This is a genomic window from Pseudomonas sp. Sample_11 (genome assembly GCF_004307505.1).
GTDB classification, from domain to species: domain Bacteria; phylum Pseudomonadota; class Gammaproteobacteria; order Pseudomonadales; family Pseudomonadaceae; genus Aquipseudomonas; species Aquipseudomonas atacamensis.
On the sequence record NZ_RCOD01000018.1, the window covers coordinates 1 to 55,489 of the forward strand.

Here is a 55,489-nt window from a genome sequence, read left to right on the forward strand (position 1 = left end):
TGGCGTTCGATGCGCGCCAGCACCGGTACCAGCGGGATTTCGATGTCGGTCAGCACGCTGGCCAGACTCGGAATCGCGCTGAGCTTGTCGAACAGGGTCTGATGCAGGCGCAGGGTGATGTCGGCGTCTTCAGCGGCGTACGGCCCGGCCTGTTCCAGGGCGATCTGGTCGAAGGTCAGTTGCTTGGCACCTTTGCCGGCGATGTCCTGGAAGCTCACCGTGGTGTGGTCGAGATACTTTTGCGCGAGGCTGTCCATGTCGTGGCGGGTCGCGGTGGAGTTGAGCACGTAGGACTCGAGCATCGTGTCGAAGGCGATGCCGCGCACGCTGATGCCTTCACTCTGATCGCCGCCAATGGCGCAGTTGGCCAGAATGTTCATGTCGAACTTGGCGTGCTGGCCGACCTTGAGCTTGTTCGGGTCTTCCAGAATCGGCTTGAGTGCGCGCAGCACGGTGTCGCGATCCAACTGCTCCGGCACGCCGATGTAGGAATGGGTCAGCGGGATGTACGCGGCTTCGTTGGCCTGTACGGCGAACGACAGGCCAACCAGTTGCGCCTGCTGCGCGTCGATGCCGGTGGTCTCGGTGTCGAAGGCGATCAGTTTGGCGTTGCGCAGTTTTTCCAGCCAGACGTCGAAGCGGACCTGATCGAGGATGGTTTCGTATGCGGCCTCGACAGGAGCAACAGGTGCCTCGGCTTGCGGGGCGCTGAACAGATCGCCCGCCGGCGCAGGTTCGGCCGCCGCGCTCAGTTCCAGACGCTTGGCATCGCGATCCAGATCATTGAGCCAGCTCTTGAATTCCAGCAGGGTGTACAGCTCGTAGAGTTTGGCCGGATCCTCCTGGCCCATCTGCAGATCATCGAGGCCGATATCCAGTGGCACGTCGACCTTGATGGTCGCCAGTTGATAGGACAGGAAAGCCATCTCCCGGTGCTCTTCGAGCTTGGCCGGCAAGGTTTTTGCGCCACGGATCGGCAGGGTCGGCACGATGTCGAGGTTGGCGTACAGCTCGGTCAGACCGCCGTTGACGCCGACCAACAGGCCGGACGCCGTCTTCGGGCCGATGCCCGGCACGCCCGGAATGTTGTCGGACGAATCGCCCATCAGCGCCAGATAATCGATGATCTGCTCCGGTGCGACGCCAAATTTCTCCTTAACGCCCTCCACATCCATCGAGCTACCGGACATGGTGTTGACCAAGGTAATGTGGCCATCGACCAGTTGCGCCATGTCCTTGTCACCGGTGGAGATGATCACCGGGCGATCCGCCGCCGCGCTGCTGCGCGCCAAGGTGCCGATCACGTCGTCGGCCTCGACGCCGTCGACGCACAGCAGCGGGAAGCCGAGGGCGATCACGCTCTGGTGCAGCGGCTCGATCTGCACGCGCATGTCATCGGGCATGCTTGGCCGGTTGGCCTTGTATTCGGCGTACATCTCATCGCGAAATGTCCCGCCCTTGGCGTCGAACACTACGGCGAAGGGGCTGTCCGGGTACTGCTTGCGCAGACTCTTGAGCATGTTCAGCACGCCTTTGACCGCACCGGTCGGCAGGCCTTTGGACGTGGTCAGTGGTGGCAGTGCATGAAAGGCGCGGTACAGGTAAGACGAACCGTCCACCAGGACGAGGGGGGCTTGGCTCATGAGCAGGATCAACCTTTTCGGCGGGTCCGGGGCTAGAATAGCGGGACCGTTGACGACAAAGGGACAAGGTTATCATGCGTACGTTAAATCGCTTGCTGCTGGTCGGGTTGATCGCTGTGTCACCACTGGCCGCGATCGCGGCGGATGATGCGCCGGGCGGCGACCCCGAGGTCACCATCCGCACGGAGGGCGACAAGACCATTGAGGAGTACCGCCAGAACGGTTTCCTCTATGCGATCAAGGTCACGCCGAAGGGCGCGCCGCCGTACTTTCTGGTGCGCGCCGACGGGACGGATGCCAATTTCATCCGCTCGGACCAGCCGGATATGCTGATCCCGTCATGGAAGATATTCGAATGGAAGTAGGTTTTTAATTCACCCGGCGCCGCCGCTGCGGCGCCCGTACTGGCAGTTAAGACATGTCTGTGTTCACTCCCCTGGCTCGGCCCGAGCTGGAAACCTTTCTCGCCCCTTACGGGCTCGGCCGCCTGCTTGATTTCCAGGGGATCGCCGCCGGCAGCGAAAACACCAATTTCTTCATCAGTCTGGAGCAGGGCGAGTTTGTCCTGACCCTGGTCGAGCGCGGCCCGGTGCAGGAGATGCCGTTCTTCATCGACCTGCTCGACGTGCTGCACGAAGCCGAACTGCCGGTGCCTTACGCCCTGCGCACCACCGACGGCTTGGCCCTGCGTGAGCTCAAAGGCAAACCGGCGCTGCTGCAACCGCGCCTGTCCGGCAAGCACATCAAAGTCGCCAACGCCCAGCATTGCGCCCAGGTCGGCGAGTTGCAGGCGCATCTGCACCTGGCGACCCAGGGCGAGCGCATGATCAAGCGCAAGACCGATCGTGGGCTGGACTGGATGCTGGAGGAGGGCACTGAATTTCTCTCGCACCTGAGCGATGAGCCGCGTGCCTTGCTGCAAAAGGCGCTGGATGAGATCACCGAGCGCAAAGACAAGATCCTTGCACTGCCTCGGGCGAACATTCACGCCGACCTGTTCCGCGACAACGCCATGTTCGAAGGCACCCACCTGACCGGGCTGATCGACTTCTACAACGCCTGCTCGGGGCCGATGCTGTACGACGTGGCAATTGCCTTGAATGACTGGTGTTCGGACGAGGAGGGCGTGATCGATGGCCCGCGCGCCCGGGCATTCCTCGGTGCCTACGCGGCGTTGCGCCCGTTCACGGCGGCGGAGGCTGAGCTCTGGCCAACGATGTTGCGTGTGGCCTGTGTGCGGTTCTGGCTGTCACGCTTGATCGCCGCCGAGCAGTTCGCCGGGCAGGATGTGTTGATTCACGATCCGCAGGAATTCGAGCAGCGCCTGGCGCAGCGGCAGAAGGTCAATACACCGTTGCCTTTCGCCCTTTAAGATCAAAAGATCGCAGCCTTCGGCAGCTCCTACAAGGGATTGATGTACACAAGGAGCTGCCGAAGGCTGCGATCTTTTTCTATGGGGTTACAGAGATTCCAGGCATCCCGCCAAATCATTGCCCAACTTTTCCAACACCTGCTCATAGCCCTGAGCCGTCGCCGGGGTGTACCCGCCCAACGCATCCAGTTCCGCCAGCTTCACCGGCAGGCCAGCCACCAGTGTTTCTGCCAGACGCGGACGCAATGGCGGTTCGCTGAACACACAGGTCTTGCCTACTTCCTGCAAACGCTTGCGCATCGCCGCGACGTGCTGGGCGCCGGGCTGTACTTCGGCGGCCACCGCGAACACGCCCGCGTGCTTCAGGCCGTAAGCGTCTTCGAAATAATCAAAGGCCTCGTGAAAGACGAAGTACGGCTTGCCTTCGACATTGGCCAAGCGCTTCTTCAAACGCTGATCCAGCGCATCCAGACGTGCATCGAAGGCTTTGGCATTGCTCTGATAACGCTGGGCATTGGCCGGGTCGGCGGCGCTGAGGTCGGCGGCCATTTTGTCGGCGATCACCCGCGCATTGACCGGTGACAGCCACAAATGTGCATCCAGCGAGCCGGGGCGATGATCGTGATCATGCTCGTCGGCTTCTTCGGCATGGGAATGGTTGTCCGCGCCGAAATGCCTCAGCTTCAGGCCTGGCAGATCCTGCACCGCGACGCTCGGCAGGCTGCGACCGCCGAGTACGCGCGGCAGGAAACCTTCCATGTCCGGGCCGATCCAGTAGAGCAGATCGACCGACTGCACCTTCCGTACGTCGGACGGGCGCAGGGCGTAATTGTGCGGCGAGGCCCCCGGCGGCAGCAGCACCTCGGGAATCGCCACGCCGTCCTGCACGGCAGCGGCAATCAACTGCAACGGTTTGATGCTGGTGAGCACTTTGACCTCGGCCTGAGCCGTACCGATCAGCAGAAAACTGGCAACAAAAGCCACAAAAACAGAAAAAAGTCGGGACACGATGACCACTCAAGGAAGCGAGAACGGGTAACATAATAACGTCTCCAGCAAATCTCGTCGCCGCTCATGCCTATTACCCCGATTGCCAGCCGTCCCCACGACCACTCCCATTGCGTGCACAGCGCTTTGTCCGAGGCCGATACCTTGTGCGCGCAGAAAGGTTTGCGTCTGACTGCCCTGCGCCGCCGCGTGCTGGAACTGGTCTGGCAGAGTCACAAGCCACTGGGTGCCTATGACATCCTCGCGGTGCTCAGCGAGCAGGACGGCCGCCGCGCCGCGCCGCCTACCGTGTACCGCGCACTGGATTTCCTGCTGGAAAACGGCCTGGTCCATCGCATCTCTTCGCTCAACGCCTTCGTCGGCTGTGTACATCCGGAACACGCGCATCAGGGCCAGTTCCTGATCTGCCGCGAGTGCCACGCCGCTATCGAACTTGAGCAAAAAGTGATCAGCGACGCGATCATCAGCAGCGCCAAAGACGTCGGTTTCATCGTCGAAGCGCAGACCGTCGAAGTGGTCGGCCTGTGCGCCGGTTGCCAGGGGGCCTGATGAGCAATGCGCTGATCCGTCTGGAACAGGTCGCCGTCACGTTTGCCGGGCAGACCGTGCTGGACAACATCGAGCTGAGCGTCGAGCCGGGGCAGATCGTCACCCTGATCGGCCCCAACGGTGCCGGCAAGACCACGCTGGTACGCGCCGTGCTCGGGCTGTTGAAGCCAAACAGCGGCAGCGTCTGGCGCAAACCGAAACTGCGCGTCGGCTACATGCCGCAGAAGCTGCATGTCGACCCGACCCTGCCGCTGTCAGTGCTGCGCTTCCTGCGCCTGGTGCCTGGCGTCGATCGTTCGCGTGCCCTGGCCGCATTGAAGGAGGTCGGCGCCGAACACGTGATCGACAGCCCGGTGCAGAGCGTTTCCGGCGGCGAAATGCAGCGCGTACTGCTGGCTCGGGCACTGCTGCGTGAGCCTGAGCTGCTGGTGCTCGATGAGCCGGTGCAGGGCGTGGACGTGGCCGGGCAGGCCGAGCTGTACAGCCTGATCACCCGGCTGCGCGACCGCCACGGTTGCGGCGTGCTGATGGTGTCCCACGATTTGCATCTGGTGATGAGCACCACCGATCAGGTGGTCTGCCTCAACCGCCACGTCTGCTGCTCCGGGCACCCCGAGCAGGTCAGCGGCGACCCGGCATTCGTCGAACTGTTCGGCAAGAACGCGCCGAGTCTGGCGATCTATCACCACCATCACGACCACGCCCACGACCTGCACGGTTCGGTGGTCAAAGGCCCGCTCGGCGGGCAACCTCATGTTCATGGAGACGGCTGCAAGCATGGCTGATTTTCTTTTGTATGCCCTGCTTGCAGGTCTGGCGCTGGCGCTGGTGGCCGGGCCGCTCGGCTCGTTTGTGGTGTGGCGGCGCATGGCCTATTTCGGCGATACGCTGTCCCACGCTGCGTTGCTTGGCGTGGCGCTGGGCTTTCTGCTGGACGTCAGCCCGACGGTGGCGGTGACGGTCGGTTGCCTGCTGCTGGCGGTGCTCTTGGTGACGCTGCAACAGCGTCAGCCGCTGGCGTCCGACACGCTGTTGGGAATTCTTGCGCCAAGCACGCTCTCTCTCGGCCTGGTGGTACTAAGCTTCATGCATGAAGTGCGGATCGACCTGATGGCCTATCTGTTCGGCGACTTGCTGGCAATCAGTCCGAGCGACCTGGCGTGGATTCTCGGCGGCACTGCGGCGGTGCTGGTGTTGCTGGTGACGCTGTGGCGGCCGCTGCTGGCGGTCACCGTGCACGAAGAACTGGCGCGGGTCGAAGGCCTGCCGGTTGCGGGTTTGCGCTTGGCGCTGATGCTGTTGATCGCGGTGGTGATCGCCGTGGCGATGAAAATCGTCGGGGTGCTGCTGATCACTTCGCTGCTGATCATCCCGGCGGCTGCGGCACAGCGTCACGCCCGTTCGCCGGAGCAGATGGCGCTGGGCGCGAGCCTGCTGGGCATGCTCGCGGTGTGCGGCGGGCTGGCGTTGTCGTGGTTCAAGGACACCCCGGCGGGGCCGTCTATCGTGGTGACGGCAGCCGCGCTGTTTCTGTTGAGTTTTGTTCTGCCCCGTCGTGGGGTGTAGACTTGGCCGCTTTTTGCGCAATTAGAGAGTCGCAGGAATGAAGCCGTTCGCCTCCCGTTATCTGCTCCTTGTCGCATTTTCAGTGCTGCTGGGCGCCTGCCAAAGCACGCCGCCGGTGGCTGAAGTCCCGGATGCGCGGGCTACGGCCATCGCACAGCTGGAGCAAAGCCTGGCCAGCAGCGAACTGGCCACCGCCGAAGACCAGTTGGCCGCGTTGCAGGCCGCAACCCCCAATGATCAATCCCTTGAGCAATACCAGCGGCAGCTGGCCGAGGCGTACCTGCGCCGCAGCCAGATCGTCCTGCAAAAAGGCGATGTCAACGCTGCAGCCACTGCATTGAGCCGTGCTCGCGCCCTGATGCCCAAGGCGCCGGCGCTGACCGGCGGCGTCAACGGCGCGATCACCGAAGCGCGCAAGGCCGAGCTGGAAAAGGCTGAGGCCGCACTGCTGGCTGCCGAAGCCAGGCCGAAAGCCAAGGTCATCGACCCGACCGCCGAAAGCACCACCGTTGCGTTGAACATCGGCGATATTCACAAGCTGCAACGACAACTCGATGCGATCGCCGCCGATGTGGTGAATTACGAATGCGCCGTCAGCATTCAGGCGCCGCGCACCGCGGATTATCCGTGGCTGGCGACGTTGCTGAGCAAGCGAGTCAAGAAGCTCGATCCAGATTTTGATTTGCAGATCGACAAGCAGATCCTGCGCACAGTGCCGGCGCAGATGGTTTTAAGCCCGCGCAAGCCATAAAAAGATCGCAGCCTCCGGCAGCTCCTACATGGGATTGAGTACATCCTGTAGGAGCTGCCGAAGGCTGCGATCTTTTGCTTTTACGCTGGAATCGCCTTGGCCTTAGGCTCTCGCGCCCAGACCCGATGCTCGCCAATCGCGGCGAAGAACGGTTTGGTCAACGCACCCACATCCGCCCCCTGCAACAGCCCCGCATCCGCATCGAGCTTCAGCAAGCCCTGCAACTGCTTGGCCTCGCCGTGCAGCGCGATCGCCTTCAGGTGCTTGTACGCTTCCAGCAGATAATGCAGCGCCACGCCGTCACCGCTCAACGCGGTAATCGACGCCGCCCCACCCGGTACGAACACCGCATCGAACGCAATTGAAGGCATGCCTTCCATCGACGCATCCACCGGCAATGCCTTGCCGTCAGCGGTCTTCACTGGCGCCGAGGTTGGGCCGAGCAGTTTCGCGTGGGCGCCTTCGGCTTCCAGCGCATTCTTCATCGCATCGATGGCCGCAGCGTCAACACCATTGGCAGCAAGGATTGCCACTTTGCGAGTCTTGATATTGCCCGGTAGCAGGTTGGCCTGGCTCAGCGCTGGCGACTGCTCCAGCGAGGTCTTGCGCACTTCGACCGTGCCTTTGGCTGGCGCCGGCAAGCCGAGGTTTTCCGCCACGCGTTTGGCCAGGGTCAGGTCGATATTGGCAAGGATCTCGTTCACTTCACGGGCACGGATGAACTCACGCTCGACCTTGCCCAGCTCGAAGCTGTAGGCAGCGATGATGTGCTCTTTCTCGTGGTCGCTCATGCTGTTGAAGAACAAGCGGGCCTGGGAGAAGTGATCGCTGAACGACTCGCTGCGTTGACGGATCTTCGCTGCGTCGATGCGCTCCGGGTAGCTCTCGAAACCACCGTCCTGTGCCGCCGGCGGGGTTTCTTTCGGCCAGCCGCCGTCGATCGAGTTTGGCTCGTAAGAAGCGCGGCCCTTGTCGATGGTGGTGCGGTGCTGTGCGTCACGCTGGCCGTTGTGGAACGGCGCCACCGGACGGTTGATCGGCAGCTCATGGAAGTTCGGCCCACCGAGTCGGCTGATCTGCGTGTCGGTGTAGGAAAACAGCCGACCTTGGAGCAACGGGTCGTTGGAAAAGTCGATGCCTGGCACGATGTGGCCAGGGCAGAAAGCGACCTGCTCGGTTTCGGCGAAGAAGTTGTCCGGGTTGCGGTTCAGAGTCATTTTGCCCAGCGGCGTAATCGGGACGATTTCTTCGGGGATGATCTTGGTCGGGTCGAGGATGTCGAAGTCGAAGTCGTGTTCGTTCTCTTCTTCGACGATCTGCACGCCCAGTTCCCATTCCGGGTAATCGCCCATCTCGATCGCTTCCCACAGGTCGCGACGGTGGTAGTCGGTGTCTTTACCGGCGAGCTTCTGCGCCTCGTCCCACACCAGCGAGCAGGTGCCGGCGGTAGGGCGCCAGTGGAATTTGACGAAGCGCGATTTGCCCTCGGCGTTGATCAGGCGGAAGGTGTGCACGCCGAAGCCCTGCATGCTGCGCAGGCTTTTCGGAATCGCCCGGTCGGACATCGCCCAGATGACCATGTGCGCCGATTCCGGCACCAGCGAGACGAAGTCCCAGAACGTATCGTGAGCCGAGCCGCCGGTGGGGATTTCGTTGTGCGGCTCGGGTTTCACCGCATGGACGAAGTCCGGGAACTTGATCGCGTCCTGAATGAAGAACACCGGCATGTTGTTGCCGACCAGGTCGAAGTTGCCTTCATCGGTGAAGAATTTCACCGCAAAGCCACGCACGTCACGCACGGTATCGCCGGAGCCACGTGGCCCCTGCACCGTGGAAAAGCGCACGAACACTGGCGTCTTCTTGCCCGGATCCTGTAGGAAACCGGCCTTGGTCAGTGCTGCATGGTTCTCGTAGGTCTGAAAGAAACCGTGGGCGCCGGTACCGCGCGCATGGACGATACGCTCCGGAATGCGCTCATGGTCAAAGTGCGTGATCTTTTCACGCATGATGAAATCTTCCAGCAGCGAAGGCCCGCGCGGCCCGGCTTTGAGGGTGTTCTGGTTGTCGGCGATCTTCACGCCCTGATTGGTGCGCAGTGCCTGACCGGTGGCGTCGGAACGGAATTCTTCCAGGCTGTCGAGCTTGGCGTTGGTGTTGGCGCGATCCGGGGTGTCGGTTCCGGCCATCTCGCTTTTAGCAGGTGCAGGCTTTTTGATGCTCATCAGACGTAAACTCCTCGTTTGGCCCCGGATGCCTTCCGCAGACCCTTGAGTGATTCCCGGGCACGGCACCCAGGGGTTTCAAGTCGCTTAACTAGTGACTGATGAGGCGCTCGGAGCGTTCCTTTTTTATGACCTTTGATCTTGTTATTGCCAAATCGAAGGTTAATTGCGAAATAAATGCTAAGAACCTCTATACGGACAGGCTAAAATGCGCGCCCGGCTAACCGCTGATCCTTTTCCAACGCGCCCCACAAGGTTCGCTACGTGATCGAGTTTCAAAACGTCCACAAGACTTACCGCGTCGCCGGTAAGGATATTCCCGCGCTGCACCCGACCAGTCTCGCCATCGAGAACGGCCAGGTGTTCGGCCTGATTGGCCATTCCGGTGCGGGCAAAAGTACCCTGCTGCGTCTGATCAATCGCCTGGAAGATTCCAGTGGCGGCAAGATCATCGTCGACGGCGAAGAAGTCACCGCACTGGACGCCAACGGCCTGCGCCGTTTCCGCCAGCAGGTCGGGATGATCTTCCAGCACTTCAACCTGCTCGCCTCCAAGACCGTCGCCGACAACGTGGCCCTGCCGCTGACCCTGGCCGGTGAGCTGTCGAGCAGCGAAATCAACCAACGCGTGGCCGAGCTGCTGGCGCGGGTCGGTTTGTCCGACCACGCGAAAAAGTACCCGGCGCAACTGTCCGGCGGTCAGAAGCAGCGCGTCGGCATTGCCCGTGCGCTGGCGACCAAGCCGAAAATTCTGCTGTGCGACGAGGCCACCAGCGCCCTCGACCCGCAGACCACGGCATCGGTCCTGCAACTGCTGGCCGAAATCAACCGCGAACTGAAACTGACCATCGTCCTGATCACCCACGAGATGGACGTGATCCGGCGCGTCTGCGATCAGGTCGCGGTGATGGACGCTGGCGTGATCGTCGAGCAGGGTCCGGTGGCCGATGTGTTCCTGCATCCGCAGCACCCGACCACCAAGCGTTTCGTCCAGGAAAGCGAGCAGATCGACGAGAGCGAGCAGCGTGACGATTTCGCCCACGTGCCGGGGCGTATCGTGCGTCTGACCTTCCAGGGCGAGGCGACCTACGCGCCGTTGCTCGGCACCGTCGCGCGGGAAACCGGCGTTGACTACAGCATCCTCGCCGGTCGCATCGACCGCATCAAAGACATTCCGTACGGGCAACTGACCCTCGCTGTCACCGGTGGCGACATGGAGGCGGCGTTTGCCCGCTTCACCGCCGCTGACGTTCACATGGAGGTGTTGCGCTAATGGCCGACCTGATGAGTTTCTTCGCCAATATCGACTGGTACGAAATCTGGCTGGCCACCGGCGACACCATGCTGATGCTCGGCGGTTCGCTGCTGTTCACCGTGCTGCTCGGCCTGCCGCTGGGCGTGCTGCTGTTTCTCTGCAGCCCGCGTCAGTTGCTGGAGAACCGTGGCCTCTACGCCGTGCTGTCGCTGGTGGTGAACATTTTGCGTTCGCTGCCGTTTATTATTCTGCTGATTGTGATGATCCCGTTCACCGTACTGATCACCGGCACCTCGCTGGGTGTGGCCGGGGCGATCCCGCCGCTGGTGGTGGGTGCTACGCCGTTCTTCGCGCGTCTGGTGGAAACCGCGCTGCGCGAAGTCGATCGCGGCATCATCGAAGCGACCCAGTCGATGGGCGCGACCACGCGGCAGATCATCATGAACGCCTTGCTGCCGGAAGCCCGTCCGGGCATCTTCGCAGCGATTACGGTGACAGCGATTACACTGGTGTCCTACACGGCGATGGCCGGTGTGGTCGGCGCCGGTGGTCTGGGCGACCTGGCGATCCGTTTCGGCTACCAGCGTTTCCAGACCGACGTGATGATCGTCACCGTGATGCTGCTGTTGATTCTGGTGCAAGTGCTGCAAATGGTTGGCGACCGCCTGGTCGTGCATTTCTCGCGCAAATAAGCGGTTTTTTAATCAAGAGGCGCGGGCCATTCGCTGGCGGGCGCCCTCACAAGGAGTTAGCTGAATGAAAAAACTGATCGCTGCTTTCGCCGCTGTTGCGGCGTTTTCGGCCCACGCCGAGACCCTGACCGTTGCCGCCACCCCGGTGCCGCACGCGGAAATCCTCGAGTTCGTCAAACCGGCCCTGGCCAAGGAAGGCGTGGATCTGAAGGTCAAGGTCTTCACCGATTACATTCAGCCGAACGTACAGGTTGCGGAAAAGCGTCTGGACGCGAACTTCTTCCAGCACCAGCCGTATCTTGATGAATTCAACAAGGCCAAGGGCACTGATCTTGTAGCCGTGACCGGTGTGCATCTGGAGCCACTGGGCGCTTATTCGAGCAAGCTCAAGGATCTGAAAGACCTGCCAGGCGGCGCCAACGTGGTGATCCCGAACGACGCCACCAACGGCGGCCGTGCGCTGTTGCTGCTGGACAAGGCTGGCGTGATCAAGCTCAAGGATTCGAAAAACATCCTGTCGACCGTCAAAGACATCGCCGAGAATCCGAAAGACCTGAAGATCCGTGAACTGGAAGCCGCGACCATCCCGCGCGTGCTGACTCAGGTTGATCTGGCGCTGATCAACACCAACTACGCGCTGGAAGCCAAGCTTGATCCGTCCAAGGATGCGCTGGTGATCGAAGGCAACGACTCGCCGTACGTGAACATCCTCGTGTCCCGCGCGGACAACAAGGACAGCGACGCGATGAAGAAACTGGCGGCTGCGCTGCACAGCCCGCAAGTGAAGCAGTTCATTACCGAGAAGTACAAAGGCGCGGTGTTGCCGGCGTTCTGATTAAGGTTGCTGCAATGAAAAAGGGGACGCCAATCGCGTCCCCTTTTTTGTGTCTGGTGCCTGGCTTGCGACCTGCCTTGAAGCTTCCCCTCACCCCAGCCCTCTCCCGAGGGAGAGGGGGCCGACCTTCAAGCTTTTCGAGCCTGAGTTCGACTCACAATTGCAGGTCGGCGCAATTCGAATAAACACCTCGGTCAGTCCCCTCTCCCTCTGGGAGAGGGTTAGGGTGAGGGGCTTTTCAGCTTTTGAACTGTCAATTGCGCTCAAGCATCGCCGGCAACTGCGCCACCAGCTTGGCATTGTTCAACGGCGCGCGGATAAACCCGCGCTGTGTGCCGTCCGGGCCGATCACGGCGAGATTGCCGCTGTGATCCACGGTGTAGTTCGGCTTGCTGGTATCGGCGGGAATGAACGGAATGCTCACCGCGTTCGCCACCTTCTGCAGCTCCTCGATAGATGAAGGCGTCAGGCCAATGAACTGCGGATCGAAGTAGCCCAGGTACTGTTTCAACTGCTTCGGCGTGTCGCGGTTGGGGTCAACGCTGACCAGCACGATCTGCAATTTATCCACAGCCTCTTTCGGCAATTCACTCTTGATCTGCCGCAGTTGCGCCAGGGTGGTCGGGCAGATGTCCGGGCAGAAGGTATAACCGAAGAACAACAGACTCCACTTGCCTTTCAACTCGTCGATGGCAACTGGTTTGCCGTCCTGATCGGTCATGGTCACGTCCGGCAGGTTGCGGCTCTGCGGCAGCAGGATAATGCCGGCGTCGATCAGCGCAGTCGGATCGCCCTGGCCTTTGCCGTTCAGCACTTTATTCACGGTAAGCCCGAGGATCAGCGCGATCACGGCGACGAGGATGAAGACGGTTTTCTGGGTTCGGGTCATAGGTTCAACAGTAAGTAGTGGTCTACGAGCAGGGCGATGAACAACAGGAACAAGTAATAAATAGAGTACTTGAAGGTGTTGATCGCCGCGTGCGGCCGAGTGCCACGGTACAGCACCACGGCCCATTGCAGAAACCTTGCGCCCAACACCAGCGCACAGACCAGATACAGCGCGCCGCTCATGTGAATCACGTACGGCAGCAGACTCACTGCCAGCAGCGCGAAGGTGTAGAGGAGAATGTGCACTTTGGTGTAGTGCTCGCCATGGGTCACCGGCAGCATCGGAATGTCGGCCTTGGCGTATTCCTCTTTGCGATGAATCGCCAGCGCCCAGAAGTGCGGCGGGGTCCAGGCGAAGATGATCAGCACCAGCAACAGCGGTTCGGCGCTGACATGGCCGGTGGCGGCGGTCCAGCCCAGCAGCGGCGGCGCGGCACCGGCGAGGCCGCCGATGACGATGTTCTGCGGCGTCGCACGCTTGAGAAAACCGGTGTAGACCACCGCATAACCGAGCAGCGAGGCGAGAGTCAGCCAAGCGGTCAGCTGATTGGTGAAGGTCAGCAGCAGCGCCTGGCCGAGCAATGCCAGCACCAGGGCGAAGGTCAACGCCGCCGCAGGTGAGACCCGGCCTTCGGCCAGCGGACGTTTGTGCGTGCGCGCCATTACCGCATCGATGCGCCGATCGACCACATGATTGACCGCCGCCGCGCCGCCAGCGCACAAGGCAATGCCCAGATTGCCAAACACCAGCACTGTCCACGGCACGCCCGCGCGGGTAGCGAGGAACATGCCGACCAGCGAGGTGATCAGCATCAGCACCACGACTTTCGGTTTGGTCAGCTCCAGATAATCGCGCCACAGCGCTTGCGCTGCACGCTGGCCGATCAGACTCGCCATGGCGTTTCTCCTTTCAATGCGATGGGCGCGACGACAGGTTTGTGCGCACTCAAGCGCCAGCGCACCAGCCCTGGTTGGCTCACCCGCAGCAGGCTGGTGCGCGCGTGATAATTGACCAGTACCAGCGTCAGTAACAGCGCCGCACCGCCGGCGTTATGGGCGACGGCCACTGGCAGCGGTAGATGAAACAGCACGTTGCTGATGCCGAGGGTGATCTGCGCGGCAAGGGCGATCAGCACCAGCCCGGCCAGACGCGTCATGCCCACCACTTTCAACTGCCACGCCAGACCGAGCAGTACGACCGTCACCAGCAAAGCGCCGATGCGGTGTGTCAGGTGAATCGCCGTGCGTGCATCGCTATCGAGTTGCCCGCCGAGATAATTCGGGCCGATGTGCTGGGTCAGGTGGAAACCGTTGGCGAAGTCCGCCGGCGGCAGCCATTGGCCATGGCAGGTGGGGAAGTCGATGCAGGCCACCGCTGCGTAGTTGGAACTGACCCAGCCGCCCAAGGCGATCTGGCCGATCACCAGCAGCAGGCCCGCCGTCGCCCAGTATTGCAGGCGCTTCGGTACCGTCAGCGCCGGCAGCACGCCGGACAACCTCAGCGTCAGCAGGAACAGCAGACTCAACGTGGCAAAGCCGCCGAGCAAATGCCCGGTGACCACTTGCGGCCAGAGCTTGAGCGTCACCGTCCACATACCGAACGCCGCTTGGGCGATGACCACCGCCAGCAGAAACAGCGGCAGTTTCAGCGGCTGGCCCGGATGGCGCCGGTTGACCCAGGCGCGCCCGGCCAGCACTGAAATCAGCAAACCCAGAGTGCCGGCGAAGTAGCGGTGGATCATCTCGTTCCAGCCCTTGTGCGCCTCCACTGGCGCGTCAGGGAAATGCAGTTCGGCATGGGCCAGTTGCGCCTCGCTTTTTGGCACGCTGATAAAGCCGTAGCAGCCTGGCCAGTCCGGGCAGCCGAGGCCGGCGTGGGTCAGGCGCGTATAGGCGCCGAGCAGCACGACAATCAGTGCCAGCAGGGTGGCAAACAGCGCGAGGCGAAATCCAGGTTTGGCCATGACGATGCCCTCATCCGATGTTCGACAGTTTCAGCAGATGCCGCAGGTCGTTAAGCAGATCCTTGCCCTTCACATTCGGCTCGTAACGCAGCACCAGATTGCCGTGCGGGTCGACGATCCACAGCTGCGGCACAGCTTTATCGCCGGTGGTCCTGGCGAACACCCCGGCATCCAGCGGATAGCGCTGCAACTGCGGATATTCGCGGTCGAGTTTGGCGGCGTAATCAGCGCTCAGTGGTTGCGCGGCGGCGAGGGCGTGGCTGGCGCGCCCGGCTTCGCGGCCGAGGCTGATCTGGATCTGCCGCGCCAGATAAACCAGTTGCTGGCAATCGACGGCGCAGTCCTTTGGCGCCGTGACCAGAATCTGCCAGCGCTGCTCATCGGCCTGCACGCCGAGGTCGGCGCGGGTCTGGCCGTTGCCGATCAGCTCGCCGTGGTAGCTGCGTCCTTCCGGCACCCAGAACTGCAATTTGTACATGCCGGTGGCGAGCAGCATCGGCCCGACCACGCCAAGCACGATCAGCAACAATTGAATGCGCCCGCGCCGGCGGCTCGGAACGGGTTTGGCCTCAGACATGCTGGGTGGATTCATGACGCTTCCCATGGCGTTTCTCCTTTGCGTGGTGCCAGCCGAAATAGAGGTAAAGACCGAGCAGGGCCGTGGCCATGGCGAACCATTGCACGGCGTAGCCGAGGTGTTTTTCCGGGCCCATCGCGACTACCGGCCAATCGGTCTGGTAGCTGGCCGGGCCGGGTTCGGCGCGTAATTCGTAGGCGAAGCCGTCGCGCTCCAGGGTTTGCCACAATTTGCCCGGCTCGACGGCGGTAATGGTTTGCGGCCAGACATGGCTGACCGGATCGGCGTGCAACTGGAACGTTACGCCGGGGGCGATGTAGACCCAGGCGTCGAGCGTCAGCGCCTCGGCGGGTGTCGTGAATTGCGGCGGCACACGCCTGTCGGGCCAAGGCAGCCAGCCGCGATTGACCAGCAGCCAGAGGCCGCTGCGTTGGTCCTGAAACGGTTGCAGCAATTCGACGCCGACCTTGCCGCCACGCTGGCGGTTGTCCAGCAACAGGGTGTGGGCCGGATCGAACTGGCCGTGCAGGCGCACGCGGCGGTAAGCCGGGTCGGCGCTGCCAAGCAGTTCACTGCTGGCCAGCGGTTCGGCCACGCGACGTTCGGCATAACTGGCCAGCAGCGCGGTTTTCTCCGCGCCCCGGCCCAGTTGCCAGAAGCCCAGCGCAACCATCAGCGGCAGCAACAGCGCCACCACGACAGTGGGAATCACGCCCGGGCGAAAGCGCTTCATGGGCGCGCCATAAAGTCAGTCATCGCGATCGCTATACTCAAGTGCATCGCCTGTCCCCCGGAGTCTTGCCATGTTCAAAGCAGCGATCGTCCTGATGCTGATTGCCACGGTCGTCAGCCTGTTCAGCGGCCTGTTTTTCCTGGTCAAGGACGACAGCAGCTCCAATCGCCTGGTCATCGCCTTGAGTGTTCGGGTGGCACTGGCCGTGGTCACCGTCGGCCTGATGGCCTGGGGTTTCTACAGCGGCCAGTTGGTGTCCCACGTGCCGTGGTAGCTGCAAGCGTTGAGCTGCAAGCTGCAAGTTAGAAGCCTTACCGCTTTTACTTGAAGCTTGCCGCTTGAAGCTTGCAGCTGCCGTCAAAGCACATAGACGAAGAAGAACAAGCCGATCCACACCACGTCGACGAAATGCCAATACCAGCTCGCCGCTTCGAAACCGAACTGGTGCTCGTTGTCGAAGTGGCCTTTCATGATGCGCATCAGCATCACGAACAGAATGATGGTGCCGATGGTCACGTGGGCGCCGTGGAACCCGGTAAGCATGAAGAACGTCGCGCCGTAGATGCCCGAGCCGAGGGTCAGGCCCAGCTCTTGGTAGGCGTGGATGTATTCCTCGGCCTGGAAACCGAGGAACGCGACGCCCAGCAGTACGGTGATCGCCAGCCACAGTTTCAGCGCGCCGCGATGGCCTTTCTTCAGCGCATGGTGGGCGATGGTGATGGTCACGCTGGAGCTGACCAGCAGGATCGTGTTGAGCAGCGGCAGGCCCCAAGGGCTGATGACATCCTTGGGCGGTGGGAACAGTTTCGGGTCGGGGTTGTTCAGCAACGGCCAGACATATTCGAAGTTCGGCCAGAGCATTTCCGACAGGCCCTTGCTGCCCTCGCCGGCCAGCCCGGGCGCGGAAACGACGCGGATATAGAAGAGCGCGCCGAAGAAGGCGACGAAAAACATCACCTCGGAAAAGATGAACCAGCTCATGCCCCAGCGGAACGAGCGGTCCAGTTGTGGGCTGTAAAGCCCCGCGCGACTTTCCTTGATCACCGCACCGAACCAGCCGAACAGCATGTACGCCAGCAGCAGGCCGCCGACGAAAAAGATCAGCGGGCCGTGGGAATCCGGGCGTGCGGCCTTGAGATCGTTGAACCAGGTGGCGAGGCCGTAGACGGTGACGAACATCCCGAGCGTGGCGATGATCGGCCATTTGCTCTGGGCCGGGACGTAATAATGCTCATGAGTTGCCATTTATTGTTCTCCTTATCGGCCACGCTCAACCGCCAGTGTTAACAGCCACCGGCGGATGTCGGGCGGTGATATCGAACAGCGTGTAGGACAGTGTCAGGTGCTTCACTTCCTTGGGCATGTCGCGGTCAACGATGAAACGCACCGGCATCTCGATCTGTTCACCGGGTTGCAGCACCTGCTGGGTAAAGCAAAAGCATTCGGTCTTGTGGAAAAACGCCGCCGCGTTGCTCGGCGCGATGCTCGGCACCGCTTGCGCGCTCATCGGTTTGTCGGTGGGATTGCGCGCGATGAAGACCATCTCGTTCACCGCGCCGGGATTGGCGGTCAGCTCGTCGTGTTTCGGGTAAAAGTCCCACGGCATGTCGGCGGTGTTGGTCGAGAGAAACTGCACGCGCACCTGGCGCGAGGTGTCGACCACTTGCTCGCCCGCGTACTGGCCGCCGGTCTTGCCGTTGATGCCGAAGGCTTTGCACATCACGTCGTAGATCGGCACCAGGGCGAAACCGAAGACGAACATCGCCACTACCACCAGCAGCAGGCGGGTGACGAGTTTCTTCAGCGAGATCGAGTCAGCCATGATTCATGCCTCCCTCGTGTTCCCTGGTGGCCGGTGAAGCTTTTGTGGTGAGGGGATTCATCCCCGTTGGGCTGCGAAGCGGCCCTGAATCCAGCGCACACGGTCTACCTGATGAATTTCGATTGCAGGTTTTGGGGCTGCTGCGCAGCCCAACGGGGATAAATCCCCTCCCCACAAGGGATCTGTGTACATCCACAGGAGATCTGTGAGCATCCACTGGGGATCTGTGCCTCTGCACACATTGCAAAAAACAAGAGGTGTTCATTTCACTTCCGGCGGCGTGGTGAAGGTGTGATACGGCGCCGGCGACGGCACGCTCCACTCCAGCCCTTCGGCGCCGTCCCACGGTTTGGCCGGGGCCGGTGCGCCGCCACGGATGGTCTTGATGACGATGAACAGGAAGAAGATCTGCGTGGCGCCGAACATGAATGCGCCGATCGACGAGACCATGTTGAAATCGGCGAACTGCAGGTTGTAGTCCGGAATCCGTCGCGGCATCCCCGCAAGACCGACGAAGTGCATCGGGAAGAAGGTCAGGTTCATGCCGACGAACGACAGCCAGAAATGCAGCTTGCCGAGGGTTTCGTCGTACATGTGCCCGGTCCACTTCGGCAGCCAGTAATAGGCCGAGGCGAAGATGCCGAAGATCGCCCCGGGCACCAGCACATAGTGGAAGTGCGCGACCACGAAGTAGGTGTCCTGGTACTGGAAGTCCGCCGGGGCGATTGCCAGCATCAGCCCGGAAAAACCACCGATCGAGAACAGAATGACGAACGCCACGGCAAACAGCATCGGCGTCTCGAAGGTCATCGAGCCCTGCCACATGGTGCTCGCCCAGTTGAACACTTTCACACCCGTAGGTACGGCGATCAGCATGGTCGCGTACATGAAGAACAATTCGCCCACCAGCGGAATGCCGACCACGAACATGTGGTGCGCCCAGACAATGAACGACAGGAACGCGATACTCGCCGTGGCGTAGACCATCGAGGTGTAGCCGAACAGCGGCTTGCGCGCGAAGGTCGGGATGATCTGGCTGACCGCGCCGAACGCCGGCAGGATCATGATGTACACCTCGGGGTGGCCGAAGAACCAGAACACATGCTGGAACAGCACCGGGTCACCGCCGCCGGCAGCACTGAAGAAACTGGTGCCGAAGTGAATATCCATGAGCATCATCGTCACGCAGCCGGCCAGCACCGGCATCACTGCGATCAGCAGAAACGCGGTGATCAGCCAGGTCCAGACGAACAGCGGCATTTTCATCAGGGTCATGCCGGGCGCGCGCAGGTTGAGGATGGTCGCGACTACGTTGATCGCGCCCATGATCGAACTGATGCCCATCAAGTGGATGGCGAAGATGAAGAACGTCACGCTCTCCGGTGCGTAGGTGGTGGACAGCGGCGCGTAGAAGGTCCAGCCGAAATTCGGTCCGCCGCCCGGGGTGAACAACGTCGACACCAGCAGCAGAAACGCCGCCGGCAACAGCCAGAAGCTGAAGTTGTTCATCCGTGGCAGGGCCATGTCCGGCGCGCCGACCATCAGCGGAATCATCCAGTTGGCGAGGCCGACGAAGGCCGGCATCACTGCACCGAACACCATGACCAGACCGTGCATGGTGGTCATCTGGTTGAAGAATTCCGGCTGCACGATCTGCAGGCCGGGCTGGAACAGCTCAGCGCGAATGACCATGGCGAACGAGCCGCCGAGCAGGAACATGCAGAAGGCAAACCACAGGTACAGCGTGCCGATGTCCTTGTGGTTGGTGGTCAGCACCCAGCGCATCAGGCCTTTGGCGGGGCCGTGGGCGTGGTCGGCGTGACCGTGGTCATCGATGACAGCGCTCATGGCCGGTCTCCTTCACGAAAGTGGACGGGGCAGGCCGGGGCGCGCTGCCCCGACCGGTTCACTGAATACGCAATTGACCGGCTCATTTGCTTTCCGCCTGTTTCAGCTCCAGCACTTCTTTTGGCGTGACCATGTCGCCCTTGTTGTTGCCCCAGGCGTTACGTTCGTAAGTCACGACCGCTGCGATATCGACTTCCGACAGCTGTTTGCCGAACGCCGCCATGGCGGTGCCGGGTTTGCCGTGGTAGACGATGCTCAGGTGATCCTTGATCGGCCCGGTGGCGATTTTCGAGCCCTTGAGCGCCGGGAACATCGGCGGCAGGCCTTGGCCTTCGGCCTGGTGACAGGCCACGCAAGTGGTGTGGTAAACCTTGTCGCCGCGCTCCTTGAGCTCGTCGAGGGTCCATTCCTTGCTGGTCAGTTCTTTGAGTTGCGCGGCCTCGGCCTTGCGCTCGGCGAGCCATTTTTCGTAGTCGGCCTGTTCCTTGACCTCGACCACGATCGGCATGAAGCCGTGATCCTTGCCGCACAATTCGGCGCACTGGCCACGGTAGAGACCGGGCTTGTCGATGCGCGTCCAGGCCTCATTGACGAACCCGGGAATCGCATCGCGCTTGACCGCAAACGCCGGCACCCACCATGAGTGAATGACGTCAGCCGAGGTCACCAGAAAGCGCACCTTGGCGCCGATCGGCAGCACCAGCGGCTTGTCGACTTCGAGCAAGTAATGCTCGCCCTTGGCTTCCTTGTTGTGGATCTGCTCGGCGGGGGTGGCCAGGTTGCTGAAGAACTCGACGTCCTGGCCCAGGTATTTGTAATGCCACTTCCACTGATAGCCGGTGATCTGGATATCGATGTCCGGCTCGCTGGTGTCGTACATCTTGATCAGCGTCGCGGTGGCGGGGACGGCCATGGCCACCAGGATCAGCAGCGGCACGATGGTCCACATGATCTCGACGCCGGTGCTTTCGTGGAATTTGGCCGCGACCTGGCCGGTAGAGCGGCGGTGCACCATCATCGACCAGAACATGGCGCCGAAGACGATGATCCCGATCACCACACAGATCCAGAAAATGGTCATGTGCAGGTCGAATACTGCGTGACTGATTTCAGTCGCTCCAGGCGCCATATTCACAGTCCATGCCGCGTTGGCCGGGCTGAAAATCGACCACAACAGGAGGCCCATCCAGACATGTGGATGTCGCATCATTGCGGGTTCCCCTTATCGTTCTTGTTATCCCGCCGGCGTATCGCCTGCGGCAAGGGAGCGGCTGCATCAGACTACGAACTTGAATCGCCGGGCCTTGCTGCGGGTGCAGTCGGGCGTCATCAGCTAACTCCATTCATTGGCGAGTATAGACAGCGCCCGGGAATTGCAACCCGGGCACGTAAATGAGCTGAAACACCCGGCGCTTGCGTTCAAGTGCCCGAATGGAGAAGGATGCAGACGAGTGGTGGCGAATGGATATAACGCAGCTGCATCAAGGATGGAATAATTATGACAAATGCGTCTTAGCGTTTTTCGTAAGCCAGCTAAGTTATGTCTTCCCTATTTCATTGCCTTGTTTCCTGGAGTTTTCATGAACACCGCCGCATTGCGCGAGCAGATCCAAAAAGCCCAACAGCACGAAAAAGACACCGGCCTGCTGACCCGTCAGCTGGAAAGCAAGCTGCCTCACCTGCACCCGGCGATCCAGTTGCCGGAAGCCGACGCCCAGGGCGTGCTGACGCGTTTTGTCGCCGCCTACATCGATGAAGTACCGGACCTGCTGGATGCAGCCAATGAAGTCGCCAGGGAAGCAGGCATCGAATCGCAGATCAAACCGGTGCTGAAAATCGCCGAGCAGTATTTCCTCCAGCCGCCGGCGATCATGGCCGGGCATGTCGGCCTGGACAGTCTGCTCGACGAGGCCTATCTGGCACACCGTTTTGTCGAAGAGGTCAACGACCTGTACATCAAGCATTTCGGCCAGCCACTGATCCCCTTGGACATGACGGTCGCCAACCTGATTGCTCACCAATTGATCGGTGAGGAATTCGCCAACCAACTGGACGAAGCGGTGCATCACGCGATCGACGAGATGCTCAACGAAGAGAGTTTTGCTTTGGAGTCGGTCGAAGCCTACCGCGAAAAACTCAGCAGTCCGGACACTGGCGCGGCGTGGAAACGCTGGCCGTGCATGAGCCGCCGGTTGGGTGTGGGGCTTGAGCTGGATCAGCCTGCTGCCTGAGTCATACACAATCCAATGTAGGAGCTGCCGCAGGCTGCGATCTTTTGATGTTGTTTTTAAAAATCAAGATCAAAAGATCGCAGCCTGCGGCAGCTCCTACAGGGGTCGAGTCAACCCGGAGATTTAAGCGGCTGAGCCAATCCCGGTATTGGTCCGAACCCGCCCCTCAAGCCGTCGCTTCAACCCACGCGATTCGATCAACAGCTTCGACCCCTTCGCCGCATTCGCCCGGCCCCATTCCTCAAGCAACTCGAGACACGAATGGTCGATGTAGCTGAGGTTGTTCAGCGGCACATGTACCGTCGTACCGTGGGGAATGCTGCCCAGCACTTGAGTCAGCGCCGGCACTTTGAGGAACGTCGCTGCACCAACCAGACGCAGTTCCATCTCGCCGTCCTGCGGCAAGTCGATCAGGCTGATCTTCAGGCGCGAAGCCTTGAATGCCAGCTTCAACATGGTCAGGCCGAAGCCGATCAGCACACCGGTGAGCAGGTCAGTGAAGATGATCGCCAACGCTGTAGCGACGTAGGTGAACATTGGCATCCGCCCGTACCGACCCAGACCACGGAAGGCTTTCAGGTCGACCAGTTTGAAGCCGGTATACACCAGCACGCCCGCCAGGCTCGCCACCGGAATGCTTTGCAGCACGCTCGACAGCAACAGCACGAATGCCAGCAGCCACAGGCCATGGAAAATCGTCGAGTAGCGTGTGGTCGCACCAGCCTGGACGTTGGCCGAACTGCGCACGATCACCCCGGTCATCGGCAGCGCGCCGACCAGACCGCAGAGCATGTTGCCGACACCTTGCGCCGACAGTTCACGATCGAAGTCCGAACGCACGCCGCTGTGCATGCGATCCACCGCCGCGGCGGACAACAGGGTTTCGGCACTGGCGATAAACGCCACGGCGAACGCGGCAATCAGCAGTGTCGGGTCGGCCAGATTCATCAGGTCGGCCGGCTTGAGCCAATCGATCGCCTCGGCCAGATTCGCCGGTACCTCGACGCGCTTGACCTGCAACGCCAGCATCAGGCTCGCCACCGTCGCCAGACCCACACCGAGCAATGCGCCGGGAATGAAGCGCAGCGAATGCGGGCGGAATTTTTCCCACAGCCACATCACCGCAATCGTCGACAAGCCGAGCAGACCCGCCTGCCAGCCGAACGACGGCAAGGCTTGCGCTACGGCCGCCGGAAACGCCGTGAGGTTGTCGAGCCCGGAAGGCTGCGGCTTGGCATCGAGCATCACATGGATTTGCGAAAGCACAATCAACACGCCAATGCCCGCGAGCATGCCGTAGACCACCGCTGGCGCCGTGACGCGAAACCAGCAGCCAAGCTTCAGCCGCCCGGCGACCAGTTGCAGAAATCCGGCGAGCAGCAGGATCGGCCCGAGCATCTCGACGCCATGCTGGCGCACCAGCTCGAAAACCAGAACCGCCAGACCCGCCGCCGGACCGCTGACCTGCAACGGCGAGCCCGCCAGCCAACCGACCACCAGACCGCCGATGATGCCGGTGATCAGGCCCTTGGCCGGCGGCAGCCCTGAGGCAATCGCGATGCCCATGCACAGCGGCAGGGCGACCAGAAACACAACCACGGAGGCGAGCAGCTCCCGTGGCAACACAGCTTTCAATTGAGCCGCACGCATGGCGATTCTCCCGAAGTTTTCTTCAGGCGTGGCGAGGCCGGACCGCTGAATCAGCGGCCGGCGTCATACCACACAGATTGTTGGGAAGATTTAGAAGCGCGCTTTGGGCGTCGCCACAGGAATCGGATGGCTGCCGTCGAGAGGCAGGAAACGACCCTGGTCCGCGTCGTAAGCTTTGATTTCGCTGGTTTCGATGTTGTAGACCCAGCCATGGATGAACAGATGACCGTTCGCCATGCGCGAGGCTACCGAAGGATGGGTACGCAAGTGCTGCAATTGGGCGATGACGTTTTCCTCGGTGAGGATCGGCATGCTGTCTTTTTCGTCGGTGCAGTTGCAGTTGTCGTGCACCATGGTTTTCGCGACTTCAGCGTGGCGCAGCCAGGCTTTGACCGTCGGCATTTTTTCCAGGCTGTCGGGGTTGAGTACCGCGCGCATGGCGCCGCAATCGGAGTGGCCGCAAATGATGATGTGCTGCACGCCCAGCGCCAGTACCGCGTATTCGATCGCGGTGGAGACGCCGCCGTTCATCTGACCGTAGGGCGGCACCACGTTGCCGACGTTACGGGTAACGAACAGATCGCCCGGCGAGCTCTGGGTGATCAGCTCGGGAACGATGCGCGAGTCGGCGCAGGTGATGAACATCGCCTTGGGCGCCTGAGCGGTGGCGAGCTTCTTGAACAATTCTTCCTGCTGCGGAAAAACGTCATGGTGAAAGCGTAAAAAGCCATCAACGATCTGTCGCAGTGCTGCATCGGCGGATTGTGCTTCAGGGCTTTGCGCCGAGGCAGCCAACGACTGTTTATCCTTGTCACTCATGATTCATCCTCTTGTGCGGATTCAGGGAGTCTTCCCCGGTATTCCGGTATGAAGCCAGTGGCTGTTTAAACCATCCGGGTCATCCCGACCCGTCAGTCACTCGATGAACAAGGTAGCCGCCGAAACTTAACTGAAACTGAATCAAACGCTCTAGAACGTGTGTTCCAGGTCACAAAAAACGTGACCGGCGTGTTTCGGCGGAAGGATTCCAACCCGTCAACCCAAAGCCAATTGTCGCTAAATCAACGACATCTGGCGACCCGGCGGACAGAAGGCCGAGCAGTCGAGGTTATAGCCCTCGCGTTTGTTCAGGCCAAGCTTTTTGATGGCCTTGGCAAATCTTTGTGCGAGCAGGTCGGCAAACGGCCCTTCACCACGCATCCGCGCGCCGAATCGACTGTCGTAGAGTTCACCGCCGCGACTCTGGCGGATCAGGCTCAGCACATGGCCGGCACGTTGCGGATAGTGCGCCTGCAACCACTCCTCGAACAGCGGAGCGACTTCCAGCGGCAGGCGCAGCATCATGTAGGCAGCGCTTTGCGCACCGGCAGCGTGGGCCTCGGTGAGCAGGCTTTCGATTTCGCTGTCATTGATCATCGGAATCATCGGCGAACACAGCACGCCGACCGGAATGCCTGCTTCGCGCATCACCCGGATCGCGCGCAGGCGTGCCTTGGGCGCGGCGGCGCGCGGTTCGAGGGTGCGTTTGAGTTCATCGTCCAGTGTGGTCAGGCTGATCATCACCGACACCAGCCGTTGCTGCGCCAACTCGGTCAGCAAATCGAGATCGCGCAGAATCAGTGAACCTTTGGTGACAATGGTCACCGGATGCCGGTAACGCAGCAGCACTTCCAGGGTCTGACGGGTGATTTTGTATTCGCGCTCGATGGGCTGATACGGGTCGGTATTGGAGCCGAGATTGATCGGCGCACATTGATAGCCGGGTTTGCTCAGTTGTTCCTCGAGGACCTGGGCGGCATTGGTCTTGGCAATCAGCCGGGTTTCGAAATCCAGGCCCGGCGACATGTCCCAATAGGCGTGGCTGGGCCGTGCATAGCAATAGATGCAGCCGTGTTCGCAGCCGCGATAGGGATTTACCGAACGGTCGAAGGGCAGATCCGGCGAGGTGTTGCGGCTGATGATCGATTTGGCCTTCTCGATGATCACTTCGGTGTTTTGCGTCTCTGGCACTTCCTGATACCAGCCATCGTCCTCGGCCACTGAACGACTCGGCGCAAAACGGTTGTGCGGGTTGGTTGCGGTGCCGCGACCGCGAGGTGGCAATGGAGTAGACATGAAAACACCTCGATACTGTATATGCGAACAGTATCGGGGCGATCCTCATCTGGCTAGTGCCGTCGGGCGAGTGGTCAGTTGTGGTTGTTCATGTCCGCTACGTTCGGGGAGGGGGGCAGCATCCAAGGCAATTTCTGATCGTAACCGACGTTCCTACAACTGTGTGCACATACACCCTGTCAGATATGACAGTAGACGTGGTTGCAAGCGCCGTCTTACGTTAAAGCCGGATGACCAATAGTGGCTTGCCAACCGGAATGGATTGAATGTGATGCCAATCAGAATTTTGCTTGAAATTGCAGACATGGAACGCGACGGAAGTCCCGAGGTTGTTTTTTATCATTACGGCGATAACGCCACCGAAATGATGGACTACGACTACGCGCTATTTGCCTCTTCAGCGCAGGCAAACGATCGCTATGACCTCCTTTCCGAAGAGGTTATCGATAGCGACGGGGATGGCGATATCGATAACCATGACAAGAGACTGTACTTGCAGTTGGCGGATGCGTTTGTGCAGTTCAGAGGTCTGAAGTCGACTCGATGAACACCGCTGACTCAACATGCGAGTCATGTCGTGCCAGCGGTCTGTCGACACATTTCGCTCAGTTATGCGAGGTGAGCTGCCCAAGATCGTCACCGGAGGTCTGCTTCATATCCTCCGTACGCAACTCGGCAACATCGGCAGCTTTCACCGGCGCACCCTTGTTGCCCCAGCTGCCACGAATGAAGCTCACCACATCCGCGACTTCCTGATCCGACAGGCGCCAGGCGAAACCGGGCATGGTGAAGGTCGATGGCGCGGTGTGCGTTGCCGGCAAAGTCCCGCCCTTGAGCACGATGTGGATGAGCGAGGTCGGATCGTCGGTTTGCAGCACCGGATTGCCCGCCAGCGCCGGGAACACCCGGGTGTAGCCATGGCCGTCGGTACGGTGGCAGGCCGCGCAGTTGTCGATGTACACCGACGCGCCGCGTTGGCTGTCGTCACCGTTCCACAGCGCTTTGGCTACTTTCTGGTCGTACTGATGCGGCTGATCCGCCGGGTCATTGGCCGGCAGTGATTTGAGATAGCGGGCAATCGCGGTGAGGTCGGCGTCGCTCATGTATTGCATGCTGTGGGTGACCACATCACTCATGCCGCCGAATACTGCGCTGCGATCACTGCGCCCGGTCTTGAGGAACTGCACCAGTTGTTCTTCGCTCCAGCTGCCGAGGCCATCCTTGTGATCGCCGCGCAGGCTCTTGGCGATCCAGCCTTCCAGCGGTGCACTGCCGGCGAGGAATTCGCTGCCGTCCGCCGCGCTCAGGGATTTTTCCTGCATGGTCAGCGCACGCGGGGTGTGACAGGCGCCGCAGTGGCCGAGGCCTTCGACCAGATATGCCCCGCGATCAATCACCGGATCGGCCGATGTGGCCTGGTAATCCTCGACCTTCGGTGCGAACAGCCAGCGCCAGCCCATCAGCGGCCAGCGCATGCTCAACGGCCAGGGAATGTCGCTGGCCTTGTTCTCCTGCGCCACCGGTTCGACGCCGTGCATGAAATACGCATACAGCGCTTGCATGTCCGCCTGGTTGACCCGCGCGTAGGACGGATAAGGCATCGCCGGGTACAACGTGCTGCCGTTTCTGGCCACACCGTGGCGCACGGCCTGATCGAAGTCCTCGAAGCTGTAATCGCCCAGGCCGGTTTTATCCGGGGTGATGTTGGTCGAGTAGATCGTGCCGATCGGTGTTTCCATCGGCAGGCCGCCGGCGAACGGCTTGCCGCCCTTGGCGGTGTGACAGGCCACGCAGTCACCGGCGCGGGCGAGGTATTCACCTTGCTTGATCAGATTTTGATCAACATCGGCCGCATAAATTGCAGTGCTGCCGAGCAGGGCGAGGGTGGCGATAACGAAAGTTTTCATGGTCATCGCTCCTTAAGCCTGCACCAGCGGGCCGGGGTTTTTCAGGTATTGCTCGCGGATCGCTTTCGCCGACCAGTAGGTCAGCGCCGCCACCAGTCCGGTCGGGTTGTAGCCCAGGCCCTGCGGGAACGCCGAGGCGCCGGGGACGAACACGTTGTGCACGTCCCAGCTCTGCAAATAGCGGTTCAGCGCGCTGGTCTTCGGATCGGTACCCATGATTGCGCCACCGTTGAGGTGGGTGGTCTGGTACGAGGCGGTGTTGAAGTGGTCGCCGACCTGCTTGCCGATCACCGCAATGGCTTTCGGGCCCATGGCTTGGGCGATCTTGCCCATTTTCTCGACCATGAAGCGGTTCATCTTGATGTCGTTTTCCTGCCAGTCGAAGGTCATGCGCAGCAGCGGCAGGCCGTAGGCATCGCGGTACACCGGATCGAGATCGAGGTAGTTACCACGGTAGGACTGATGCGCGCCGTGGGCGTCCATCGACACCTGGTGGGTGTAGTAATCGGCGGTGGCACGTTTCCACGCACTGCCCCAGGCCGGAGTGCCCGGCGGGTTCGAGGTGCCGGCAATCGGGCGGCTGCCAGCCTGGTTGACCCACATCGGCGAACCGCCGACGAAGCCGTGCGGCCCGTGGTCGAAGTTGTCGGCGTTGAAATCGTCTACCGCCACGCCGTTGCCGCCAGCGCCAATGAAGTTGTTGGTGTGGGTGTCCTTGTCGAAGAAGGCCTTGATGGTCGCCATATTCTGGTAGGCGAAGTTACGCCCGACCACGCCTTCGCCGCTGATCGGGTCGTAGGGTTTGCCGATCCCGGAGAGCAGCATCAGACGCACGTTGTGCAGCTGGAACGCGCCGAGGATCACCAGGTCCGCCGGCTGCTCGATCTCGCGGCCCTGGCCGTCGATGTAGGTGACGCCGGTGGCTTTGGACTTACTGCTGTCGAGATTGACCCGCAGCACATGGGAGTTGGGCCGCAGCTCGAAATTCGGCAGGGGCTTGAGCGCCGGCAGAATGTTCACGTTCGGCGAGGCCTTGGAATACATGTAGCAGACGTAGCCGCTGCAGAAACCGCAGAAATTGCACGGCCCCATCTGTGCGCCGTAGGGATTGGTGTACGGCCCAGAGGTATTTGCCGAAGGCAGGTTGTAGGGTTTGTAACCCACCTCTGTAGCCGCTTTGCCGAACAGCTGTGCGGATACGGTGTTCTTCTGCGCTTCAAGCGGGAACGGGTTGGAGCGATCCGGCGCGTAGGGGTTGCCGCCCTTGCCCTGACCGACCAGTTGACCTTTCACCGTCCAGGCCTGGCCGGAGGTGCCGAAGACTTTTTCCGCGAAGTCGAAAAATGGTTCCAGCTCTTCATAGCTGACGCCGAAATCCTGGATGGTCATGTCCTTGGGGATGAAGCTTTTGCCGTAGCGTTCTTCGTAATGGCTGCGCATGCGCAATTCGATCGGGTCGACGCGAAAGTGCACGCCCGACCAGTGCAGACCGGCGCCGCCGACGCCATTCCCCGGCAGGAACGCGCCCAACTGGCGGTTGGGCAGGGCGATATCATTGACGCTGTGGCGAATGGTCACCGTCTCTTTGGAGATGTCCTGAAAGAGCTTTTTCCGCACGCTGTAGGTGAGTTCGTCGATCACCTGCGGATAGTTGCCGTCGGGGTAGGTGTCCTGCATCGGCCCGCGCTCCAGCGCCAGCACGTTCAGACCCGCTTCGGTCAGCTCTTTGGCCATGATGGCGCCCGTCCAGCCGAAACCGACGATGACTGCATCAACCTTCTTCATTACCGTTGCCATGCTTACGCCCTCTCGCCGCGAATCGACACTGCCGGGAAGGGGTATTGCTCGTTGCGTTCCACCCAATCCATGAAATCGGCGCGGGCGCCGGGGAAACCGATCATGGTCCAGCCGACCATGCCTTTATTGCCACCGTGGATCGGGTCGCAGAAGAAACCCTCCTTGGTGTTTTGCAGCAGCAGATTGAAGAAAATCTTCGCCGGCACCGCATCGAACTGCGGCTTGCCGGCTTCCAGTTGCTTGAGCAAATCGTCTCGGGTAGCGCTGTCTTGCTCGGCAAATGTTTTACCGCTGAGACCTTTTACCCACTGATCCGTGGCGGCGATGCCGAGGCGATAGATGTCTTTGGGCACCAGTTTGCTCTGCCAGCCCATCTCCGGCGCAGCGTCGGCATTGAATGGGCCTTGCATGTACCACAGGGCACCGGCGGCGTACGGCGTGTTCATCTGCCGGTCGATGTATTCCGGCACGCCGGCTTCAAGCGCGCCCGGGCCCTGCGCATCGTTGGGGATCAACTGGGCGACGGCAGCGTTGATGAACGCCCATTCTTCGGCGGTGAAAAAGCTCGGCTGATACTCACCGGCGCCAGCCGCGGCCGGTTTTGCTGCGGCAGGCGCCGGAGTGCTTTCAGGTGCGGCTTGCAGCACGCTGCTGCCCAGGCCGGTACCGGCAAGCGTGACCACCGGAATCAGGGTCAGGGATTTGCGCAAGAACTCACGCCGCGGGTTGTCTCGATCTTGATCAGACATGGGGGGCACCTCATCAGGCATAGAAGTCAGCCGCTTCTGCGAGCAGCTCGAGGAATTTTGCGTCGCGATGACGAGGGTCTGTCCCGAAAAAGGGCGCCACGTCTGCAACATCATGTGACAAATGGTAGCAGGCTAAGCATCAAGAAAAACCGTTTTCCTGGAAAAAAGCCCGGTGAGGCGCCGATTCACGTTTCTTTGACGGCCGGCTCACGGCGTATTGACCGCTTGATAGCGAAGCTGCAATTCCTCCCATGAAGATTGCCGAAACGGTCAGCCCAGCATGTCTCGAGTGCGCTTTTTCCCCGCGTTATGTTTTTCGCTTGTTGCCCTGTTGCATGGCATTGCCGCCCGGGCGGCCGACGCCACGGCATCTCGCCCGGCCGAGTGGGCACAGCCGGTTGAGGCGCAGTTCAACCTGTTCCGCATGTCACCGACGCTGTATCGCAGCGCCTTGCCCAGCCGCAGCGCGGTGCCGCTGTTGAACGATCTGCATGTCGTTACCGTAATCAACTTCCTGCCTGATGCTGATAGCGACTGGCTCTCCGCGTCGGGCATCAAGCAAGTGCAACTGCCGTATCGCACCAATCACGTCGACGACAGCGATGTGCTCAAGGCTCTGCGCGCGATTCAGTCCGCCGAAGCCGACGGCCCGGTGCTCATGCACTGCAAGCACGGTTCTGACCGCACCGGTCTGATGGCGGCGATGTACCGCGTGGTGGTGCAGGGCTGGAGCAAAGAGCAGGCGCTCAAGGAAATGACCGAGGGCGGTTTTGGTGACAGTCAGCATTTCCACGACAGCGTGCGCTACGTGATGCAGGCCGATGTCGATCGGTTGCACGAAGCCCTGATCAATGGCGAATGCAGCACCAGTGCATTCGCCATGTGTTCGATGAGGAGCTGGTTCGACTCGGCGCACGTCCAGCGTTGATCAGCTCAATCGGCTGGTGCAGGAAACAGCGCGCTGTCGATCGGTTTACCCAAGAACGCTTGCAGCGCGGCGGGGAGTGACTGTCTGTCTCCCGACAGCAGGTGTTTGCGCAGGTCCCGGCCCGTCTGTTCATTGAACAGACCTTCACGTTCGAAGCGTTTGAATGCCTCGCTCGCCAGTACACCCGACCATTTGTAGGCGTATAGCGAAGCCTCGTAACCGGTGACCAGATAATCGCAGCTGTTGGCGAAGCGGCAGTAGGCTGGAATATGCAGGCCCGGGAATGCGCTTTGCACATCCGCCATCACTTGTTGAACAGTGCGACCGTCGCCGTGACTGCAATGCAGTTCGAAGTCGAACAGCGCGCTCAGCAGCAGCATCGCCGTCTCTCGGCTGCGCTGGATGTCGGTGGTGGAAAACGCGGCGTCGGCCTGCGTTTGCGACAGGCGCTCACCGCTCTGATGATGCGTACCCAGCCAGCGCAGGAATTGCCCGGATAGCGCCCATTTCTCGAACAGCTGCCCGACAAACTCGGCAGCGTCGCGGCTCAGTTGCGAAATGCCGGAAAGATTGTAGTGCGGCGAATGTGTCAGCACGTGATGCAGGCAATGGCCGAATTCGTGCAGCAGCACGCGCAGATCCTGATGTGCCAGCAGATTCAGCCCGTCGGCGGCGGCCGTGTAATTGCATTGAAGCGAGGCTATCGGCAGTGATGGCCGGCCTTCCGCACTGATCCGTCGGTTGCGCAGTACACCTGTCCAGGCGTAGTCGGCGCCAGCGGCGCGGTGGAACGGGTCGATGTAGATGAAGCCGACCGCTTGCTCATGCTCGCTGACTTCGAACAGGCGCACGTTTTCGTTGAAAGTCTCCAGGCGGATATTTTCGCTGATCCTGATGCCGAACATGTGCTCACTGAAGCGGCACAGGCTCTGCAGTATGGCGTCCAGTGGAAAAAACAGGCGCAGGTCCTGCACCTCGCCGCCCAACTGCTTCAGGCGCAATTGCTCGGCGAGGAAGTCGTGATCCCACGCTTCTATCTGATCAATACCATACTGGCGTGCAGAGGCTTGCAGGTCATCGGTTTCGCGCGCAAGCGCCGCTGCATTGAGGGCGATCTGCTGCTGCAGAAAACGGCGGACCTGGTCAGTATCCACGGCCATGCGGTCGAGCAGTCGCAGCTGAGCGAAGTTGTCGAAACCCAACAGCCGGGCTTTGGCATGACGCGCCGCCAGCAGCTTGTGCAGCACCGGTCCGTTGTCGAAGCGGCCGGCGTATGGCCCCTGATCCGAAGCGCGGGTGCACCAGGCTTTGAAACACTCTTCACGTAAACCGCGGTGCCGCGCCCGCTTCATGACCTGATCGTAAGTGTTCTGATCGAGTGTCAGCCGCCACCCGGACAGGCCGGCATTTTTGGCATTGGCGGCCAGATGCGCCTGCGTTTCGGCCGGCAGTCCTGCCAACAGCGCTGCATCGTCGATGTCCTTGCTCCATGCAGCGTTGACCGATCTGAGATTGCTCATGAAGCGCTTTTCCAGCAGATCGATTTCGCCGTTCAATCGCGTCAGATCCTTGCGCTGCGCACTCGACAATTCGCTGCCGGCCAGGTGAAACCTGCGCAGGATTTTCGCCAGCGAGGCTTTGCGTGCATCACTGAAGCTGGCGGCTATGGAACTCTGTGCCAATCGTTGATAAACCTGGAGCAACTGTCGATTGCCGGCCTTCGCAGCCTTGTAATGCTGCGCAGCGTGGGTGCTGAGCGCTTCCTGCGCCAACCACTCGGGATCATCGGCATGTCTGACCGAAAGGAATTCGATAATCGCCATGGTTTCATTCAGGCGTGCATCGGCTTCATCAATGGCAATGACCACGTCGTCCCAGTTGGGATGCTCAACCTGAGTGGCGATGACGTTTTCGATGATCAGCAGGTTGTCGGCAACGATGCGCTCGACTGCCGGCAGCAGATGTTCGGCGCGTATCGCCGACCAGGGCGGCAACTGCCATTGTTGCAGGAATGGGTTGGTGTCAGGCATGGCGTCTTCCGTGAGTGAGGGCTGGATTGACCAGCCTAATCACGAAGCGCGGGGGCGAGGTGGTAGATAGTTACCGCCACCTGACGACGATCATCGGCAGGTGGCGGTAGTTGTCACTGTTGCTCGTCGGGCTTTTTCTTCAACTTGGGGTTGGGGAAGAACTGCACGGCCTGGACCTTTTTGTCGGCGGCAGGCTTCAGCGCACTGGTATTGACCCGCGTGCCCAGTTCTTTGGGCACCGACAGGCCCTGCTCGTTGAGGGTGTCGGAGTATCCGCAAGCCACGCATTCGCGGTGCGGCACGCCGTCTTCGTTCCACATCATCAACTTGTCCGGCTCGCTGCACGCCGGGCAGACCGCCCCGGCGATAAAGCGCTTCTTGGTGATCACAGGGCCGTCGCTCATGCTGCCGCGTCCTCACTCAGGCCGCTGTGGCGCAACAGCGCGTCGATCGACGGCTCACGGCCACGGAAGTCGACGAACAGCACCATCGGTGCCTGCGAGCCGCCGCGCGCCAGAATCGCTTCGCGGAACGCACGACCGGTTTCAGCGTTGAGCACGCCGTCTTCCTCGAACTTCGAGAAGGCGTCGGCGGACAGCACTTCAGCCCACTTGTAGCTGTAGTAACCCGCCGCGTAACCACCAGCGAAGATGTGCGCAAAGCTGTTGGGGAAGCGGTTGTAAGCCGGTGGACGCATCACCGACACTTCGTCACGCACGCCCTCGAGCACTTGCGCCACGCTGCGGCCATCGCCATGGGTGGCATGCATTTCGAAGTCGAACAGCGAAAACTCCAGCTGACGCACCATCATCAGCCCGGACTGGAAATTCTTCGCCGCGAGCATTTTTTCCAGCAGGTCCTGCGGCAGTGGCTCGCCGGTCTCGTAGTGGCCGGAGATCAGCGCGAGGCCTTCCGGCTCCCAGCACCAGTTTTCCATGAACTGGCTCGGCAGCTCGACCGCGTCCCAGGCCACGCCATTGATGCCGGATACGCCAGCGTGTTCGACGCGGGTCAGCAGGTGATGCAGGCCGTGGCCGAACTCGTGGAACAGGGTGGTCACTTCATCATGGGTCAGCAGCGCAGGCTTGCCGCTGTCGGCCGGGGTGAAGTTGCACACCAGATTGGCGACTGGGCTTTGCAGCACACCGTCGATGGTGCGACGACGGTCGCGGGCGCCGTCCATCCATGCGCCGCCACGCTTGTTGGCGCGGGCATACAAGTCGAAGAAGAAGCGGCCGACGTGCTGACCGTTTTCCTTGATCTCGAACAGGCGGACGTCCGGGTGCCAAGTGTCGAAGCCTTTCTGCTCGGCGATCTCGATGCCGTACAGACGCTGGACGATGGCGAACAGGCCGCTGAGGACTTTGTCGATCGGGAAGTAGGCTCGCAGGGTTTCCTGAGCGACGCTGTAACGCTGCTCGCGAAGTTTTTCACAGTAGAAACCGCTGTCCCAGCTTTGCAGGTCGGCGCAGCCCTGTTCGGCGGCGTACGCGCGCAGCTGTTGCAGATCCTGAGCGGCGAACGGCTTGCTGCGTTGGGCCAGATCGCGCAGGAAGCTCAGCACCTGATCGCTGGATTCGGCCATTTTCGTCGCCAGGCTCAGCTCGGCGAAACTGGCGAAACCCAGCAGTCGGGCCAGTTCCTGACGCAGGTCGAGGATCTCTTCCATCACCGGGCCGTTGTCGTTCTGCCCGGCATTCGGGCCTTGGTCCGAGGCGCGGGTGCAGTAGGCGGCGTAGACTTCTTCGCGCAGCGCACGGTCTTGCGCGTAGGTCATCACCGCGTAGTAGCTGGGGAATTCCAGGGTGATCAGCCAGCCATCCAGACCTTTGGCCTGGGCGGCGGCAGCCATCTGCGCCTTGGCCGAATCGGTCAGGCCTGCGAGGGCGGCTTCGTCGGTGATGTGCTTGGTCCACGCCTGCGTGGCATCGAGCAATTGGTTGGAGAAGCGGCTGCCCAGCTCGGACAGTTTGCTCTGCACTTCGGCGTAACGTTTCTGCTCGGCTTCCGGCAGATCGATACCCGACAGACGGAAATCGCGCAGGGCGTGTTCCAGAATGGTCTTTTGCGCGACGTCGAAACTGGCAGCTTCCGGACTGTTGGCCAACGCTTCATACGCCTGGAACAGTTCGCGGTTCTGGCCCATCTCGGTGGAGTAGGCACTCAGGGCCGGCAGGCACGACTCGTAGGCTTCACGCAGTTCGGCGCTGTTGCACACGGCGTTAAGATGGCTGACCGGGCTCCACGCCGCACCGAGACGATCATTGAGTTCGTCCATCGCCAGCACCAGACCGGCCCAGGTCGGGTTCTTGCCCTGGGTCTTGAGAATTTCGGCGATGGCGGCGCGGTTGTCCGCGAGGATGGTTTCGATGGCGGGCAGGACGTGTTCGGCACGGATCGTGGAGAACGGCGGCAGGTCGTAGGACTGCAAAAGAGGGTTGTTCACGCTCACGGTTGGCACCTTGGCTGGAAGAAACATGCGCCCATCTTAATTACAATCGACACTCACCGCAGCTATCGGCGACAGAGAGAGAACTAATCGTGTCCCTTCGCAAATACCAGAATCACACCCCCCGCTTGAGCAACGGCGCATTCGTCGACGGTTCGGCGGTGGTGATCGGCGACGTCGAAATTGGCGCAGACAGCTCGGTCTGGCCGCTGACGGTGATCCGTGGCGACATGCACCGCATCCGCATCGGTGCGCGCACCAGCGTGCAGGATGGCTGCGTGCTGCACATCACCCACGCTGGCCCATTCAATCCGGACGGTTTTCCCTTGCTGATCGGCGATGACGTGACCATCGCCCACAAGGTCATGCTGCACGGCTGCACCGTTGGCAGCCGCGTATTGATCGGCATGGGCAGCATCGTCATGGACGGCGCCGTGGTGGAAGACGATGTGATCATCGGCGCCGGCAGCCTGGTGCCGCCGGGCAAGCGCCTGCAGAGCGGCTTCCTGTATGTCGGCAGCCCGGTCAAGCAAGTGCGCCCGCTGACCGATAAGGAAAACGGCTTCTTTACGTACAGCGCGGCGAACTACGTCAAGCTCAAGGACCTGCATCTGGCCGAAGGCTACGACCAGCTCTGAACCGCCCTACACCTGCTCGGGAATTTCCATGCATTACCAGACTGTACTGTTCGACCTCGATGGCACCCTGACCGACCCGCGTGAGGGCATCACCCGCTCAATTCAATTTGCCTTGGCCAATCTCGGCATCGACGAACCGGACCTGAGCAAACTGGAACACTTCATCGGCCCGCCGCTGCTGCAAGCGTTCATGCAGTTCTACGACTTCGACGAGGCCAGGGCCTGGGAAGCGGTGAATTTCTATCGCGAGCGCTTCAAGGTCACCGGCCTCTACGAAAATCGAGTGTTCGACGGGGTCACGCCGTTGCTGGAAACCTTGAGCGGGCAGGGGCGGCAGTTGTACATCGCCACCTCCAAACCGTGGGTGTTCGCCCGCGAGATCGCCCGGCACTTCAACTTCGCCCGCCACTTCAAGGTGATCTACGGCAGCGAACTGGACGGCACGCGGACCAACAAGGTTGAGCTGATTGCGCACTTGCTTGAGGAAGAACGCCTGGACCCCGCGCAGACCCTGATGATCGGCGATCGCAAGCACGACCTGATCGGCGCGCGCAGCAATGGCCTGGATGCGGCGGCGGTGGGCTATGGGTTCGGCAGTTTTGAAGAACTGAATGCCGAGGCGCCGGCTTATCACTTTGAAACCTTGGACGAGTTGCATCAGGCGTTTTTGCAGCGCTGAGCAGATGGCTATCGCTGGCAAGCCAGCTCCCACAGGTTAGCGATTCTTCAGGCTCACCGCTGTCCCTGTGGGAGCTGGCTTGCCAGCGATGAGGCCCGTTCAGCCGCTGGAGGACTCAGGAACTGCCAAGGCCCTCATAGCCGCCTTACGCTCATCAACCGGCAACCGTCCCAACCGCTCAACCTCGGCATAAAACCTCATCCAATCCCCATCTACTTGGCGGAACACCGCCGCAAACGCCGGCACCCACTGGTCATACAGCCCGAACGGCAACAACCGCGCGTTGTTCAGTGGCGCATTGACCCAAGCGTCATAGCGTTTGTCCCCGGCCCACTGACTGTCGCGCATGACCCGATACTCCCGGCGCAAGCGCTCGAATTCAGCTGCTTTGCGCTCACGCATCTGCTCAACCGACAGCGGCTGCGCATACAGCGTCTCCAGCCGTGAGCGCGTGTCGAGTACCAGACCGATGAACTGGTCACGCTGCTTGAGCCTGGCATCCGACTCTGCCGGCAGCCCGCGGAACGCGCGCCATTGCCGCGTGCCTTCCTGCTCGACGAAGGTGGCGAAAGACTCGTTGAATTCAGTGTCGTCCTTCACATAGAACTTCTGGTGCGCCAGTTCATGAAAGATCAACGTGGCCAGCCGTTCGTCGCCCCAGCCCATCATCGAATTGAGAATCGGGTCATTGAACCAGCCGAGCGTCGAGTACGCCTCGACCCCGCCGATCGACACGTCCATGCCCTGCAAGCGCTGAAGCGCCGCTTCGCCACGGGCGGCGCTCTGGCTGTAGTAGCCGCGATAGGCCACGCAGCCGGCAATCGGGAAGCAGTGATTCTGCGGCGTCAGGGAAAACTCTGCGGTGGCGAACACGTTCCACACCACGAACGGCCGGCCGATGTCGGCGTAGAGACGATAGCTCTGGTTGTCCGGCAGATGCAGGTGCTCGCTGGCGAACGTGCGGGCCTTTTGTGATTGAGCCAGATGCGCACGCACTTGGGCATCGCGGCTGGGGTCGGCAATGACTTTTTCGACCGGCTCCCGTGCGCGCAGCAATTGCAGTTGGCCGCTGGCCAACTGGCTGTAATAGCTGACGCTGGTGCAACCGTTGAGCAACAAAAACAACACACCCGGAAACAAAATCGGAAAAACGCGATCAAGTAACCCAAGGCTGGAAAACGGCCTGATCAAAATAAGAAATTCCCCGGAAAGTCTGCCCCAAGACTATCCCGCCTCAAGGAGCACCGCTATGCGCATGTTGATACTGACAGGAGGCCTGCTGACGCTGGCCGGTTGTGCCGGATTCGGAATGCCCGACCCCGACCCTTCGCAAGCCTGGATCGATCTTGACGCTCGCCAACACGACACGGCGCTGCAAGCCGTACAAGTCGACGCCACACAGGCTGTCGACAAACGTTATTTCGAAGTGCAGCCCGGCAGCCATGAGCTGAAGGTGCGCTACCAATTCCCGGTCGAAGCCACCAACATCGGCCCGACTGCCGAACCGCTGTGGCGCGATTGCCAGTTGAGCGTGAAATTCAAGGATTTCAACGCCGGCCAGCGCTATCAGCTGCAGGCGGGCAGCATCGGCTTCCGGCCTTGGGCCAAGCTTTATGACGAACAGCGCAAGGTTGTCGGCCAGGGCACACCGGCGGGCTGTCAGAGCAGTTGATCGGCGCTATGCTGCAAATCCCGTCAAAGGATATCGATCATGCGCAAGTTGACGACATTGCTGGCCGCCAGTGTGCTCGCCGGTTGTCAGAGCCCGTTGCCGGCGGCCGATCCAGACAAAGCCTGGGTCGACTTCGCCATGCCTACCCCCGGCGGCAAAGTGCTGATGGCCGAGCGCCTGGATAAACAGCGCTTGCGCGACGGACGGTTTTTTCAGGTGACGCCCGGTAGTCATGAGCTCACCGTGCGCTTTGACTTCGAAGTATTCGGGGGTGGTCAGGGCATGGATACCGATCCGCAAGAGCGGCTGTGTTACATGACCGTGCCCTATGAACACTTCGAGGCCGGGCAGCGTTACCGCCTTGAGGCCCGATCGCTGGCCTTCACGCCAAGCGCACGCTTGATCAATCGTCAGGGGCAGATCGTTGCCAACGAGCGGCAGATCAATTGCGTGCCGTGAAAGGCAATCAGCTATCGTTTCTCTGATAGATGATCCGCTTGGTGCCATTCTCGCAAGACCCGACGATCATGGCCGAGTCGTGCTGCTTCGCCTCTTCCGCCGTGATGATTTCCAGGGTGTACGAGGGAATGGCCTTCGCCTGAATCTTGATCTCGATTTCCTTTCTGAGCTCTTCGCAGTCCTTGGGGGCTGCGAAAGCGGACGTGGCCAGTGCACTGCAAAGGATCGCCAAGCCAATACGTTTCATCGATGAAGCTCCTTGAGGCAGCGCGCACGGGTGTGCGCTGAAGCTGCTGTCGATTATTCGACCACAATTCTGCAGAGCGGGTTCTGACTTTGCTCACACCTTGTATTAATTGCCGGCTGCTGAGCAGGTTTCGAGACTGCCTTCGCGAGCAAGCTCGCACACACTGGATCTGCGACGTGCACAAATCCCCCTGTGGGAGCGAGCCTGCTCGCGAAGGCGTCAAGCCGGCAAACGCCGAATCAGCTGACCAGCGAAGCCTCAAGGGTGATCTTCGCATTCAGCACCTTGGAAACCGGGCACCCTTCCTTGGCCTTGTTGCTCAACTCCTCAAACTGTTGCTGAGTCGCGCCCGGGATCTTCGCCTTGAGAATCAGTTTCACCGCAGTGATCGCGAAGCCGCCGTCAACCTGATCGAGGGTGACTTCGGCGTTGGTGTCGATGCTGTCTGCCTTCAGGCCGGCATCGCCGAGAATCATCGAAAACGCCATGGAGAAGCAGCCGGCGTGGGCCGCGCCGATCAGTTCTTCCGGGTTGGTGCCTTTGCCGCCTTCGAAGCGCGCCTTGAAGCCGTACGGCGCTTCGCGCAGCACGCCGGTTTCGGTGGAGATCGAGCCGAGACCGGTTTTCAGATCGCCTTCCCAATGCGCCGATGCCTTTTTCACGATAGCCATGTCTGCCTCCTCAAATATGGCGCGGAACGCCGCGCCGTCGCGGTTTTTACTAGCAAGGCTTCTGAGGATAGACGGCGGAACAAAGTTCAGCCTGGCTGAATCGTTGACTTTTTTAGTAGGAAATTTCGTCGCTGCTATTGAATCTCGGGTATATGCCCTCATTCCATAAAACACGCTTATGGATTTGGCAGGTTTTCGTTCGCAAGAAAAACCTGCCTCCCCACCCGGAGATGCAGGTTCATGAAAAAACTGTCCGATGTTAAATTTTCCACCCTCGATCTGGTGCCGGTGCGCGAAAACGGCAGCGCGGGGCAATCGCTGCGGAACTCGCTGGACCTGGCGCAGCATGCCGAGAAATTCGGCTACACGCGCTTCTGGGTCGCCGAACACCACAACATGGACGGCATCGCCAGTTCGGCCACTTCGGTGTTGCTCGGCTATCTGGCCGGAGGCACGTCGACGATCCGCGTCGGTTCCGGCGGGGTGATGCTGCCCAACCATGCGCCGCTGGTGATTGCCGAGCAGTTCGGCACCCTCGAGAGCCTGTACCCGGGACGCATCGACTTGGGCTTGGGCCGCGCGCCCGGCTCTGACCAGATGACCGCCCGCGCCTTGCGCCGTGAGCGCTCGGGCAGCGCTGACGACTTCCCTGAAGACGTTGCCGAATTGATGCGCTACCTCGGCCCGCGCACCCCGGAGCAACGGGTGATCGCCATGCCCGGCACCGGCACCAACGTGCCGGTCTGGCTGCTCGGCTCAAGCCTGTTCAGTGCGCAATTGGCGGGTGAGCGCGGCTTGCCTTACGCCTTCGCCTCGCACTTCGCGCCGCGCTTCATGCACGAGGCGATCCGCATCTACCGCAATCACTTCAAACCGTCGGCGGTGCTCGACAAGCCTTACGTGATGCTCGGCGTGCCGCTGGTGGCAGCGAATACCGATGAGCAGGCCGATTACCTGGCGACGTCGGTGTACCAGCGCATTCTTGCGTTGATGCGTGGCCAGAGCCTGGTGCAGCGTCCGCCGGTGAAAACCATGGACGGTCTGTGGCTGCCCCATGAACGTGAGGCAGTGGGCGATTTCCTCGGCCTCGCCATGGTCGGCGGCCCGCAGAAGATCCGCGCCAAACTGGAAGTGTTGATCGAGCAGACCCAAGCGGATGAGCTGATTTTCACCAGTGATCTTTACGAACACGCCGATCGCATCCATTCCTACGAATTGCTGGCCCAAGTCATGAAGGGATAACGCGAACCCTTGTAGGAGCTGTCGAGTGCAACGAGGCTGCGATCTTTTGATTATGATTTGAAATCAAGATCAAAAGATCGCAGCGTCCCGCAGCACCTACTCGGAAAATCATCGTCCACAAAAAAGCCGACGCATCCACGTCGGCTTTTGTATTTCAGGCGCAATCAACCGCGTTTGTAGACGATGTCCTTGCTGCCGCCTTCGCAACTGCCGACGACGTCGCCATCAGCCGCCGCACCTTTGTCGACAACCTCCAGCGAATAACCGGAAACGCCTTTGGCGTCGAGCTTCGCGGCGATTTCGCTTTTCAGCTCTTCACATGGCTTGCCGGCTGCAAACGCACCACCCGCAAGGCTCAACAAACCTACTGCCAACATGAACTTCTTCATCGGTCGCACTCCCTGGTCGGATTGAAAGAGGCGGGCATCGAGTCATCCACCCGATGCGCTCACCTTGTAGCGCTTTGCCATTCCCTATGGCACTCGGCCAGCGCGCAAGTTCAGAAGACTAGCTCAAACTCAGCTGGCGGCAATCTTGAAGCCGACTTTCAGCGTGACCTGAAAGTGCGCTACCTGGCCGTTTTCGATGTGGCCACGGGTTTCGGTCACTTCAAACCATTCCAGATTGCGCAGGGTCTTGTTCGCCTCGGCCAGTGCATTGTTGATGGCGTCTTCGATGCTGGTGGTGGACGAGCCGACCAGCTCGACTTTCTTGTAGGTGTGGTGGTCACTCATGACGTTCTCCTTGGGTTGGAATGGCGTGTGAAATTGAGCCTAGCAGGCAATTGCACTGATGATTTCGGCGCCGCTGCGCTGCCGAAGTTCAGAATTTCTGCACTTTCTCGACATGCTGAAGTCCCAACCAACACACGCCACTCATCACCAATGCAGGAGAGCCACCATGGCCAACACCTCTTTACGTAAAGCCTCGTTGCAAAGCATGGAAGCCGAGATCGAGAGTCTGCTCAAATCGTTGGAAAGCTTGAAAGACGATGCTTCGGACGAGTCGCGCAAGACCCTCAAGGCGCTGAAAAGCAACGCCGAAAGTGCGCTGAAACATTCCCGTCATCTGCTCAGCGACGCGTACGAAGAAGTCAAAGTGAAAACCCGCGAGACCGGCATTGCCACTCGTGACTACGCGCAGGAACACCCATGGACCACAGCCGGCGTGGCTGTCGGTGCAATCGGTCTGCTCGCCGCCTACTTTTTGTTCAAGCGCGGTGAGTGATCAGGCTGGCGCAGCTCGTTCTTGAGCCATTGCGCCAGCTGCCGGGCGCGCCCGTCCGCGGCGCGCTTGGGTAGCCACAACGCCAGTTGCGCCGGGGTTTCGCAAAAGCCCCACGGCGCAACCAGGCGACCCGCCTTCAGATCTTCGATTACCAGCGGCTCCGGCGCGATTGCCACGCCGAGACCTGCAACAGCCGCCTCCAGCAAATAATACAAATGCTCAAAACCTTGCCCGAGCTTCAACGCCCTGGGATCGAGGTGGTTTTGCTGCGCCCAGCTGGGCCAGGCTTGTGGGCGAGAGGTGGTGTGCAGCAAGGGCTCATCAAAAAGATCTGCGGCCACAGCGGTGTGCAGCTTCTGATAACCGCTATACAACGGGCTCATTACGGGGCCGATGCGTTCCGCCGCCAGTTCATATACCTGCATATCGGCCGGCCACGGTGGCTCGGCGAACAGCAATAGCGCATCAAGGCCCGGGCGCCGTGGATCGAGATCGCCTTCACCGGCCGACAGGTGCAGACGCAGATCCGGCAAATCGGCATTCAGCCGCCCCAGGCGCGGAATAAACCAGCGCGCCAGCAGGCTCCCGGAACAACCCAGCACGAACGGCGCATCCGCTGTGCTTTGCGTCAGTTCGGCGCAAACACTGCGCAACCGATCGAACGCCTCAGCGCTGGCATCGCGCAGACGCGCTCCGGCATCTGTGAGTTTCAAGCCGCGGCCGTCCTTGACGAACAGGCTCACCCCTAGATGTTCTTCAAGCACCTTGAGCTGGCGGCTTACCGCGCCGTGGGTGACGTGCAGCTGTTCGGCAGCCTGACTCACACTGTTCAGACGGGCGGTGGCCTCGAAGGCGCGCAAGGCATTCAGCGGGGGAAGGTCATGGCTCATGGTATCTGTGAGTTTTCCTGACAGGTTTCGGCGATCTTATCGGTTTTCAGCCTGGAAGGTCAGGGGTAGAGTGATCGTCATTGTCTTCTGACCGAATTCACCTGGAGCGACCCATGACCCAGACTTCGAACACCTCTGATCTGCGTAACGGCCCTGACGCCAACGGCCTGTTCGGTGCGTTCGGTGGCCGTTATGTAGCGGAAACCCTGATGCCATTGATCCTCGACCTGGCCCGCGAATACGAAGCGGCCAAGGAAGATCCGGCATTCAAGGAAGAGTTGGCCTACTTCCAGCGTGATTACGTCGGACGTCCGAGCCCGCTGTATTTCGCCGAACGCCTGACCGAGTTCTGCGGCGGCGCGAAGATCTACCTCAAGCGTGAAGAGCTGAACCACACCGGCGCGCACAAGATCAACAACTGCATCGGCCAGATTCTGCTGGCGCGGCGCATGGGCAAGAAGCGCATCATCGCCGAAACCGGCGCCGGCATGCACGGCGTGGCCACGGCCACCGTTGCTGCGCGTTTCGGTCTCGATTGCGTGATCTACATGGGCACCACCGACATCGAACGTCAGCAGGCCAACGTCTTCCGCATGAAGCTGCTCGGCGCTGAAGTCATTCCGGTCGTGGCTGGCACCGGCACCCTGAAAGACGCGATGAACGAAGCCCTGCGTGACTGGGTGACCAACGTCGACAACACCTTCTACCTGATCGGCACCGTAGCCGGCCCACACCCGTATCCAGCAATGGTCCGCGACTTCCAGGCCGTCATCGGTAAGGAAACCCGCGATCAGCTGCAGGCTCAGGAAGGTCGTCTGCCGGACAGTCTGGTGGCGTGCATCGGTGGCGGTTCCAACGCCATGGGCCTGTTCCACCCGTTCCTCGACGACAAGAGCGTGGAGATCATCGGCGTCGAAGCCGCCGGTTACGGCATCGAAACCGGCAAGCACGCGGCCAGCCTGAACGGCGGGGTGCCGGGCGTGCTGCACGGTAACCGCACCTTCCTGCTGCAGGACGACGATGGGCAGATCATCGACGCTCACTCGATTTCCGCTGGCCTCGACTATCCGGGCATCGGCCCTGAACACGCCTGGTTGCATGACATCGGCCGCGTCCAGTACACCTCGGTAACCGATGACGAAGCTCTTGAAGCGTTCCACAAATGCTGCCGCCTGGAAGGGATCATTCCTGCCCTGGAAAGCGCCCACGCTCTGGCCGAAGTGTTCAAGCGCGCACCGAAGCTGCCGAAGGATCACCTGATGGTGGTCAACCTCTCGGGCCGTGGTGACAAGGACATGCAAACCGTGATGCACCATATGCAACAGTCGCAGCAGGAGAAACACTGATGAGCCGCCTGCAAACCCGCTTTGCCGACCTCAAGCAACAGAACCGCGCCGCGCTGGTGACCTTTGTCACTGCAGGTGATCCTGACTACGACACTTCGCTGGCAATCCTCAAAGGCCTGCCTGCCGCAGGTGCCGATGTGATCGAGCTGGGCATGCCGTTCACCGATCCGATGGCCGATGGCCCGGCGATCCAGCTGGCCAATATCCGCGCACTGGGCGCCAAACAGAATCTGGCGAAAACCCTGCAAATGGTTCGCGAGTTCCGTGAAGGCAACAGCGACACGCCGCTGGTGTTGATGGGCTACTTCAACCCGATTCACAAATTCGGCGTCGAGCGTTTCATCGCCGAAGCCAAGGATGCTGGCGTTGACGGCCTGATCGTGGTCGACATGCCACCAGAGCACAACGAAGAGCTGTGCGACCCGGCGCAGGCTGCTGGCCTGGACTTCATCCGCCTGACCACGCCGACCACCGACGACGCACGTCTGCCGCGTGTGCTCAACGGCAGTTCCGGTTTTGTCTACTACGTGTCGGTCGCAGGTGTCACCGGCGCCGGTGCAGCGACTCTGGAGCACGTGGAAGAGGCGGTTGCACGTCTGCGTCGGCATACCGACCTGCCGATCAGCATCGGTTTCGGTATCCGTACGCCGGAGCAGGCCGCGGCCATCGCGCGTCTAGCTGACGGTGTGGTGGTGGGCTCGGCGTTGATCGATCACATCGCCAGTGCCGATACGCCTGAACAGGCCATCGATGGCGTGTTGAGTCTGTGTTCGGCGCTGTCCCAAGGCGTGCGCAAGGCTCGCGTCTAAAGCCGCAGGGGAAAACCAAAAGGCTTCAGAACAGGCGTTCTGAAGCCTTTTTTTGTGCTCAGGGTAATTGCAGTCCGCCCGAAGCTTTGTGCAGTTTGCGCAAATGCTCGCCAATCTGCTTGACGTTGGCCTCGCTGGCGGCAATCTCGGCGGCGCGCTTGGGTTCGAGCAGCTTGCGCACTTCGGTATCAAGGTCGCCGGACAGCGCCAGCAGCTTCTTCTGCCGCTGGCTGCTTTCCGCTTCCAGTCGGCCGAACTCGCTCGGCTGCGGTAGTCCATAACCCTTGGAGTCGAGCAGTTCCGCCGGGCGGCTGAGGAAACCACTGTTGGCGAGGATCTGCTGCAAGGTCGCGTTGGCCTTGTCCATGCCGCCGTTTTCCAGCTCGCGGGCGCCGAGGTAGCGTTGCTTGACCTCATCCTGCGCCAGTAACAACTGCCGGCGGAAACTGGCTTGCTCGAGCAGCAACAGCGCCGCGCTGGTGCGCAGGTCGGCGCGGTCGAACCATTCGCGGCGTTGCTCAGCGCTGAGTGACAGCCAATCCTCGACAGTGGTCTGCTTGATCGGCAGTTGCTTCTTCAATACATCGAACATCGCTTGATAGCGATCGCGGAACGAGTCGAAGCGGTAACCCAGACGCAGCGCTTCTTTCGGATTGTCGAGCACACTGGTATCGGCCAGACCACGGCCCTTGAGCACTTCCAGCAAGCCGTTGGGCATGATGCTGTCGAGGCCGACAAGCTGGCTGTTATTGCTGCCGCTGCGCAACAGTTTCAAGCCTTCTACCGCGCAGTTGTTGGACAGGAAGAAATAGTTGCCGTCGTAGCTCCAGTGCATCTCGGCAGCATGTTCGACCACGCCCTCGATCTCCTCGCGAGACAGGTTCAGCGGCACTGAAGCGAGGCTGCGCAGCTCGGTCTTGGTGTACTCGTCGATCACCTGTGCCAGCGGCAACACGAACAGCCGCGACGGGTATTTGCCGACCAGTCCGTCCCAGCTCGACAGCTGCACATCGCCAACGAAGGCGCGATAGGACAGCACCAGGTGCTGATCGAGGTCGAGGCGGCAATCCGGGCCACGCGGGCGACCGGGGGCGCAGATCACCAGGCGCAACATGCTGTGGCCCCAGCGGCTGACCCAGTTCTGATTGGCCTCGGCCAGCAGGTAATCGACCGCGTAGACCCGTTCCGGATCGACTTGTCCCAGGGGCTGCTTGGCGAAGTCATTGCCCGCATTGAGAAAGGCGAAGCTCTTGCTGCAGGTGTCCTGCGCTGGCGGCGCCCAGCCGAAATGTTCCTTGTAGTAGCGATACAGCGCCGGGCGGCGGCAGGCGTAGCTCGGGTCGAGGAGGAAGTACTCCATGTTGACCGCGACAAATTCCTTGGGACTGGAGATCTCGTAAAGATCCGGACTGCGGGCGATCTGGCGGTTGTGTTGTTCACGCTCGCCACGGCGGCCAACGTATTGCTGCCACCCGGCCAGGTCAAGCAGGCGCGGGTCATCGCTGATGGTGAAGCGGCGACCGTTCTGCCCGCGACACTCATCGGGAATGCCGATCAGCCCGGCGCTGTTGAAGCGTCGGGTGCAGCGCTGGATCAACGTGCGCTCGGCGCTCGGCCACAAACGCGCGCGATCGTAAATGTGGGTAATTTCGTGCAGTACCGTGGCCAGCAGTTCCTCGCGCACAGTGCCGTGGGGGCGATTGGTTTTCTCTTTCGCCGCGCTGCCATCGGTGAGGCCGGCGAGCAGCTTGCGATTCAGATCGAGCTCGGACACCAGCGTCGCCTGCCCGTAAGCGTTGGCAGGCATGTCGTCGGTCCAGCCGACGTCGATGCGCCGATCCAGCCGCTCGATGAAGCTCGGCGGCAGTTTCGCCATCGCCTCATCGATCAGCGCCTGACTGGCCTGTTGTTGAGCCGGGCTCAGACCCTCGGTCTTGAGCCGCAATTGCAGGCCGGCGTGGGCGCTGTTGCCAAGCAGCAACAACACCCCGGCCAGCAGCCAGGCGCCAACGGACTTCACAGTGCGAGGATGGCTTCGGCGAGTACCTGATCACTGGCGTCGCGCGCTTCCGGCACCCGTGTACGCAAGGTGTTGAGAGCGGCTTCGAGGTGCGCGCCACGGATGTCACCGTTGCTGGCGACGAAACTGGCGGCGTCGTCGTGGGCTTCGCGGATGATTTTCGAATCGCGAATCGACGTGGTGGTATCGGAAGTGAAATCGATGCTGCGCTGGGAGGCACGAACGATGATGTTACTGGTGGCTACCAGGGTGTGCGCCTGGGCCACATCGGCCAACACAAACAGGCCAAGGGCGGCAGCAATCAGCGGGCTACGCATGGAACGACTCCGGAAGGAAAAGGATAACTATTGGACGAGAATTGCCTCTGCCAGTTCAAGGTCGCTGGCATGAAGTTTCGGCCGGGTTTTGCGCAGGTAATGCAGCGCGGATTCCAGCCGTGCGCCTCGCCATTCACCGTCACTGGCAACAAAGGCGGCCGCATCATCATGGGCGGCGCGCAGCAGTTTACGGTCGAACGGCGCAGAAGACACCATGCTGGTTGCGTAACCGCTGACAACCGTGCCTTGGGTCGACGCATTGAAAGCATCGAAGGCATTGGCAGACATCGCCCAGCAGGCGCTGAACAAGGCAGAAGAGATGAGCAGATTTGGAAGAAAGCGCATGGGACTCGACAACTGTTAACGAGCCTGAAGGCTAGCGCAAATGCCCGGGCCAGAGCCAGCGTTGAAACATCGGGACACGGCTGGCGTGTCCCGCAATACCGCAAACGATCAGAGGGTCAGAATGGCCTGAGCCAATTGGGCATCGGTGGCATTGAGTTGTGGCGCCTGATGGCGGATGTGATCGAGCGCACTTTCCAGTTTCACCCCGCGGATATCGCCTTCGCTGGCCACGAAGCTGGCGGCATCGTCGCGGGCGGCGAGGACGATCTTGTCGTCACGGAACGAGGAGGTCACATCGGAAGTGGCGTCGGAAGTGGCTTTCAGCGCGCCGACGATCGAGTCGGTGGTCACGATGAAACTGGTAGCACTGGCGTTGGCAGCCACGGCCAGCAGGGCGGCGGCACTGAGCAGGCGAAGACGGGTCATGATGGAACTCCTTTGGATAAACCGTAGTGAGAGGTGGCTCGGTATCTGAGGAGTCAGACGCCTGTTGCGCAACGTTCGCCACGTTCTGCATGGATATTAGGCTGCCAAATCCGGTTCGCCCAGTGGTGGCTATTGATACTCCAAAGGTTCTGCATAACTGTACCGGTGTTATTTGAGGCGTTCGTAAATTGTACCTGTGCTCGTTCAGTTATGCGTTTTAGAGCATTCAAGGCCCTGAAACGACAAAACCCGTCGTGGTTGCTCACGACGGGTTCTGCTTGTGCAATTCGGGTTGCTGGCGGTGGGTCTGACGACCAGAGCCAGCGACGCTGCTTAGCGCCAGAACGGCTTGCTCAGCTCTTCGTAGCGTTGTGCTTCGCTGATACCGGCGTCGGCCAGCAGACGCGAATCCAGACGGGCCAGTTGGTGGCGGCTGGAGATGCGGCGCTGCCACAACATCAGGTTGGCAATAACGCGCAGAGGCAGGGAAGCCTGGGTGTTTACAGCTTTGTCTTCGAAGAACAGTTCGGAACTGAGTGTACGTTCCATGGTTGACATCCTTCCGCTTGTGGCGGGATCAGGTAGTGGTTTGACTGGTGCCCATGATCCTCTCGTTTGCCTAGTCTCTGTAGATACAGTTCATTTGTATTGTGAGTGAGCAGTTAACTGTTTATGGATGGTGTACGGGTCGAAATTGGGCAAACTGTACCTGTCTGCACTTGAATGGTGCATTTGAGCTCGTATCAGGGGATTGAGTAGGGCTTTGCTGTAGGAAAAGACCGGTACAGCAGTACAGTTTTTTGCGATCCTGCTTCTCGCGGGCATCCACCGAGGCAAAACTGTGTTTGCCTCGGTGGTTATCTGTGTGAATCACACCGCCAGCATGCGCCCGGTTTCTTCCAGGTTCATATGCCAGCTCAGCGCTTCGCGCAGAATATGCGGGGTGTGACCGCCGATTGCACAGGCAGCGCTGAAGTAATCATTCAGTGCCTGGCGAAAATCCGGGTGCACGCAGTTGTCGATGATCACTCGTGCACGCTCCCGTGGCGCCAGGCCACGCAGGTCGGCGAGGCCGACTTCGGTCACCAGGATGTCGACGTCATGTTCGGTATGGTCGACGTGGCTGACCATCGGCACCACGCTGGAAATCGCGCCACCCTTGGCGATCGACTTGGTCACGAATACCGCCAGATGCGCATTGCGCGCGAAGTCGCCGGAGCCGCCGATGCCGTTCATCATCCGCGTGCCGCAGACATGGGTAGAGTTGACGTTGCCATAGATGTCGAACTCCAGCGCGGTGTTGATGCCGATGATGCCCAGACGGCGCACCACCTCGGGGTGATTGGAGATCTCCTGCGGCCGCAGAATCAGTTTGTCCTTGTACTTCTCCAGGTTGCCGAACACGTCGCTGTTGCGCCGCTCGGACAGGGTGATCGAGCTGCCCGAGGCGAAGCTCAGCTTGCCGGCATCGATCAGGTCGAAAGTCGAGTCCTGGAGCACTTCCGAATACATGGTCAGGTCTTCGAACGGCGAGTCGATCAAGCCGCACATCACCGCGTTGGCGATGTTGCCAATGCCAGCCTGCAGCGGGCCGAGCTTGTTGGTCATGCGGCCGGCCGCGACTTCCTGCTTGAAGAACGTGATCAGGTGTTCGGCGATGGCATTGGTATCAACGTCCGGTACCGACACTGTGGACGGCGAGTCCGACTGCTGAGTGATGACAATCGCAACGATCTTCTCCGGTGGAATCGGAATTGCAGTGCTGCCGATGCGATCGTCGACTTTCACCAGCGGGATTGGCGTGCGCGTCGGGCGGTACGTCGGGATATAGATGTCGTGCAGGCCTTCGAGGTTGGCGTTGTGGGCCAGGTTGATCTCGACGATCACTTGTTTGGCGAAGATCGCGAAGCTGGCCGAGTTGCCCACCGAAGTGGTCGGCACGATATGGCCTTGTTCGGTGATGGCGACTGCCTCGATGACGGCAATGTCCGGCAGCTTTAATTGCTGGTTGCGCAACTGCTCTACGGTTTCCGAGAGATGCTGGTCAATGAACATCACTTCGCCGGCGTTGATTGCCTTGCGCAACGTGCTGTCGACCTGAAACGGCATGCGACGCGACAGCACGCCGGCCTCGGTCAGTTGCTTGTCGAGGTCGTTACCCAGACTGGCGCCGGTCATCAGGCTGATCTTCAGCGGCGTGACCTTGGCGCGCTCGGCCAGTGCGTGGGGAACGGCCTTGGCTTCGCCGGCGCGGGTGAAACCGCTCATGCCGACGGTCATGCCGTCCTCAATCAGAGCAGCGGCGTCGGCAGCGCTCATCACTTTGTCCAACAACGAAGGCAGGCGAATACGGTCACGGTACATGGATTATTATCTCGGGCAACGAGTAGCAGGATGCGCAGTCTAGTGAATTTGGCCGGCGCCTGTCCCGCTACCAAGGTCGCAAACGAGGCCTCTATTTAGCGGGTTTGCAGTAAAACACCGTTACCGGATCTGCAACAACGCGGCAAATTGTCCAGCGCCTGGCGCAAACAAAAACGCCCCGACAAGTCGGGGCGTTCCCTATCGCAGCGGTGAATTACTCGACCGCTTTGACCATGTCTTCGATGACTTTCTTCGCATCGCCGAAGACCATCATGGTTTTGTCCAGATAGAACAGTTCGTTGTCCAGACCGGCATAGCCGCTGGCCATCGAGCGCTTGTTGACGATGATGGTCTTGGCCTTGAACGCTTCGAGAATCGGCATGCCGGCAATCGGCGACTTCGGATCGTTCTTCGCGGCCGGGTTGACCACGTCGTTCGCACCGAGCACCAGCACAACGTCGGCCTGACCGAACTCGGAGTTGATGTCTTCCATCTCGAACACCTGATCGTAAGGCACTTCGGCCTCGGCGAGCAGGACGTTCATGTGCCCAGGCATGCGGCCGGCCACCGGGTGAATCGCGTACTTCACGGTCACGCCACGATGGGTCAGCTTTTCGGTCAGCTCCTTCAGCGCGTGTTGCGCACGGGCCACCGCCAGACCGTAGCCCGGGACGATGATCACGGTGTCGGCGTTGGTCAGCAGGAAGGTTGCGTCATCAGCCGAGCCGGATTTCACCGGACGGGCTTCTTGCGCACCGGCAGGACCTGCGTCTGCCGTATTGCCGAAACCGCCGAGCAGTACATTAAAGAAGGAGCGATTCATCGCCTTGCACATGATGTACGAGAGGATCGCACCGCTCGAACCCACCAGCGAGCCGGCAATGATCAGCATCGAGTTGTTCAGCGAGAAACCGATGCCCGCCGCCGCCCAGCCGGAATAGCTGTTGAGCATCGACACCACCACCGGCATGTCGGCGCCGCCGATCGGGATGATGATCAGCACGCCCATCACGAACGCCAGCGCCAGCATCAGCGCGAACGCCGTGAGGTTGCCGGTGAACATGAAGGTCAGGCCGAGCACCAGCGTAGCCAGACCCAGAACCGCATTGAGTTTGTGCTGACCGGCGAACTGTACCGGCGCGCCCTGGAACAGGCGGAACTTGTACTTGCCCGAGAGCTTGCCGAAGGCGATCACCGAACCCGAGAAGGTGATCGCACCGATGGCGGCACCTAGGAACAGCTCCAGTCGGTTGCCCGCCGGGATCGCATCGCCCAGCTGTTTAACGATACCCAACGACTGCGGCTCAACTACCGCCGCAATGGCAATGAACACCGCCGCGAGGCCGATCATGCTGTGCATGAACGCTACCAGTTCCGGCATCTTGGTCATTTCAACGCGCTTGGCCATGATCGAGCCGGCGGTACCGCCGATCAGCAGGCCGACGATCACGTAACCGATACCGGCAGTGGCCAGCTCGGCGCCCAACTTATAGATGAGGCCGACGGTGGTGATGATAGCCAGTGCCATGCCGAGCATGCCGAACAGGTTGCCGCGCCGCGAGGTGGTCGGGTGGGACAGGCCTTTGAGGGCCTGGATAAAGCAGATCGACGCGATCAGGTAGAGCGTCGTCACGAGATTCATGCTCATTACTTCGGCGCCTCTTCTTTTGCTCTCGGGGCTTTCTTCTTGAACATCTCAAGCATGCGGCGGGTGACCAGGAAGCCACCAAACACATTGACCGCCGCCAGTGCCACTGCCAGCGTGCCCATGGTCTTGCCCAGCGGCGTGACGGTCAGCGCAGCGGCGAGCATGGCGCCGACGATCACGATCGCGGAAATGGCGTTGGTCACCGCCATCAACGGCGTGTGCAGCGCAGGTGTAACGTTCCAGACCACGTGGTAACCGACATAAATCGCCAGCACGAAGATGATCAGGTTGTAGATACCGGGGGAGATAAGCTCTTCCATCGTCTGAATCCCTGCTTAGGCGTTTTTGCGGATGACTTGGCCGTCGCGGCACATCAGGCACGCGGCGACGATGTCGTCTTCGAGGTTGACGTCGAACTGGCCTTCCTTGGTGAACACCAGCTTGAGGAAGTCCAGCAGGTTGCGTGCGTACAGCGCCGAAGCATCGGCAGCGACTTCACCGGCGAGGTTGGTCGGACCGACGATGGTCACGCCGTTTTCCACAACGACCTGATCGGCCACGGTCAGTGGGCAGTTGCCACCCTGGGCGGCGGCGAGGTCGATGACCACCGAGCCCGGTTTCATCTGTGCCACGGTCTCGGCGCTGAGCAGCGTCGGCGCTTTGCGGCCCGGAATCAGCGCGGTGGTGATGACGATATCGGCCTGCTTGGCGCGCTCGTGCACAGCCTGCGCCTGACGCTGCATCCAGCTCGCCGGCATCGGCCGCGCGTAACCGCCGACACCGACGGCACATTCGCGCTCTTCATCGGTCTCGTAAGGCACGTCGACGAACTTGGCGCCGAGGGATTCGATCTGTTCCTTCACCGCTGGACGCACGTCGGACGCTTCGATCACCGCACCCAGGCGTTTCGCTGTGGCAATCGCCTGCAAACCGGCCACGCCCGCGCCGAGAATCAGCACGCGCGCCGCTTTCACGGTGCCCGCAGCAGTCATCAGCATCGGCATGAAGCGTGGGTAATAGTGAGCCGCGAGCAACACCGCTTTGTAGCCGGCGATATTCGCCTGCGACGACAACACATCAAGACTCTGCGCCCGCGAGGTACGCGGCGCCGCTTCGAGGGCGAACGCGGTAATGCCGCACTCGGCCATCTTCGCGATGGTCTCGTTGTTGAATGGGTTGAGCATGCCCACCAGCACCGCACCGCGCTTGATCAGCGTCAGTTCGGCATCGCTTGGCGCGACCACTTTGAGAATCAGCTCGGCGCCAAACGCGTCATTGGCGCTGCCAATGCTTGCGCCGGCCGCTTCATAGGCACTGTCAACGACACTGGCTTTGACGCCAGCGCCGCTTTGCACAGTGACCTTATGGCCTTGGCTGATCAGCTTCTTGATGGTTTCCGGGGTTGCAGCAACCCGTGTTTCACCGGTCTGGGTTTCGAGAGGAACACCAATGTGCACGTCAAATCTCCTGCGTGATCTTATTGAGTAAACCCATGCACTACGGATGGTGCGACTGGGGCGGCCGATCAGCACGATCCCGCCGAATCAGGGCGGGGCGCGGCATTTTGCAGGCGAACTTTATGCCCTTCAAGGGATTATGACGCGTGACGGAAAATTAACTACAAGTCATGCCGTGACCGAATGTCGCAGATGGCCAGTTGAACCCCTTACAGGCCGTGCCCTGCATGGATTCTGGCTGAATTTGAAAAAAATTCGCATCGGTGGCGTGAATAGGCAGTAATGAGTCGCCATTAGAGGCTCAAAGCCACGTGTTTGGCAGCTTGTGGGACGTCTGTACGACTTTCGGATACAGTCTGCGCAGAAGCGACAAATAGTTATATCTGTAGGGCTTTGGTTTTTCTGACTACGGGGTTAAGTATTGCGCAGAGTCTTTATTCTTCTAGGCTGTAGCTCTGCGCTTGATTTACCAGCCAGTCGCGAAATGCCTTCAGCGATGCCGATTCGACCTTTCGCTCCGGAATCATCAGGTAATAGGCCTTGATGCTGGAGAGCGCTTGAGGGTTGGCAACCACCAGACGTTTCTCTGTCAGCTCGCGCTGAATCAGAAACGGCGGAATCAGCGCGACGCCCATGTCGTGCATGGCTGCCTGGGCAAGCATGGAGAATAGCTCGTAGCGTGGGCCTGTCATGTCGCGCGGAATATTCAGCTGTTGCGAGTTGAACCATTGGCGCCAGGCGTAAGGTCGTGTGGTCTGCTGCAGCAGCGGTAGCTCGGCGATGGCTTGCGCTGTCAGCTGCGTGTGGTCGCCGAGTAGGGCGGGGCTGCACACCGGCATCGGATTTTCGCCCATCAACCTGTGGGATTCGGTACCCGACCAATCGGCATCACCGAAGTAGATCGCGGCATCGAATTCGGTATCGGCAAACAGGAAAGGCCGAGTGCGGTTGGTCAGATTGACGGTTACTTCCGGGTGCTTGAGCTGAAAATCCTTGAGGCGTGGCAGCAGCCATTGCGTGCCGAAGGTCGGGACGACAGCGAGCTCGATGACGTTGGTGCCCTGCTGGCCCATCACCGAGAGGGTGTCGCGCTCCACTGCATCGAGCTGAGTCGCCACCCTACGACTGTAGGAAAGTCCCGCTTCCGTCAGCTTCACCCCACGTCGCGAGCGTCGGAACAACTCCACGCTGAGGAATTCCTCAAGGCTGGCGATCTGTCGGCAAATGGCACCCTGTGTGAGCGACAGCTCTTCAGCGGCTCGGGTAAAGCTCTCATGGCGGGCGGCAGCTTCGAAGCTGATCAGGGCGGCCGTGCTGGGGATCTTCCTGCGCATGTACGTCAACCTCACTAATGCGCCGCATAAAAGGCAATTCGCGACGTTTCGGAGTGAGAAATTAGCACAACAGGATGCGAAATCCTCGTTTGCCGCGATGGCGAACCGCGCCTAGGAT

Annotated in this window: 58 protein-coding genes; 21 read left to right on the forward strand and 37 right to left on the reverse strand. The window is 60.7% G+C overall.

The window, feature by feature from the left end:
- The coding region (locus D8U60_RS03890) for a 5'-3' exonuclease H3TH domain-containing protein (protein ID WP_277751554.1) at positions 1-1,643 on the reverse strand (1,643 nt) is incomplete at its 3' end.
- Positions 1,644-1,717: 74 nt separating this feature from the next.
- On the opposite strand from D8U60_RS03890, the gene D8U60_RS03895 reads away from it, so the two are divergent.
- Positions 1,718-2,008, forward strand: coding sequence for a DUF2782 domain-containing protein (locus tag D8U60_RS03895; protein ID WP_071173956.1), 291 nt, complete (start codon positions 1,718-1,720; stop codon positions 2,006-2,008).
- 53 nt (positions 2,009-2,061) lie between these two features.
- Complete coding sequence (locus D8U60_RS03900; protein WP_110644676.1) at positions 2,062-3,015, forward strand: homoserine kinase; 954 nt, start codon at positions 2,062-2,064, stop codon at positions 3,013-3,015.
- 87 nt (positions 3,016-3,102) lie between these two features.
- Here D8U60_RS03900 and D8U60_RS03905 read toward each other — a convergent pair whose 3' ends face one another.
- Positions 3,103-4,023, reverse strand: a complete 921-nt coding sequence (locus D8U60_RS03905) for a zinc ABC transporter substrate-binding protein ZnuA (RefSeq protein ID WP_081489867.1) — start codon at positions 4,021-4,023, stop codon at positions 3,103-3,105.
- A gap of 66 nt (positions 4,024-4,089) precedes the next feature.
- On the opposite strand from D8U60_RS03905, the gene D8U60_RS03910 reads away from it, so the two are divergent.
- The 4 genes from D8U60_RS03910 to D8U60_RS03925 are packed head-to-tail and all read left to right on the forward strand — an operon-like array spanning position 4,090 to position 6,889.
- On the forward strand, positions 4,090-4,572 hold the full coding sequence (locus tag D8U60_RS03910) for a Fur family transcriptional regulator (protein ID WP_024014990.1): 483 nt from the start codon (positions 4,090-4,092) through the stop codon (positions 4,570-4,572).
- A complete protein-coding gene (znuC, locus tag D8U60_RS03915) occupies positions 4,572-5,357 on the forward strand; it encodes a zinc ABC transporter ATP-binding protein ZnuC (protein WP_024014991.1) in 786 nt (261 codons plus the stop codon). Before D8U60_RS03910 ends, znuC begins: the two co-directional genes overlap by 1 nt.
- Positions 5,350-6,138 (forward strand): zinc ABC transporter permease subunit ZnuB, encoded by a 789-nt coding sequence (gene znuB, locus D8U60_RS03920; protein WP_016772340.1) that lies wholly within the window; start codon positions 5,350-5,352, stop codon positions 6,136-6,138. The genes znuC and znuB overlap by 8 nt, the downstream gene beginning before the upstream one ends.
- 37 nt (positions 6,139-6,175) lie before the next feature.
- Positions 6,176-6,889, forward strand: coding sequence for a PA5502 family lipoprotein (locus D8U60_RS03925; protein WP_024014992.1), 714 nt, complete (start codon positions 6,176-6,178; stop codon positions 6,887-6,889).
- An 80-nt stretch (positions 6,890-6,969) separates the two neighbouring features.
- Here the strand turns inward: D8U60_RS03925 and katE are convergent, their stop codons facing one another.
- Positions 6,970-9,111 (reverse strand): catalase HPII, encoded by a 2,142-nt coding sequence (katE, locus tag D8U60_RS03930; RefSeq protein WP_130899508.1) that lies wholly within the window; start codon positions 9,109-9,111, stop codon positions 6,970-6,972.
- Positions 9,112-9,375: 264 nt separating this feature from the next.
- Between katE and D8U60_RS03935 the strand changes: the two genes are divergently transcribed.
- The 3 genes from D8U60_RS03935 (at position 9,376) to D8U60_RS03945 (ending at position 11,892) form a co-directional block, all read left to right on the forward strand.
- Positions 9,376-10,383 carry a methionine ABC transporter ATP-binding protein gene (locus D8U60_RS03935; RefSeq protein WP_016772338.1) on the forward strand — a complete coding sequence of 336 codons (1,008 nt, stop codon included), beginning with the start codon at positions 9,376-9,378 and terminating at the stop codon, positions 10,381-10,383.
- Complete coding sequence (locus tag D8U60_RS03940; RefSeq protein ID WP_130899509.1) at positions 10,383-11,057, forward strand: methionine ABC transporter permease; 675 nt, start codon at positions 10,383-10,385, stop codon at positions 11,055-11,057. Before D8U60_RS03935 ends, D8U60_RS03940 begins: the two co-directional genes overlap by 1 nt.
- A 64-nt stretch (positions 11,058-11,121) precedes the next feature.
- A complete protein-coding gene (locus tag D8U60_RS03945; RefSeq protein ID WP_130899510.1) occupies positions 11,122-11,892 on the forward strand; it encodes a MetQ/NlpA family ABC transporter substrate-binding protein in 771 nt (256 codons plus the stop codon).
- A 253-nt stretch (positions 11,893-12,145) separates the two neighbouring features.
- Here D8U60_RS03945 and D8U60_RS03950 read toward each other — a convergent pair whose 3' ends face one another.
- From D8U60_RS03950 to D8U60_RS03970, 5 genes are read right to left on the reverse strand one after another with little or no spacing between them, the layout of a single operon-like run.
- Complete coding sequence (locus D8U60_RS03950) at positions 12,146-12,781, reverse strand: SCO family protein (protein WP_024014996.1); 636 nt, start codon at positions 12,779-12,781, stop codon at positions 12,146-12,148.
- Entirely contained in the window at positions 12,778-13,677 is a 900-nt protein-coding gene (cyoE, locus tag D8U60_RS03955; RefSeq protein ID WP_122612891.1) for a heme o synthase, read from the reverse strand. The genes D8U60_RS03950 and cyoE overlap by 4 nt, the downstream gene beginning before the upstream one ends.
- A complete protein-coding gene (locus D8U60_RS03960) occupies positions 13,665-14,744 on the reverse strand; it encodes a COX15/CtaA family protein (RefSeq protein ID WP_130899511.1) in 1,080 nt (359 codons plus the stop codon). The genes cyoE and D8U60_RS03960 overlap by 13 nt, the downstream gene beginning before the upstream one ends.
- Before the next feature lie 10 nt (positions 14,745-14,754).
- Positions 14,755-15,348, reverse strand: a complete 594-nt coding sequence (locus D8U60_RS03965) for a hypothetical protein (protein ID WP_038861173.1) — start codon at positions 15,346-15,348, stop codon at positions 14,755-14,757.
- Positions 15,314-16,054 carry an SURF1 family protein gene (locus tag D8U60_RS03970; RefSeq protein ID WP_130899512.1) on the reverse strand — a complete coding sequence of 247 codons (741 nt, stop codon included), beginning with the start codon at positions 16,052-16,054 and terminating at the stop codon, positions 15,314-15,316. The genes D8U60_RS03965 and D8U60_RS03970 overlap by 35 nt, the downstream gene beginning before the upstream one ends.
- Positions 16,055-16,124: 70 nt before the next feature.
- On the opposite strand from D8U60_RS03970, the gene D8U60_RS03975 reads away from it, so the two are divergent.
- On the forward strand, positions 16,125-16,328 hold the full coding sequence (locus tag D8U60_RS03975) for a twin transmembrane helix small protein (protein WP_024015001.1): 204 nt from the start codon (positions 16,125-16,127) through the stop codon (positions 16,326-16,328).
- Between the two features lie 83 nt (positions 16,329-16,411).
- On the opposite strand, the gene D8U60_RS03980 is transcribed toward D8U60_RS03975, so the two are convergent.
- From D8U60_RS03980 to coxB, 4 genes are all read right to left on the reverse strand, one after another.
- Entirely contained in the window at positions 16,412-17,299 is an 888-nt protein-coding gene (locus tag D8U60_RS03980; protein WP_024015002.1) for a cytochrome c oxidase subunit 3, read from the reverse strand.
- A 25-nt stretch (positions 17,300-17,324) separates the two neighbouring features.
- Positions 17,325-17,876 (reverse strand): cytochrome c oxidase assembly protein, encoded by a 552-nt coding sequence (locus D8U60_RS03985; RefSeq protein ID WP_016772328.1) that lies wholly within the window; start codon positions 17,874-17,876, stop codon positions 17,325-17,327.
- 261 nt (positions 17,877-18,137) lie between these two features.
- Positions 18,138-19,724, reverse strand: a complete 1,587-nt coding sequence (ctaD, locus tag D8U60_RS03990; protein WP_016772327.1) for a cytochrome c oxidase subunit I — start codon at positions 19,722-19,724, stop codon at positions 18,138-18,140.
- An 82-nt stretch (positions 19,725-19,806) separates the two neighbouring features.
- On the reverse strand, positions 19,807-20,934 hold the full coding sequence (gene coxB, locus D8U60_RS03995; protein WP_016772326.1) for a cytochrome c oxidase subunit II: 1,128 nt from the start codon (positions 20,932-20,934) through the stop codon (positions 19,807-19,809).
- 370 nt (positions 20,935-21,304) lie between these two features.
- Here coxB and D8U60_RS04000 point away from each other — a divergent pair, with 370 nt between their 5' ends.
- Positions 21,305-21,955 (forward strand): hypothetical protein, encoded by a 651-nt coding sequence (locus D8U60_RS04000; RefSeq protein WP_024015006.1) that lies wholly within the window; start codon positions 21,305-21,307, stop codon positions 21,953-21,955.
- Between the two features lie 123 nt (positions 21,956-22,078).
- Here D8U60_RS04000 and D8U60_RS04010 read toward each other — a convergent pair whose 3' ends face one another.
- From D8U60_RS04010 to D8U60_RS04020, 3 genes are all read right to left on the reverse strand, one after another.
- A complete protein-coding gene (locus D8U60_RS04010) occupies positions 22,079-23,605 on the reverse strand; it encodes a SulP family inorganic anion transporter (protein ID WP_130899513.1) in 1,527 nt (508 codons plus the stop codon).
- A 90-nt stretch (positions 23,606-23,695) separates the two neighbouring features.
- On the reverse strand, positions 23,696-24,424 hold the full coding sequence (locus D8U60_RS04015) for a carbonic anhydrase (protein WP_016772323.1): 729 nt from the start codon (positions 24,422-24,424) through the stop codon (positions 23,696-23,698).
- A gap of 237 nt (positions 24,425-24,661) precedes the next feature.
- Complete coding sequence (locus tag D8U60_RS04020) at positions 24,662-25,720, reverse strand: PA0069 family radical SAM protein (protein ID WP_122700366.1); 1,059 nt, start codon at positions 25,718-25,720, stop codon at positions 24,662-24,664.
- Between the two features lie 271 nt (positions 25,721-25,991).
- Between D8U60_RS04020 and D8U60_RS04025 the strand changes: the two genes are divergently transcribed.
- Positions 25,992-26,267: a hypothetical protein gene (locus D8U60_RS04025; RefSeq protein WP_110644694.1), complete on the forward strand. Its 276-nt coding sequence runs from the start codon at positions 25,992-25,994 to the stop codon at positions 26,265-26,267.
- 58 nt (positions 26,268-26,325) lie between these two features.
- Here D8U60_RS04025 and D8U60_RS04030 read toward each other — a convergent pair whose 3' ends face one another.
- From D8U60_RS04030 to D8U60_RS04040, 3 genes are read right to left on the reverse strand one after another with little or no spacing between them, the layout of a single operon-like run.
- Complete coding sequence (locus D8U60_RS04030) at positions 26,326-27,627, reverse strand: cytochrome c (protein ID WP_130899514.1); 1,302 nt, start codon at positions 27,625-27,627, stop codon at positions 26,326-26,328.
- A gap of 12 nt (positions 27,628-27,639) precedes the next feature.
- The gene (locus D8U60_RS04035) at positions 27,640-29,424 is read right to left on the reverse strand and encodes a GMC family oxidoreductase (protein ID WP_073470773.1); all 1,785 of its coding nucleotides are present in this window, start codon (positions 29,422-29,424) and stop codon (positions 27,640-27,642) included.
- A gap of 2 nt (positions 29,425-29,426) precedes the next feature.
- A complete protein-coding gene (locus D8U60_RS04040; RefSeq protein WP_130899515.1) occupies positions 29,427-30,173 on the reverse strand; it encodes a gluconate 2-dehydrogenase subunit 3 family protein in 747 nt (248 codons plus the stop codon).
- Positions 30,174-30,453: 280 nt separating this feature from the next.
- On the opposite strand from D8U60_RS04040, the gene D8U60_RS04045 reads away from it, so the two are divergent.
- Entirely contained in the window at positions 30,454-31,101 is a 648-nt protein-coding gene (locus D8U60_RS04045) for a tyrosine-protein phosphatase (RefSeq protein WP_130899516.1), read from the forward strand.
- A 5-nt stretch (positions 31,102-31,106) separates the two neighbouring features.
- On the opposite strand, the gene D8U60_RS04050 is transcribed toward D8U60_RS04045, so the two are convergent.
- From D8U60_RS04050 to prlC, 3 genes are all read right to left on the reverse strand, one after another.
- Positions 31,107-33,131 carry a M3 family metallopeptidase gene (locus tag D8U60_RS04050; protein ID WP_130899517.1) on the reverse strand — a complete coding sequence of 675 codons (2,025 nt, stop codon included), beginning with the start codon at positions 33,129-33,131 and terminating at the stop codon, positions 31,107-31,109.
- A gap of 113 nt (positions 33,132-33,244) precedes the next feature.
- Complete coding sequence (locus D8U60_RS04055; RefSeq protein ID WP_016772316.1) at positions 33,245-33,535, reverse strand: YheV family putative zinc ribbon protein; 291 nt, start codon at positions 33,533-33,535, stop codon at positions 33,245-33,247.
- The gene (gene prlC / locus D8U60_RS04060; RefSeq protein ID WP_130899518.1) at positions 33,532-35,583 is read right to left on the reverse strand and encodes an oligopeptidase A; all 2,052 of its coding nucleotides are present in this window, start codon (positions 35,581-35,583) and stop codon (positions 33,532-33,534) included. Before prlC ends, D8U60_RS04055 begins: the two co-directional genes overlap by 4 nt.
- An 89-nt stretch (positions 35,584-35,672) precedes the next feature.
- On the opposite strand from prlC, the gene D8U60_RS04065 reads away from it, so the two are divergent.
- Both D8U60_RS04065 and D8U60_RS04070 read left to right on the forward strand, forming a co-directional pair.
- On the forward strand, positions 35,673-36,218 hold the full coding sequence (locus D8U60_RS04065) for a gamma carbonic anhydrase family protein (RefSeq protein ID WP_130899519.1): 546 nt from the start codon (positions 35,673-35,675) through the stop codon (positions 36,216-36,218).
- Positions 36,219-36,246: 28 nt separating this feature from the next.
- A complete protein-coding gene (locus D8U60_RS04070) occupies positions 36,247-36,897 on the forward strand; it encodes an HAD family hydrolase (RefSeq protein ID WP_122612899.1) in 651 nt (216 codons plus the stop codon).
- Between the two features lie 99 nt (positions 36,898-36,996).
- Here D8U60_RS04070 and D8U60_RS04075 read toward each other — a convergent pair whose 3' ends face one another.
- On the reverse strand, positions 36,997-38,088 hold the full coding sequence (locus tag D8U60_RS04075; RefSeq protein WP_130899520.1) for an aminopeptidase: 1,092 nt from the start codon (positions 38,086-38,088) through the stop codon (positions 36,997-36,999).
- Positions 38,089-38,146: 58 nt separating this feature from the next.
- Here D8U60_RS04075 and D8U60_RS04080 point away from each other — a divergent pair, with 58 nt between their 5' ends.
- Complete coding sequence (locus D8U60_RS04080; protein ID WP_122612901.1) at positions 38,147-38,569, forward strand: hypothetical protein; 423 nt, start codon at positions 38,147-38,149, stop codon at positions 38,567-38,569.
- A 39-nt stretch (positions 38,570-38,608) separates the two neighbouring features.
- Positions 38,609-39,028, forward strand: a complete 420-nt coding sequence (locus D8U60_RS04085) for a hypothetical protein (protein WP_016772310.1) — start codon at positions 38,609-38,611, stop codon at positions 39,026-39,028.
- Positions 39,029-39,035: 7 nt separating this feature from the next.
- Here D8U60_RS04085 and D8U60_RS04090 read toward each other — a convergent pair whose 3' ends face one another.
- Entirely contained in the window at positions 39,036-39,275 is a 240-nt protein-coding gene (locus D8U60_RS04090) for a DUF1161 domain-containing protein (protein WP_016772309.1), read from the reverse strand.
- A 239-nt stretch (positions 39,276-39,514) separates the two neighbouring features.
- On the reverse strand, positions 39,515-39,946 hold the full coding sequence (locus D8U60_RS04095) for an OsmC family protein (RefSeq protein WP_016772308.1): 432 nt from the start codon (positions 39,944-39,946) through the stop codon (positions 39,515-39,517).
- Positions 39,947-40,186: 240 nt separating this feature from the next.
- On the opposite strand from D8U60_RS04095, the gene D8U60_RS04100 reads away from it, so the two are divergent.
- On the forward strand, positions 40,187-41,188 hold the full coding sequence (locus tag D8U60_RS04100; RefSeq protein WP_130899521.1) for an LLM class flavin-dependent oxidoreductase: 1,002 nt from the start codon (positions 40,187-40,189) through the stop codon (positions 41,186-41,188).
- A gap of 164 nt (positions 41,189-41,352) precedes the next feature.
- On the opposite strand, the gene D8U60_RS04105 is transcribed toward D8U60_RS04100, so the two are convergent.
- Entirely contained in the window at positions 41,353-41,577 is a 225-nt protein-coding gene (locus D8U60_RS04105; protein WP_071173980.1) for a DUF1161 domain-containing protein, read from the reverse strand.
- 129 nt (positions 41,578-41,706) lie between these two features.
- Positions 41,707-41,922: a dodecin gene (locus D8U60_RS04110; RefSeq protein WP_016772305.1), complete on the reverse strand. Its 216-nt coding sequence runs from the start codon at positions 41,920-41,922 to the stop codon at positions 41,707-41,709.
- A gap of 166 nt (positions 41,923-42,088) precedes the next feature.
- Between D8U60_RS04110 and D8U60_RS04115 the strand changes: the two genes are divergently transcribed.
- Positions 42,089-42,415 carry a DUF883 family protein gene (locus tag D8U60_RS04115; protein ID WP_039757078.1) on the forward strand — a complete coding sequence of 109 codons (327 nt, stop codon included), beginning with the start codon at positions 42,089-42,091 and terminating at the stop codon, positions 42,413-42,415.
- On the opposite strand, the gene D8U60_RS04120 is transcribed toward D8U60_RS04115, so the two are convergent.
- Complete coding sequence (locus D8U60_RS04120; RefSeq protein ID WP_130899522.1) at positions 42,388-43,305, reverse strand: LysR family transcriptional regulator; 918 nt, start codon at positions 43,303-43,305, stop codon at positions 42,388-42,390. The genes D8U60_RS04115 and D8U60_RS04120 overlap by 28 nt on opposite strands.
- A gap of 113 nt (positions 43,306-43,418) precedes the next feature.
- Between D8U60_RS04120 and trpB the strand changes: the two genes are divergently transcribed.
- The gene (gene trpB, locus D8U60_RS04125; RefSeq protein ID WP_016772302.1) at positions 43,419-44,651 is read left to right on the forward strand and encodes a tryptophan synthase subunit beta; all 1,233 of its coding nucleotides are present in this window, start codon (positions 43,419-43,421) and stop codon (positions 44,649-44,651) included.
- Positions 44,651-45,460: a tryptophan synthase subunit alpha gene (gene trpA, locus D8U60_RS04130; protein ID WP_016772301.1), complete on the forward strand. Its 810-nt coding sequence runs from the start codon at positions 44,651-44,653 to the stop codon at positions 45,458-45,460. Before trpB ends, trpA begins: the two co-directional genes overlap by 1 nt.
- A gap of 58 nt (positions 45,461-45,518) precedes the next feature.
- Here the strand turns inward: trpA and D8U60_RS04135 are convergent, their stop codons facing one another.
- From D8U60_RS04135 to D8U60_RS04180, 10 genes are all read right to left on the reverse strand, one after another.
- Positions 45,519-47,480 (reverse strand): DUF4105 domain-containing protein, encoded by a 1,962-nt coding sequence (locus D8U60_RS04135; protein WP_130899523.1) that lies wholly within the window; start codon positions 47,478-47,480, stop codon positions 45,519-45,521.
- The gene (locus D8U60_RS04140; protein ID WP_041476450.1) at positions 47,477-47,797 is read right to left on the reverse strand and encodes a DUF2388 domain-containing protein; all 321 of its coding nucleotides are present in this window, start codon (positions 47,795-47,797) and stop codon (positions 47,477-47,479) included. Before D8U60_RS04140 ends, D8U60_RS04135 begins: the two co-directional genes overlap by 4 nt.
- 27 nt (positions 47,798-47,824) lie before the next feature.
- Positions 47,825-48,142 carry a DUF2388 domain-containing protein gene (locus tag D8U60_RS04145; RefSeq protein ID WP_122506364.1) on the reverse strand — a complete coding sequence of 106 codons (318 nt, stop codon included), beginning with the start codon at positions 48,140-48,142 and terminating at the stop codon, positions 47,825-47,827.
- A gap of 108 nt (positions 48,143-48,250) precedes the next feature.
- Complete coding sequence (locus D8U60_RS04150) at positions 48,251-48,568, reverse strand: DUF2388 domain-containing protein (protein ID WP_016772298.1); 318 nt, start codon at positions 48,566-48,568, stop codon at positions 48,251-48,253.
- A gap of 333 nt (positions 48,569-48,901) precedes the next feature.
- On the reverse strand, positions 48,902-49,117 hold the full coding sequence (locus D8U60_RS04155) for a DUF1127 domain-containing protein (protein WP_007911656.1): 216 nt from the start codon (positions 49,115-49,117) through the stop codon (positions 48,902-48,904).
- Between the two features lie 321 nt (positions 49,118-49,438).
- Positions 49,439-50,932, reverse strand: a complete 1,494-nt coding sequence (locus tag D8U60_RS04160; protein ID WP_071173986.1) for an acetyl-CoA hydrolase/transferase family protein — start codon at positions 50,930-50,932, stop codon at positions 49,439-49,441.
- Between the two features lie 214 nt (positions 50,933-51,146).
- A complete protein-coding gene (locus D8U60_RS04165) occupies positions 51,147-52,580 on the reverse strand; it encodes an NAD(P)(+) transhydrogenase (Re/Si-specific) subunit beta (RefSeq protein WP_130899524.1) in 1,434 nt (477 codons plus the stop codon).
- Positions 52,580-52,900 carry an NAD(P) transhydrogenase subunit alpha gene (locus tag D8U60_RS04170; protein ID WP_122880220.1) on the reverse strand — a complete coding sequence of 107 codons (321 nt, stop codon included), beginning with the start codon at positions 52,898-52,900 and terminating at the stop codon, positions 52,580-52,582. The genes D8U60_RS04165 and D8U60_RS04170 overlap by 1 nt, the downstream gene beginning before the upstream one ends.
- A 15-nt stretch (positions 52,901-52,915) precedes the next feature.
- Positions 52,916-54,037, reverse strand: coding sequence for a Re/Si-specific NAD(P)(+) transhydrogenase subunit alpha (locus D8U60_RS04175; protein WP_039757060.1), 1,122 nt, complete (start codon positions 54,035-54,037; stop codon positions 52,916-52,918).
- A 434-nt stretch (positions 54,038-54,471) separates the two neighbouring features.
- A complete protein-coding gene (locus D8U60_RS04180) occupies positions 54,472-55,371 on the reverse strand; it encodes a LysR family transcriptional regulator (RefSeq protein WP_130899525.1) in 900 nt (299 codons plus the stop codon).
- Between the last annotated feature and the right edge of the window lie 118 nt (positions 55,372-55,489).

Bases quoted from the DNA above. Each gene is read 5' to 3' on its own strand.
- D8U60_RS04010 (WP_130899513.1), bottom strand. From the start codon at position 23,605: ATGCGTGCGGCTCAATTGAAAGCTGTGTTGCCACGGGAGCTGCTCGCC.
- D8U60_RS04115 (WP_039757078.1), top strand. From the start codon at position 42,089: ATGGCCAACACCTCTTTACGTAAAGCCTCGTTGCAAAGCATGGAAGCC.
- D8U60_RS04020 (WP_122700366.1), bottom strand. From the start codon at position 25,720: ATGTCTACTCCATTGCCACCTCGCGGTCGCGGCACCGCAACCAACCCG.
- D8U60_RS04000 (WP_024015006.1), top strand. From the start codon at position 21,305: ATGAACACCGCCGCATTGCGCGAGCAGATCCAAAAAGCCCAACAGCAC.
- D8U60_RS03940 (WP_130899509.1), top strand. From the start codon at position 10,383: ATGGCCGACCTGATGAGTTTCTTCGCCAATATCGACTGGTACGAAATC.
- D8U60_RS03965 (WP_038861173.1), bottom strand. From the start codon at position 15,348: ATGGGAAGCGTCATGAATCCACCCAGCATGTCTGAGGCCAAACCCGTT.
- D8U60_RS04070 (WP_122612899.1), top strand. From the start codon at position 36,247: ATGCATTACCAGACTGTACTGTTCGACCTCGATGGCACCCTGACCGAC.
- D8U60_RS04045 (WP_130899516.1), top strand. From the start codon at position 30,454: ATGTCTCGAGTGCGCTTTTTCCCCGCGTTATGTTTTTCGCTTGTTGCC.
- D8U60_RS04055 (WP_016772316.1), bottom strand. From the start codon at position 33,535: ATGAGCGACGGCCCTGTGATCACCAAGAAGCGCTTTATCGCCGGGGCG.
- D8U60_RS04150 (WP_016772298.1), bottom strand. From the start codon at position 48,568: ATGACCCGTCTTCGCCTGCTCAGTGCCGCCGCCCTGCTGGCCGTGGCT.
- D8U60_RS03895 (WP_071173956.1), top strand. From the start codon at position 1,718: ATGCGTACGTTAAATCGCTTGCTGCTGGTCGGGTTGATCGCTGTGTCA.
- D8U60_RS04120 (WP_130899522.1), bottom strand. From the start codon at position 43,305: ATGAGCCATGACCTTCCCCCGCTGAATGCCTTGCGCGCCTTCGAGGCC.
- znuC (WP_024014991.1), top strand. From the start codon at position 4,572: ATGAGCAATGCGCTGATCCGTCTGGAACAGGTCGCCGTCACGTTTGCC.
- D8U60_RS04170 (WP_122880220.1), bottom strand. From the start codon at position 52,900: ATGGAAGAGCTTATCTCCCCCGGTATCTACAACCTGATCATCTTCGTG.
- D8U60_RS03910 (WP_024014990.1), top strand. From the start codon at position 4,090: ATGCCTATTACCCCGATTGCCAGCCGTCCCCACGACCACTCCCATTGC.
- D8U60_RS04030 (WP_130899514.1), bottom strand. From the start codon at position 27,627: ATGAAAACTTTCGTTATCGCCACCCTCGCCCTGCTCGGCAGCACTGCA.
- D8U60_RS03985 (WP_016772328.1), bottom strand. From the start codon at position 17,876: ATGGCTGACTCGATCTCGCTGAAGAAACTCGTCACCCGCCTGCTGCTG.
- D8U60_RS04180 (WP_130899525.1), bottom strand. From the start codon at position 55,371: ATGCGCAGGAAGATCCCCAGCACGGCCGCCCTGATCAGCTTCGAAGCT.
- D8U60_RS03945 (WP_130899510.1), top strand. From the start codon at position 11,122: ATGAAAAAACTGATCGCTGCTTTCGCCGCTGTTGCGGCGTTTTCGGCC.
- D8U60_RS04160 (WP_071173986.1), bottom strand. From the start codon at position 50,932: ATGTACCGTGACCGTATTCGCCTGCCTTCGTTGTTGGACAAAGTGATG.
- cyoE (WP_122612891.1), bottom strand. From the start codon at position 13,677: ATGGCGAGTCTGATCGGCCAGCGTGCAGCGCAAGCGCTGTGGCGCGAT.
- D8U60_RS03975 (WP_024015001.1), top strand. From the start codon at position 16,125: ATGTTCAAAGCAGCGATCGTCCTGATGCTGATTGCCACGGTCGTCAGC.
- D8U60_RS04145 (WP_122506364.1), bottom strand. From the start codon at position 48,142: ATGCGCTTTCTTCCAAATCTGCTCATCTCTTCTGCCTTGTTCAGCGCC.
- D8U60_RS04050 (WP_130899517.1), bottom strand. From the start codon at position 33,131: ATGCCTGACACCAACCCATTCCTGCAACAATGGCAGTTGCCGCCCTGG.
- D8U60_RS04165 (WP_130899524.1), bottom strand. From the start codon at position 52,580: ATGAGCATGAATCTCGTGACGACGCTCTACCTGATCGCGTCGATCTGC.
- D8U60_RS04110 (WP_016772305.1), bottom strand. From the start codon at position 41,922: ATGAGTGACCACCACACCTACAAGAAAGTCGAGCTGGTCGGCTCGTCC.
- D8U60_RS03960 (WP_130899511.1), bottom strand. From the start codon at position 14,744: ATGGCCAAACCTGGATTTCGCCTCGCGCTGTTTGCCACCCTGCTGGCA.
- D8U60_RS04090 (WP_016772309.1), bottom strand. From the start codon at position 39,275: ATGAAACGTATTGGCTTGGCGATCCTTTGCAGTGCACTGGCCACGTCC.
- znuB (WP_016772340.1), top strand. From the start codon at position 5,350: ATGGCTGATTTTCTTTTGTATGCCCTGCTTGCAGGTCTGGCGCTGGCG.
- D8U60_RS03950 (WP_024014996.1), bottom strand. From the start codon at position 12,781: ATGACCCGAACCCAGAAAACCGTCTTCATCCTCGTCGCCGTGATCGCG.
- D8U60_RS04085 (WP_016772310.1), top strand. From the start codon at position 38,609: ATGCGCAAGTTGACGACATTGCTGGCCGCCAGTGTGCTCGCCGGTTGT.
- D8U60_RS03970 (WP_130899512.1), bottom strand. From the start codon at position 16,054: ATGAAGCGCTTTCGCCCGGGCGTGATTCCCACTGTCGTGGTGGCGCTG.
- D8U60_RS04015 (WP_016772323.1), bottom strand. From the start codon at position 24,424: ATGAGTGACAAGGATAAACAGTCGTTGGCTGCCTCGGCGCAAAGCCCT.
- D8U60_RS04095 (WP_016772308.1), bottom strand. From the start codon at position 39,946: ATGGCTATCGTGAAAAAGGCATCGGCGCATTGGGAAGGCGATCTGAAA.
- ctaD (WP_016772327.1), bottom strand. From the start codon at position 19,724: ATGAGCGCTGTCATCGATGACCACGGTCACGCCGACCACGCCCACGGC.
- D8U60_RS03900 (WP_110644676.1), top strand. From the start codon at position 2,062: ATGTCTGTGTTCACTCCCCTGGCTCGGCCCGAGCTGGAAACCTTTCTC.
- katE (WP_130899508.1), bottom strand. From the start codon at position 9,111: ATGAGCATCAAAAAGCCTGCACCTGCTAAAAGCGAGATGGCCGGAACC.
- D8U60_RS04080 (WP_122612901.1), top strand. From the start codon at position 38,147: ATGCGCATGTTGATACTGACAGGAGGCCTGCTGACGCTGGCCGGTTGT.
- D8U60_RS03925 (WP_024014992.1), top strand. From the start codon at position 6,176: ATGAAGCCGTTCGCCTCCCGTTATCTGCTCCTTGTCGCATTTTCAGTG.
- D8U60_RS04100 (WP_130899521.1), top strand. From the start codon at position 40,187: ATGAAAAAACTGTCCGATGTTAAATTTTCCACCCTCGATCTGGTGCCG.
- D8U60_RS04035 (WP_073470773.1), bottom strand. From the start codon at position 29,424: ATGGCAACGGTAATGAAGAAGGTTGATGCAGTCATCGTCGGTTTCGGC.
- D8U60_RS04155 (WP_007911656.1), bottom strand. From the start codon at position 49,117: ATGGAACGTACACTCAGTTCCGAACTGTTCTTCGAAGACAAAGCTGTA.
- D8U60_RS04105 (WP_071173980.1), bottom strand. From the start codon at position 41,577: ATGAAGAAGTTCATGTTGGCAGTAGGTTTGTTGAGCCTTGCGGGTGGT.
- trpB (WP_016772302.1), top strand. From the start codon at position 43,419: ATGACCCAGACTTCGAACACCTCTGATCTGCGTAACGGCCCTGACGCC.
- D8U60_RS03980 (WP_024015002.1), bottom strand. From the start codon at position 17,299: ATGGCAACTCATGAGCATTATTACGTCCCGGCCCAGAGCAAATGGCCG.
- D8U60_RS04025 (WP_110644694.1), top strand. From the start codon at position 25,992: ATGCCAATCAGAATTTTGCTTGAAATTGCAGACATGGAACGCGACGGA.
- coxB (WP_016772326.1), bottom strand. From the start codon at position 20,934: ATGATGCGACATCCACATGTCTGGATGGGCCTCCTGTTGTGGTCGATT.
- trpA (WP_016772301.1), top strand. From the start codon at position 44,651: ATGAGCCGCCTGCAAACCCGCTTTGCCGACCTCAAGCAACAGAACCGC.
- D8U60_RS04140 (WP_041476450.1), bottom strand. From the start codon at position 47,797: ATGCGTAGCCCGCTGATTGCTGCCGCCCTTGGCCTGTTTGTGTTGGCC.
- D8U60_RS04040 (WP_130899515.1), bottom strand. From the start codon at position 30,173: ATGTCTGATCAAGATCGAGACAACCCGCGGCGTGAGTTCTTGCGCAAA.